Origin of the sequence: Paenibacillus agilis (assembly GCF_007786455.1) — a bacterium.
Taxonomy (GTDB): Bacteria; Bacillota; Bacilli; order Paenibacillales; family Paenibacillaceae; genus Paenibacillus_B; species Paenibacillus_B agilis.
Genome location: NZ_VNJK01000001.1, coordinates 2,814,673 through 2,872,343, shown reverse-complemented (window position 1 = coordinate 2,872,343; position 57,671 = coordinate 2,814,673). Strand labels below are relative to the sequence as shown.

Here is a 57,671-nt window from a genome sequence, read left to right as displayed (position 1 = left end):
GTGGTGCATGCTTGCCAAGGGAGATATAGATGGAATTGTACTGTACAATTCTGAAGGTGATGACTTGTATTCAGGTATATTGATGGTTAAGGAAGCAGGAGGTATTGTAATAGATTTCGAAGGAAATCCGTTTAGAGGGATGAATGAAGAGCCATATCTAATAGCATGTCATCCTGATCACAAACAAGAATTACTGAAAATTGTAAGGGAAGGTTTGAAATAATTCGAAGAAGATACCTACATCTTTATAACATCCTGTTCACGCTATGTGCCATACGATTCTTGGTCTGCAAAGGCATTTTGAAGAAGTAGAATCAGCAGAAAACCCTACACTAGTTAAGTCCATCGGACCCGGCACATATGCGTCTTAAGCCAGTGAGGGTTCGTGAATACAAGAACGTTATAGGAAATCAGCATACGGGTAGTTTAGTACAATAATAACAAAATCGAAGTGGTCGTAGCCGGGTCGGATTTCCGCATCGATTCACAGAAAGAAATTGACTAATTTGTCTCCGACTTTCGGAAAAATTCCGTTACGAACTCCATGAATGTTTTAGCTGCTTCAGATAAATATCTTGATTCAAGCCAAATGAACTTATAGTTACGTTTCGTACTGTGATCGTGAATCTTTAATAAGGAGAGTGGAGAGTCAGCGCTTCGTCCGCACTCACCAACAAGGGCGACACCAACCCCGGCCCGAACAAGACTCGCAATAGCAGAAGGTTCATTTACCCTGCATATATATTTAGGATGAAATCCAGCTTCTTCAAAAAAGATATCGTTCAGTGGTTGATAAAATTGCCCCTCATTGTAACCAATGAAAGCTTCAGCTGCAGCTTCTGCCAAAGAGATGCTCTGTCGGTCTGAGAATCGATGGTTAGGAGGGACAGTAAGGTATATTTGTTCCTCCAAGACATGGGAGGAACACACTCCTGCATGTTGTGTAGGTAACGCTGTAAGACATATATCCACATCTCCACTCAGCAGCAGAGGCTCCAGTTCCATCATAGAAACTTGGGTTATACGAAAATCGGTTTTCGGGTATTGGGATAGAAAGTCGGCAAGTGGACTAGACAGGTGCTCGACGCTCGTGACCGCTAGGTGAATACTGCCTGAATACAACCCTGAAAGCTCTTCAATTTCTTTCCTGCCATCTTCCAATGCGTCTAGTGCAATTTCTACCTTTCGAAGAAACGCTTTCCCAAAGTTGTTTAATCTTATATTTCTCCCCTGTCGGTCAAAGAGAGGGATGCCCAGATCCTCCTCTAGTCGAGCTATTATTTTGCTTAATGCAGGTTGAGTCATTTGCAGTTCTTCGGCTGCTTTGGTCATATGTTGAATTCTAGCTATTGTACGAAAATAGTACAAATGCAAAGTATCCATGATTCCCTCCATTTATATACGAATTAGCATGATACTCATGAAAATTATGCATTAGATATCCTTGATCATATGTTATAGTATCAGATTTAACAATGAATAAAGCAATATAGGGAGGGATTTCTGTGGTACATGAAGAAGAGGGATCATTGAAGCAAGATCGTGAGCTTATCATACATGTAGTTAATGAAATGGAGGCGGCGTTTAATCGGCACGATGCAGATGCGTTAGACAGCCATTTCACACAAAATGCCACATGGGTGAATGTAATCGGTGAAAAGCTGTCAGGTTGGAATGAAATAAATAAAGTGCACAAAATCATCTTGACAGGCCCTTTAAGTAATTCATATAGCAAATATACTGTTGACAACATTTCGTTCATTAATTCCAATGTAGCTGTTGTTCATGTCCATCAATATTCAACAACTTCCGATGGTAAACGAATCGATGGAGGGCAAGAAAGCATTGCTATCTATGTAATGGTTAAGGAAACGGAAGTTTGGAAGCTAGCAGCAGGACAAAACACCCTTCTAAAATCCGTCTAACTAGATTCACGGTAGGAGCTCAGACAACACCCGACCCAGCCTAAGATAGAGCTATCTTAGGCTGGGTCTCGTCGTGAACACGGAAACGTTATACGCAATATCTGGATCTTGTTTTGAAAGCAGTACATAGGAGTGGGATGAGATTTGAAGAAAAGTCTGGATTAATAGAGAACGCATTCAATGCAGACGAAGAGATTAAGTATTACCCATATTAATATGCCCAGATGATGCGATCTATCATGTTCTATAAGAACGCTATCAGAAAGCAGTGAGAAAGGGAATAAAGTAGAACATGAACAAGAAATATGAAATTAAGTTGCCAAAACTAGTGTATGTCCAAGTGATGATTTCTATTTTAATTATCTCTCCATTATTACTAGCACTTCGAAAAGATGATTTGTTTTCTGTTATTTTTTCCACTTTATTATTGTTAAGTATCTTAGTACAAGTAGTAATACTTATGAGGAGGATTTTAAGAAAAAATAATAAGCTAGAAATAAAAGAAAATACAATTAAGATTAATCAAAGAGAAATACCAATACAAAAAATCGAAAAGATAATAATAGAAGGTTATTTTGTACAGAGTATCGGTATCAAGCTATATGGAAGTAAATTAGTTTCGATAGATTTACATTTCAGATTTAAGAATAACGAAGAGATTCATATAGAAGAATTAAAACAATGGGCAAAAATGAACAGGTTAAAAGTAACTAGTGGGAAAATATTTAGATGGATATAAGGAGTAATCTTATATGATACTTGAAGTAGCTGTGCTACATATTAAGCCTGAATTGATTAATAGTTTTGAACCAGCTTTCCTTAGAGCTTCACAAATAATTTCAAAAATGAAAGGCTATATAAACCATGAATTGCAGAAATGTATGGAAGAAGATAATAAATATATTTTATTAGTAAGATGGGAAACTCTCGAAGACCATAGAAAGGGTTTTAGAGAATCCGAGGAATATAACGAATGGAAAGAGATACTACACCACTTTTATGAACCATTTCCGATCGTAGAGCATTATACGAATATTCAGTTAGATGTGGATTAATTTTGTAAAGATAAGCCTGGTTGCCCCAGCGCTTTGCAGCTTAAGCGTCGTGGGTACGTAGATACAAGCACGTTAGATTAAACTAATCTTAAAGATTGTATATCTAAGATAAATTTTCCAACTCTTGAAACTGAAAGACTTATACTTCGAGAATTACGATCTGAGGATGCAGTCGATGTATTTCATTATTTTTCAAAAGATGAAGTGACACAGTTTTATGATTTGGAAAGCTTCACAGAAGTAAAACAAGCTGAAAATCTAATTTCAAATTGGAATAATAGGTATAATAATCAACAAGGTATTCGATGGGGAATAGAACTGAAAACGGAGAAGCGAGTTATAGGAACTTGTGGTTATCATAACTGATCTAACATTCATTATAGAGCGGAGCTTGGATATGAGTTGTCACCTGAGTATTGGCGCCAAGGAATCATGAGCGAAGCTTTAAGCAAAGTTATAAGTTATGGTTTCGAAGAGCTTGAATTAAATCGAATTGGAGCGCTAGTATATCCACATAACATTGGTTCAAGAAATCTCTTGATAAGTTCAGGCTTTAGTGAAGAAGGAATACTTAAAGACTATTATATAAAAAAAGATCGGTTTATTGATGCTGTGATTTTTTCAATTATAAACAAGAACAAAAGACAATGAATTTTAGAAGAGTCCCATTCAGTGTAGATCACGCTTTGGGTTATTCGGGTCTCGGTCACCTGAAGGATTTTGCGGAAGTGAGCTCAGGAGATGCATCTGAAAGACATAAAATAAAGACTTCTTAGGAGAGTTACTATGATATATCTTTTCATATCGTTAGTTTTAACTTTTTCGTACAAGCTCGTAGAAGTGGCTATTGGACTGACTCCTTACAGGAGTATTAGTAAATACACAATATTACTATGGGCTCTAATAATTGGATTGCTCATCCCTCTATTTAATAATAACTATATTTATAATATGCCGCTTCATTATGAAAATGCGATATCGATTTTTAGTCTACTGATTGTCATTAATGTGATCGCAGCACGATTTTCTGGCTATAACCCAATTGGGAAGTACAACATTATTAATTTTGCTATAACATATCCGGTGGTAGAAGAGATAATCTTTAGAGGGTTGATATTACCGAACATTGAACCTCTCTTTGGTAGTAATACATTATTGGAAGTATTGTATATGCCAGTAACGATTCCCGTAATCATTACTGCTATACTTTTCGCGATCTGTCATTTACAGTACTACAAGTTATCAGCACAAAGTATGCGATTCATGATATTAGCATTTTTAGGTGGGATACTGTTGGGAGCTATAACAGTGATGACAAAATCAATTTTGTTATCGCTAATATTACATATTGTATTTAATTCATTTTCAATTCTCTTTTCAAAGAAAATAATAAAGATTTAGAATGCGGAAGTTCAGTTAACGAACAATACTTAAAGCAGAGGAGGTTAGCAGGTTGAATAAGCAAAGTGTTTATAAAACAAACACTTTTCATTGGGATGCAGGGGCTATCTCCTCTCGGCTGTTGAGATGTATAATCATGTACTAGTGTCTGACAACAAACGCCCCAGCCTATGATAAGCGCTATCTAAGGCTGAGGCGTTTCGTGAATAAATAACGATAACTGATATATATATGATGAAAAGGGAGTGGTTTAATGAAAAAAATAATCGTTGTTATTATCAGTGCCCTGTTATTTTTAAGCGGAATAATATCAATTACAGGCAACAAAGCATATGCATGCAGTTGTGCCGGTGGAAGTACAAAAGAAAGACTAGAACGATCTTCAGTCGTTTTTGAAGGTGAAGTAATAAAAAAGGGCGGCACAAAGCAATCGCAATTCCATGGACTAAGAGAGTATACATTTAAAGTAAATACAGTATGGAAAGGTAATCAATCCAATAAAGTAACGATTTACGCTTTTGATGGCAACGAAGCTTCTTGTGGAATAGGGTTTAAAAAAGGTGAATCGTATCTCGTTTTTTCATATCATGACGAAGAATTATTACAAACGAATTACTGTAGTGGAAACCTACCTATTTCCGAAGCTGAAAACATAATAAAAGAATTAGGTTCTGGAACGACAATAATCCATTCTGATCTGGAATCAAGCTCAAAAGATTGGATGATTTATTTTCCAGTAGTCATTGCTGCAGTAATAATTATTTCCGTAACGATAATACGATTTTGGAAATATAAGAAGAAAAAATTCTTGTAAGCCAGTCAAGACGGAGTGAATAACTATTAACGGCATATTTACGCTTTGGGGCCTTCATACCTGTGGCAAATGCAATTGTTAACTATGCTACGAAGTAATTCAACTTCGACATTATTTAAAACAATACTTGTTTATTTTGATTTACCAATGGATTTAGTGAAAGGAAAACTAATGGAAAACGTTTACTCAAGATTGTTTCAGTTAGAGAATTACCTAGACGAAGAAACAGTAGATGTATTTATGGTCAAAGACGGAAAAACACTTTATGATCGTCCTTGTAGCATACCTATATCAGTAGCTACAAGAATGATATGTATTGGACAAGGATATGGACTTAAGTACTCTTCATTAATTGATGTGTATGGAGACTTAAAATTAAACTTCCAACAACTAGATGGATTTAAAGAGGAACTAATGTTCATTCTGGAATTAGTAAATGATGAAGTATTAAAACATTACATAAGTTCCTTGATTGAACTGATTATAGTTTGTCTATATGATCCTAATAAACAAACAGGCATAGAGGTTCTAGGGGCTTAGTCCAAGTAGAACGAACATCAATAACTAGCATGCTGCCCGCTCTAATGGTAACTAAATCTACGGATAAGAATTTGAAGGTACTTACAGGAGGGTAGTACAATATGGAAAGAAGGATGAGGAAATGGTTTTTTCATTTAGTGTGCTTGTCGTTCAATTGTTTTGGCTGGCTATTATGGGGGTTTCCATTTATTTTTTGATATTACTTATTAGGCTTGCTCGAAGAGGAATCGTAGCACTAGATATTTATATAAGAAACAACAAGTAATATTGTCGAGACCTTAGATAGTGAGAGTCATGATCAACGAAGATTTTAAGTGAAATCAGTCAACGATTTTATCAAATTAACTCTATTACAGAGGTGATAAAGTGATCATTATGATTAATGGAGCTTTTGGTTCTGGAAAGACTTCGGCAGCAAATATGCTCCAGCCATTGATAGAAAACAGTATGATATACGATCCTGAAGAAATAGGATATATGCTTCGCAACCTCATTCCGGAAGATGTTAGGAAAGAGGATGAACGAACGGATGATTTTCAAGATATCGAACTATGGAGAATACTAACGGTAAAGACCGCTAAAGAAGTAAAGCAGAAGTACAATAAACACTTAATCGTACCTATGACCATCTATAAGGAACAATATTTTGAGTACATTTACAACGGATAATCTTGAAACTAGTGAAATAATAGATATAATATTGAAAAAAATAAACAAGGACACTATGCGAGAAGGTTTTAGAAGTTAAGCTGTAATAGACAATTTACTTGGGTATAAGAACACTTCGTCATCATACGTCGATTAGACGTTACGAACTAAAGGTTGTTTACAATAGGGTTATACAGGGAGGAAATCATGAATAAAAAGATAATGGTAGTTCTAATGTGCCTCTCTACAATTATTTTATTAACATCATGCTCGAATGATTTTAATAATGTGCCTAAAGATAAAGTTACGATTAGTAATGAAAAACAAGACATTAAAAACAATACGTACTTTGGAAGCTGGAAGATCAGTAAAGTAGCAGGATATTCGCCGATTTATGTTGATACAGATGAGAGCGCTAATATTGGTAAAAAAGCATCCTATTCAGCACAATTAGCGCGATTGGATGACACTGAAATAAAGAATCCAATATATACAGAAAAGAAATATTCAAAATCGAAGTTCTTTGAAGAGTATAGAACTCATTTGAGCGATATAGGTATTGATGATGAGGAGATACGGATAATTGAAATAGAAGACTGGTCAGGTCCAGGCGGCGGATTAATTATAAAAAATGAGCAAGCTTTGATATTATTATGGAATGGAATATATTACGAGCTAAATAAGGAGTGATGTTAGAATACTCAAGATAAGTAGGTGAATACGGATGAAAAATCAACAATCAGTAATTCTTGTAGATTACAATGAAGAATGGCCAAAAGCATTCGGTATAATAGAATCTATTTTATCAAAGAAACTTAATGATCTAGCTTTACGAATTGAGCACGTTGGAAGTACATCGGTGCGAGGGCTTGCAGCCAAGCCAATCATTGATGTAGATGTAGTAATTGAATCTATGGAATATTTGCCAAAGGTCATCAAGAAGCTAGAAGAACTGGGATATGTTCACGAAGGTGATCTAGGGATAAAGAACAGAGAAGCATTTGCAAGAAAGGACAGTTGTGTGCCTTACAGTAATGAAGGCATGGTGAAGCATGCACATCATCTATATGTATGTAATAGAGAAAGTGAAGAACTAAAAAGACATATCATGTTTCGAGACATACTAAGAAAATATCCTTTAGTGGTAGCTGAGTATACAAATTTGAAGCTCCAACTGTCCAATACATTCAGAAACAACCGTCAAGCTTATACGGAAGGAAAGACCGAATTTATTACGCGGACCATGAATGAGTACAAAGATAAATAGAGCCAGTGCGCATTACACACCTAATCTTCTCCAATTGATAGATACAACATGTTTAGGAAAGGACGCATTGAATGATTTTTAATAATCCAATAGGCGAATTTGATTTTGTTCTTCACTCAAAAGATAGAAAATCAAAAATCATATTTACTTTCGTAGAGCTCGAAGTGGAGCATTTGCCTTCAATTAATTATATCGTGAACATAGTGGATCATAGATTCTCTGGCGAGGTGGATGTTTGGATAGAGAAAGAAATACTGAATGATTTCGTTGAAGCTCTTACAGAAGCCAATAATAAGCGAACAACGAAATTAAACTTAAGATCAATGTCTCCAGAGGAGATGGATATCAATTTTATTAGTCAAAGAAATGGCCATTATGAGATTGCTTATTCAATCAAGAGAGCTGGATATTCGGATAATACATTTGTCGAAACGCTATTAAAGGGAGCCTTCGAAATGGATACTGAGTTCTTAAATCTGATAGAAGAGAAACTGAAAGAAATAAACAAAATGTTAAGATAATACTCCGTGGGGTGAGCAGTTCAAAAGTCCCTCTGTATAACAACATACTCATAAAAGGTGTGATAACCATCTCTTTAAGTGACGATGAATTCATGCAAATCCAAGCCATAACTTTATATTTACTTGATGGCAATAAAATTGTAGGAATTAATGAACCTGGGCAGCAAGCAGACGTGCCACTAGTCTTTTTCGGTAGAACTAGAAGCTCAATCTTCACATACCTTAGAACTGACTTACCTCAATCTCTAAAAGATGAAATTGATCAGCGGAACCGAACTGATTTTAATATAATAGCACTCTGTAATATATTGCGTACATATAAGCAGCTTAAGCGTATTTGGATGGGACCTGCATATATGATTCCTAAGCTGCCATCTTTTATAAACAAGGATATTTGTATTATCACGGAATCAAATCGACACTATTTAAACAGATATTTCAATGACGTTAATAAGCAATATGAACATAAAAGTCCAATCATTGCATTCATCGATAATGGACATGCAGTGTCGGTTTGTTGCAGTGCCCGAAAATCCAACCAAGCGATAGAAGCCAGTTTATTTACAGTTGAGCATCATAGGGGAAAAGGCATTGCACCTAATTTGGTAGCAATATGGAGTATGCAAGTAAGAAATCTTGGTTACATACCACTTTACAGTACTTCATGGGATAATCTACATTCACAAAGAGTTGCTCAAAAACTAGGCTTAATTCAATACGGAATAGATGTGAATATAACTGCTGAATAAGAAATTAGCTTCAATTCGTTAATTTCCAATAAATCATTTTATCCGTAGAACTCGTTCGTTGCATTCCTAATTTCTTAAGAACTTTAATGGATGGATGATTGTCTACAGCACATTCAGCTACCACATGGCTAACTTTATTAGTTAAAAATGCCCAATTTACTAAGGCTTTAACGCTCTCCGTTGCATAGCCTTTATTTCGTGCTCCCGGCATGAAGCCATAACCTACTTCTACAGTCTCTTTAACGGGTTTTCCTTTAAACCCAATATCACCAATTACTTCATTGGAATCTTTACTTATAGCTAACCATACACCCCAACCTAACAAATCAGGATCAATTATTAATTGTTCCATGTATAATTGAATATGCTTTTTATTATTCATATATTGTGCGAAGGTAGGAGCATGACGATTGACTACATCAATGGGGACTAATTCAAGTCGATCTGTATGCATTTTCAATGAAATCACTCCAGTTTAGGTTTGATGAATAAATAATAACAGTTATAGAGAGATGGTACTCTACGATGGCAATCTGTATCAAGTTCAAATTACTTGAAGTGATCGATAACAAAGCAATCTATGTATATGGAGATTGTTCAGAGAATTTTGAAGGCATATTTGAGCTAGAGCTAGAAAAATTAATAACGGGTGAGATTCCTAGTGATACATGTATGACGCAAGTAGTGAAAGTCATTAAACCATGCCTAAGTGATGGGCAGTATCAGCATAAAGCTAATAGGGCCTTTAGTAAGATCTATAAACACTATAAGGAGACAAGAACGTATTTACTAGAAGGCGGCTACTACTCGTAGATCTAATCAATAAAGGAGTATTAAATGAATTCAAATGAGCTTAAAGAATGGGCTAACAATAATGACATTAAGAAGCAAGTTGTTGATTGTTTCTGGAAGTGTCTCGAAAACTATATGAACGAAGATCCAAGTGAATTTGAGGAATATTTTAAAGAGTACAACTCGGAATTAATTGAATTAGTATATTATAAACTTTCAATGAGTATTAGAAATTGGGATACATTTGAAACGGATTATAATGAAAATTGTGAGTTTATTGAGGTGATAATAAAGATTCAATATAACAATAAATATATCGGATACTATAAACTTCTATACAACTTTGGTGGGGAAATTTTTGATGATTATTTAGTTTGGGAATGATCGAATGATTGTATTTTAATTTTAAAAAAAGAGGCTTGCATTATGAATACGAATGAATTACTTGAATGGTCAAAGACTCATCAGGTCGTGGAGAGAACAAAAGAAGGCTTTACCGTGTATTTAGAAAATTGGTTCAAAGGAAATAGGAGAGATTATTTAAATACCTTTAAAGAGAAATCAAATCTAAAAGTAATACGAACAAAGCTTGATTCAATTCAACTGACTCATATAAATGGATATGCAGATTTTGTATACTGTAATTTGGATATATTATATTTGGGAGAGAGTATTGGAACTTATAGGTGCGTCTTCGCGCTCGATGGTACAGATGCAGACGATACGATACATTTTGATAGATTCACAGAAACTACAATAAGAGAAGGAACAGTAAAAGTTGAAATAGTAAAAAAAGCACTACAACAAGGATACTCAATAGAGGAAATTGCAAAGCTTGTAGAACTCGATGTTGAATGGATCAGACCATTATTTGAATGTTAAAACTATGAGATCGATAACTTTAGATAGTGTTGTATTCATGCATCGGGAAATTGAAAATACAAAAGAGAGACGGAGAAATTGCTAGTGCCATGAAAGATCAGATGAAGCAATGGATAATGAAATAAGTAGATAAATAAGGAGAAAACAATGAAACCAATAAGAAATTCAGCCAAAGCAATAATTATAGAAGAGAACCGGTTGCTTCTAACCAAGAACAGTGATGAGCAGGGCTGCTTTTATTTATTCCCCGGTGGTGGTCAAGAAAAAGGGGAAGAGCTTAAAGCTGCGGTAGTCAGAGAATGTTTAGAAGAAATAGGCTGTCAAGTAGAAGTAGGAGATATTGTTTACATAAGAGAGTACATAGGTAACAATCATGAGTTCGCAGAATGGGACTATGACGTTCATCAGGTTGAGTTTTATTTTGAATGTAGATTAGCGGGAGCGCAGACTCCCAATAACGGAATTAATCCTGATGACAATCAAGTAGGAGTAGAATGGATTGAGATTGACAGACTACATGAAAAAAGAATTTATCCAAGGCAACTTGTAGAGCAGCTTGTAAATAAACAATCTAAACCTTGTTATCTTGGAGATTCTAATTAGAGAAAGTGTGAGAAAATGTAACTAGTAGAATTCTTTTCGTGAGGTGTATTTTATGAGGAGAAGGTTATTATTCTACGGATTAAGTATTATTTTTATTATACTGATATCGATATTCATAACAGAACAATTAAAAATTCTAAATTATAAAAATACTGATTTGAATGTTAGTGTGTCATCTGGGAGTGATTTTTTATCTAAGGCGTATTTCGAAGAATTAGAAGCTCTATACAAACAAATTAAAATGAAAAATGATAGATGGTATGTTTTTGATGGTTCTAGTCAAATTGCAGCGACTGCAGTAATTACTAGAATGATTAGTGACTTAGAAAACGATCCAGATGCATTAATAAATCATGAAAGTTTCAATCAATACTTTATTGTATTTGATAAAAATATTAGAAAGCTAGATTCAATTACTGAGCAATTTCATTATTTTAGGAATGTATTAAATTCTTACGGTGGTGCACCTAAAAAACTAGATGAAATGATTGCTCTAGCTGCTGAAGGTAAGTGGAAGCTATTTAGTTCAAAATACCATATGTATAACTATAAAGGGATGGACGGAGCATTAAATGTTAAGTTCATTTCAAAAGATGGAAGATTCGAAGCTGTTTATAATACAGGAACCGGAACTTTAGTAAGCGATCCAGTTAATATGGGGACTTATAACTATGCCCCAGGTTCGATTAATCCAATTAAATATCTCATGCACAATAGATATGATAAAATTCCGTGGAAAAAGTGGGGGAATACAAAAGAAGTATCGTATCAGGACATTAATACTTTCCAATCAGGGCATGGATCTCTCAGAGCTAAAAGTAATTTTAAAAAGGTTGAAGAGGAAATACAATTAAAAAAGGATACAGAATTGTGATCTTATTGGATTGATGAATGGTATTCAAATTTGCCAGAAGAATCAACTTCCGCCACGAGAATGGGGTGTTTTAGCTCAATTCGAACAAGGGACAGTATACGCCGTATTATACTTCGGACACTAGGAAGAATTTCACAGCATTTATAATCTAAGATTACCATAATGATGAGTGGAGGAACATTCATGATAGAACTTAAAGAAATTAATCGAAGTAATTTTTTTGATGTCATAAAGTTAAGTGTAGCTGAGGAACAAAAAGAGTTTGTAGCGACAAATTTGTTTTCACTTGCTCAGGCTAAAGCATTTCCAGAGTGTGTTTGCTTGGCTATATATAATGACGATGTTTTAGTTGGTTTTACGATGTATTGTATTGATGAAGAAGACCATGAATATTGGATCTATCGGTTAATGATAGATACGAAGCATCAGTCCAAAGGATATGGAAAGGCAGCAATGGAGAAGGTCATTAAAAAGATTAAAGAAGATACACAACATCGAGTCATATACATAAGCTTTGAACCGGAGAATGATTGGGCCAAACAATTATATGAAAAATTAGGATTCGTAGAAGACGGCCGAGTTATAGAGGGGGAAGTCGTTTATAAACTGGAGTATGAATAGCTGAAACATTAATACAAGAAAGCCACTCAATTAAAACTAAAATTTATAATACTTGTATACGTGTTCTTAATGGTTTTTTGGTATTTCTATTTCAGCTTCAATGAAGAACATGCTCAATTTTTAATAAATGTAGCCATTGTACATCTTGGGCTAATTTCTCTTATTTTTATTCTGAGTATTTTAGGGTCTTGGTAGTTACTTTCTATTGTTGCTGCATGCTTGGCTTTCTTCTTTTCTGATCAGTATCATCTAACAATAGGTTCTATGCCGTTCAAATTTGACACAGCATGATTTTAAAAAGGTAGAGGACAAGGATGCTGGAGGTCTTAGCGCTATCCTATGAAGGTAAGGTGGTCTTGCATAATTAGTGGGTTCATCAAAGTAACAGAGCCAAAGGAGATTATCTCTTATGAAACTATCATCTGAGGAGCTATATTTGCCCCATGATATAAGACTTTCCCGCTATGATGCCGTAACTTCCTCTTTAACACTGCTTAGTGATGAACAGCTTAGAAATCGAGTGGAAGAAGCTGCGATTCTAAATACCGGAATTGGTGGTACAACGGCTTTATTGCAAATCAATGAAATTCCTGTTTTTGTGAAAAAGGTGCGGCTCACGGAGTTAGAAAGAAGCGCTGAAAATGTTATGTCTACTAGAAACATGTTTGATCTTCCTCCATATTGCCACTATGGTATAGGCTCACCAGGTAGTGGAGCGTGGCGTGAGGTCGCCGCCCATACGATGGCTACGAACTGGGTTCTGGAAAGACAGTGTGAGAACTTTCCCTTACTGTATCACTGGCGGGTGTTAAAAAGTCCAGAATGGCGCGAACCAATCTCTGATGAACTGAGCGATGTTCCCCAACTGGTTGAGTTTTGGGGTTCTACAAAAATAGGGGAGCGAATTGAGTCACTTAAAGAAGCTGAATACGATGTGGTACTGTTCTGTGAGTACATTCCTTACAATCTCCATAACTGGCTTAACGAACAGTTCGCTATTGGTGAACGTGCAGCTTCTACAGCGTTGGCATTGGTGGATTCAGAATTGAGGTCGGCTGTCTCCTTTATGAATAAGAACGGATTATTACATTTTGACGCTCACTTTAAAAATATTTTAACCGATGGACACCGCCTTTATATTTCAGACTTTGGTCTTGCTACTTCTTCCCACTTTGAACTAACAGTTGCCGAATTAACGTTTATTGAATTAAACAAGAATCATGATGGATATTATGTGGTGACATGGTTAGTGAACTGGCTTGCAGCAGCACTGGCAGGGAAGTTTGATCGTGCTGAACGAATCGAATTCATACGTCGCTGTGCTGAGGGTAAAGAAGCTCTTGAATTGATGGATTCAGCAGCAGAAATTATTTTGCGGTACGCTCCAATAGCTGTCTTGATCAATGATTTCTACACAAATCTTATGTCGAATAATAGAAATGCCACGTTTCCATTGGAGAAGATTGAACAGGTCTGTATGGAAGCTGGGCTGCAGGGAGTACTGGGAGAAAGATGAACAACAAGGGGGCATCTAAGATATGAGTTCTCAATTAGAGGAGAAATCATTAACTAACGCAGGTAAATATAATATTTTTTCATTGTTGTGTATATTCATTGTAGGTTTAAACTGGTTTATGAACGTAGGATTGTTTCGAGCATTTTATTTAGTACCGATGCTCATCCATGCCATTCTTTTTTATTTTTCAAATCGTTCATTTCATAGAATGGAATATCAAAAGTCAAAGACAATGAAACTGGTTAACTACTCTGTCTATATATCTTTTTTGCTGTCTCATATTTTATTGCCTGATACTGGGGGGACTGCTGGCTCAGAGAGAGTTTTTTTCGGTCTGCTAACAGATGAAGGATTAATAGGTACAGCTTCCGTGGCTGCACTATTATTATTGTGGGTCAGTTTTGTTTCGTTACTTATACAAATTATTTACAACTGGAGAGTCGGGCGAAAGCTAAGGAAAGAAATGTTTAAAAAAGCGGGCCTTTTATAAACTATATGGTACTCATGAAATTAATATTTTTAAATCCTGAGGAGGTTTATACTATGCCAAACATTGAACATCTTCAAATTGTGAATGTGACCCCAGCAAAACTTTATGAAGTACTAACAACAGCTGAAGGCTTATCAGAAGTATGGACGAATGAACTAATTGTTCAAGACCAGATCGGATTTATAAATGAGTTTCATTTTGGCAGTAATGACGTAACAAAGATGCAAGTCGTGGAACTGGAAAAGGATCGTAAAATTGTTTGGAAATGTGTGGATTCTGATCCGGAGTGGGTTGATACATTTATTTCATTTGAAATTGAAGAAAAAAATAACAAGTCGCATATTACGTTGAAGCACTCGGATTGGAGAGAATTAACAGTGTTTTATCGTTTTTGCAATTATAACTGGGGGATGTTTCTTTATAGTTTGAAGTCCTATTGTGAAGATGGGATTGGGTTGCCCTACCAGAAGCGTAAGTTCTAATTGATGATGGAAAAAACGTATAGGCTTTAACTGCACGCGAAAAACGCAGTGTGGAATGGTAAACGAAATGAATGTGGAGAGAGGAAGGGAGGTGATCACTTTGAGCGACTCCAATATTCAACTTCGATGGGCAACGGCTGCTGATGCGCAGCATATTGTTAAGCTGAATGATCTTTTGCCAAGAGACAAACATGATTTTGAAAGAGTTAATCATTTGAAACATGCTGAAAGAAAAGAGCTAATAGAGCTGTTACCAGAATTGCTAACATGGCTTCAAGATATGAATTGGCCTATTTCCATTGAAATATCAGAAATACTTGTAAAAATAGTACCCCGAGAAACGATTCCTTTAGTTAAAAATATACTCAAGAGCGACGATGATCTTTGGAAATTGTATTGTTTGAGATATTTTGTCATGAAACTACCTTCAGAACTACTAGCAATAGACAATCTCAAAGAGGAACTTAACAGAATTGCGACTAAGCCAACTAAGAGCGAAAAGTTAGAAGAAGTACATCTAACTGCACAAGAAATCATCAATCTTCGTCGTATTCTTTAGCGAAATTGTAAACGTTGAGAGGGTTGCATCATGTATATTCCTAAACATTTTTTGGTTGAAGATCGCACTTCACTATTTGAATTTATCGAGAATAATAGCTTTGGAATTGTTTTTTCTACCCATGATAACGTCCCAGTGGCTTCCCATTTGCCGTTTTTGTTAGATTGGGAGAATGATTGTCTAATAAGCCATTTTGCACGACCGAACGAACAATGGAAAGAAATCGAGGGCCAAGAGGTACTTGCTGTTTTTCCTGGACCACATACTTACATTTCTTCCTCATGGTATGAGACAAATATGTCCGTTCCAACCTGGAACTATGTAGCTGTGCATGTTTACGGCAGTGTTGCAATTATCGAGGATCATACCGAAGTCTTGCAATCACTTAAAAAATTAATTTCGAAGTATGAGACAGTTGATAGCCCGTATGAGATCAATGAAACGAATAATGAGTTAGTTGAAGGTTTAACACGTGGAATAGTCCCTTTCAGATTGAAAATCAATCGAATGGAAGGGAAATGGAAGTTGAGCCAAAATCACTCTGAAGATCGGCAAAAAAGAGTGATTGAACAGCTCGAACAATCTGAGAGTGAAGATGATCGAAAAATTGCTGAGTTAATGAGAACCAATTTAGGAAAGTAAATAATCCAATAGTAAAAAGGGATATATGATAAATAGAAAAAGTACAAGACATACGCTAAATAAGATACTCTGCATAAATTTTATAGCGATTTGTTCATTGCTAACAAGCACTTGGTTTTTTGTCCTCAAACAGAAACGCTTCACACTGCGATTATTTGCTCTCCACTCCTAATTGCAAGTACAGCGTTCTTTATAAATGTATTTTACTTTTTATTCTTTTATTGTCTCGTGATAAAAAAGTCATGAACCAGTAAAAGATGTCGTGAATCAAAATGCAAGATGAATGATTAAACCTGAAAAATACAGGGCACCCCACCTGAATGTCGACACGCGTCGAATTCCTCGATTGATGGCAACCCATTCCCAGCGTTTCTTCTTCATTCGCTCTTTTTAGGCAAAATATTAACACCTTATGTTGGACAGACCACAATCAACTAAAGTTTTACTATACATTCTTCGAACTTTTGATATAATTCTACCCAAGTAACATTTCCAATTATGATATAAAATAGGATTTATGGTTCTTTATGCCTATATAAGCTGTGCGCGCGAGACCAGTCCACTGGCTACCCAGCAAGCCGGCATGCAGGGACCGACAAGTGTGGAAAATGACAGCCGAGAATATGTTGCTCCATGACGTCAGAAGGTTCAGAAAGAATGAAGCCAACCTTATCCCAATTCCGATGGAGGATGAAGCGCATGAGCATTTTTGAAAAGCTGGAGTCCAACGTAAGATCTTACTGCAGAAGCTTTCCGGTGGTATTCGACCGGGCCAAGGGAGACCTGTTATATTCTGAGGACGGAAGAGCGTATATTGATTTTTTTGCAGGTGCCGGAGCACTGAATTACGGTCATAACAACGATTATATCAAGGACAGGGTTCTCGATTACTTGACCTCCGACCGGATTATGCACGGTCTGGATATGTATACAATGGCCAAGCGCGAATTCATCCAGAGCTTCTCGGAGCGGATCCTGGAACCGAAGAAGCTGAATTACAAGCTTCAATTCTGCGGTCCGACGGGGACGAACGCGGTGGAAGCGGCTTTGAAGCTCGCACGCAAGGCGAAGAAGAGAACCGGGATATTCGCATTCATGGGCGGCTTCCACGGCATGTCGCTCGGCAGCCTGTCGGCGACAAGCTCCAAGTCCATGAGGGAAGGGGCGGGGCTTCCTCTGAACGGAGTTACGTTCATGCCCCACCCGAGCGGGGCTTTCGCAGAAATGGATACGCTCAGCTATATGGAGAATATCCTGACTGATTCGCATTCCGGAATCGACAAGCCGGCCGCCATCCTGCTTGAAACGGTACAAGCCGAAGGCGGAATTCACGTCGTCGACGCGCAGTGGCTGCGCGGGCTGCAGCAGCTTTGCCGCAGGCACGATATCCTGCTCATTACCGACGAGATTCAAGTCGGCTGCGGCCGGACAGGCGAATTCTTCTCCTTCGAACGTGCGGGGATCGAGCCGGATCTCATTACCCTGTCGAAGTCGATCAGCGGGTACGGCTTGCCAATGTCCCTCCTGCTGCTGAAGCCCGAACTGGATATCTGGACGCCGGGCGAGCATAACGGCACCTTCCGCGGCAACCAGCTCGCTTTTGTGGCCGCCAAGGCTGCTCTTGAGTTCCGGGACAGAGCCTCCCTGGAAGCCCAGGTGAAAGAGAAGGAAGAGTTTGTGCGCTCGTTCCTAGACAAAGAAATCAAGCCTCTGCATCCGTCCATCGCCATCCGCGGACTCGGCCTGATCTGGGGCATTGACGTCTCGGGCTTCACGGATGAAGCTGGGGCGAAGCGGATGACAGAGATCAGCTTCGAGAACGGGCTCATCATTGAAAGAGCCGGCAGAGGAGACCTCGTGCTGAAGATCATGCCTCCGCTGACCGTCTCTATGGAGCATCTAGCCGCCGGCTGCGACATTATCAGGTCCAGTATGCAGCAGGTGCTCTCTCAGGAGAACCAGGATTTGCTGGTAACGACCTAAGCTGGGCCAAGCCCGTGGCCGCCCCGGCAATAGGCAAGGAAGTGCCGTGCGGCCCTGATGTTAAGATAACGATTTCACCCCACTTGGAAGATTATCTCCCCATGCTGCCTGCGGTACCGTCAGGTAGCATAGAATTCACCACCACTCCAAGGGCTGTCCCGTTCACAACATACGGAGCATTCTTTGAGCCTCATACAGCACCATCGTCACATCTAATCTTCAGGAAAAGCTCACTACCCCGCAGCTGGGTCTTCACTTATCCACAACAGGGCTGCGGGGGAATACACAAATCGTACATAGAGTGTATCAATACCCCTTACACATGGCTTCGACAAAGGCAGCTCCGGTGCCGAATCCGGAGGTACGGCCGATTTCCTGCTGGCCGACCGGAACCCTACAGCAAGCCTTGCATCGATGGGCGAAACACCCCTTGTCCACCCTCAAATCCAATTCCAAACCCAATGTTAAACCAAAGCCCGTCTTCGGGCGGCTCGTTCGCAGCAAGCATATTGAAGCCGGAAGCAGCCGCATCTCTTGTGTAGAACGATGCTCTTTGTTGTCTTTTCACGCATGGGAGCCGAGCGGGACAACTGCTAGGCAGATAATTGCGGCATGAGATCAACCGAGCAAGCGAAGCGGTGACCTGGCGAAAGCCATTGAAAATTTTGTCACATGTTTGAAAAGGTGGGGAGCGAGGCTGAAGCGTTGCTACGGCATATGCTCCGCCGGATTGCTTTTACCGATGAAGAGAGGGGAACGATCCAAATGGCTTTTGAAAAAGAAACGTTGTTTTGGAGCGAAAAATTCGGTAGCGATGATTATACCTTGACGCGGCTGCCTTACAGCAAAGCTCCAAGCTCCCTAGCGCCCATTGTAACAACCGTCGGCGGTTCGCTTTCGGAGGAAGCGACGCAGCGCGTATTTCAAATGAGCAAGGGCGCTCCACTAGCTGCTTTTATGATTCTGCTCGCCGGTGTTCAGTCGCTCTTGCATAAATATACAGGCGCTTCTGACATTCTGGTCGGCATGCCGGTTGTACGGAAACCGACGGAGACGCGCCGATCCGTTAATCATACGGTCATTTTGAAAAACTCGCTTTCGGCGGGTGCCACTTTTAAAACGCTTCTGAGCGAGCTGAGGACTTCCTTGCCGGAAGCGATTCAGCATCAACATATTCCGTTCTTGAAAATGACGGAGAAGCTGGACCTGCAATATGCAGACGGAATACCCGTCATCCATACGCTAGTATCCCTTAAGGAGCTGCATCTGGACGAAATCGGGCAGAACGTGGTCACGGATTGTTCCTTTGCATTCAGCATAACCGGCGGGACGATACAGCTAGCGCTATCATATAACGAGCATTTATATGACTCTGAGTTCATGACTCGGGTCGTCGGTCATTTGAATCGCCTGCTGGTCGTGGGGCTTCATGAGTTGGAGCTGGACATCGTGCGGGCGGACATGCTGTCTGAGGACGAGAAATTTCAATTGCTGCAAAGCTTTAACGATACCGAGAAGGACTTTCCCCGTGATCAGACGATTCATCAGCTCGTGGAGGAGCAGGCGAAGCGAGTGCCCGAAGCGACGGCAGTTGTCTTTGAGGGGCGGCGGCTTTCGTACGCGGAGCTGAACGAACAGGCTAATCGGTTGGCGCGGACGCTGCGATCGGTCGGCGTGTTGCCCAATCAACTGGTAGGTCTGATGGCCAGGAGATCGCTGGAGACGGTCGTTGGCATTCTAGCGGTTCTGAAAGCTGGCGGTGCCTACGTACCGATCGACCCGGAATACCCGGAAGAACGCATCCGCTACATTCTGGAGAACTCGAACGCGCAGCTACTGCTCACTCAAAGGGAGTTGCTGCAGCAGGTGCCGTTCGAAGGGACCGTGGTGGCGCTGGATGACGAGCAGGCCTACAGCGACGATGGCTCGAACCTGGAACCGGCCAGCGGTCCGAATGATCTGGCTTATGTCATCTATACGTCAGGTACGACGGGCAACCCCAAAGGGGTCATGCTGGAGCATCGCGGTTTGGTCAGCTTAAAGCTGATGTTCGCAGACAGGCTGGGCATCACGGAGCATGACCGGATTGTTCAATTCGCCAGTCTATCGTTCGACGCATCCTGCTGGGAAGTGTTCAAAGCGCTCTATTTTGGCGCGTCTCTGTACATCCCGACGGCCGAGACGATTCTCGACAACCGCCTGTTTGAGAGTTATATGGACGAACATGCGATTACGGCAGCAATTTTGCCTCCGACTTACAGCGCTTATTTAGACCCGGACCGCCTTCCCAGCTTAACGAAGCTCGTAACGGGAGGCTCGGCGGTATCGGCTGAGTTTGTGCAGCAGTGGAAACACAAGGTCCGCTATTTTAATGCTTACGGCCCTACCGAAGCTTCGATTGTTACGGCGCTTTGGGATGCGGATGAGGAGCAGCCGGAGCGCAGAGTCATTCCGATCGGGCGTCCGCTGGCCAATCACCGGATTTTTATTTTGGATGCCCACCTGCAGCTTGTGCCTCCAGGAGTGGACGGCGAGCTGTGCGTGTCAGGCGTGGGGCTTGCGAGAGGTTACCTGAACCAGCCGGAGCTGACAGCAGAGAAGTTCGTGGAACATCCGTTTGCGCAGGGAGAACGTCTTTACAGGACGGGAGATCTGGCCCGCTGGCTGCCGGACGGAAATATTGAGTACTTGGGACGGATCGACCATCAGGTGAAAATCCGTGGATTCCGGATCGAGATCGGCGAGATTGAAGAGCAGCTTCTGAAGATCGACTCCATGCAGGAGACGATCGTAATTGCGCAGGAAGGCAAAAGCGGGCAAGAACTGTGTGCTTACCTGGTCGCGGGCCATCCGCTTACACTCGGCGAGCTGAGAAGCGCGCTGGCGCAAAAATTGCCGAATTACATGATTCCGGCGCATTTTGTTCAGCTTCCGCGGATGCCGCTCACCCCGAACGATAAAATCGACCGCAAGGCTTTGCCGGCCCCGGAAGGAAACGCGCTGACTGGTGGCGCGTACGTAGCTCCCCGCAATGAAGCCGAGCAGACGCTTGCCGATGTATGGCAGGCGGTATTGAACGCCGATCGTGTTGGGGTAACGGATCATTTCTTCGAGCTGGGCGGAGACTCGATTAAGTCCATTCAAGTATCTTCGCGGCTTCATCAAGCCGGGTACAAGCTGGAAATACGGGATTTGTTCAAATATCCTACTATCTCACAGCTCAGCCTGCATGTGAAACCGATCGGACGTATCATCGATCAACGCGAAATAACGGGTGTAACGGCGCTGACGCCAATTCAGCATTGGTTTTTCGAGAGCTCCTTTGCGGACCCACATCATTTCAACCAGTCGGTGATGCTGTACCGGAAGGGACACTTCGACGAAGAGACGGTGCGTCAGGTGCTGCAAAAGCTGGTCGAGCATCATGATGCCTTGCGGATGGTGTTCCGCAAGACGGAACAAGGGTTTAGTGCGCGGACCCGCGCGATTCAGGAAGGCGGGCTGTTCACGCTGGACGTGTTCGACTTCAAGGATGCGGAGAATACCGCGCAGGCTGTGGAAGCGAAGGCAACGGACATTCAAGCGGGCATCGATCTGGAGAACGGGCCCCTCGTGAAGGCGGGACTGTTCCGGTGCGCAGACGGCGATCATTTGCTGCTCGCGGTTCATCATGCCGTAGTGGACGGCGTGTCTTGGCGCATTTTGATGGAGGATTTCGCTTTGGGTTACGAGCAGGCCGGCAAAAGCGAGGAAATTCGTTTCCCGGCGAAAACAGATGCGTACTGCACTTGGTCCGAGCAACTGGTCGCTTACGTGCAAAGCCCGGAGATGGAGAAGGAACGGGCCTATTGGCAGGCCGTGGAACAAATTGCGGTTCCGGCCATACCGAAGGATCTGGAGGTGGACGTTACGACGCAGCAGGACAGTGAATCGCTGTTCGTCCGTTTGACTCCCGAAGAAACGGAACTGCTGCTGAAGCGGGTTCACCGGGCCTACCACACCGAAATGAACGATATTTTGGTAACAGCGCTCGGCATAGCCGTTCGCAAGTGGACGGAACACGAAAGAGTGCGGATCAATCTCGAAGGACATGGACGCGAATCGATTGGAACGGATATCGACATCACGCGTACAGTCGGCTGGTTTACAACCAAGTTTCCTGTCGTCCTGGAGCCGGAAACCGATCGGGACTTGGCCTATCAGATTAAACAGGTCAAGGAAAGCTTGCGCCGCATTCCGAACAAAGGGCTTGGGTACGGCGTATGCCGCTATCTCTCCAAATCGGAGGATGGCTTTGTTTGGGGCGCAGAGCCGGAGATTAATTTTAACTACCTCGGCCAGTTCGACGATGATGTCAATCAGGACGAGATCGGCATATCTTCTTATTCCATCGGCAGCCCGGCCAGCGACCGGCAGGCCCGCAGCTTTGTGCTGGATATCAACGGTATGGTGCTGGACGGTGCTTTATCGCTCGATCTTAGCTACAGCCGGAAGCAGTATCGCAAGGAAACGATGGAAGCCTTCGCTCAGCGGCTTGAGCAAAGTCTCCGAGAGCTTATTATCCACTGCGCAGGCAAAGAAAACACCGAATTGACGCCGAGCGACGTGCAATTTAAAGGCTTGACCATCGCGGAATTGGAGCAAATCGCCCAGCGCTCGGGCCATCTTGGGGAAATAGAAAACATTTACTCACTTACGCCGATGCAGAAGGGCATGTGGTTCCACAACGCGCTTGACCGGCAAACGGCCGCTTACTTCGAGCAGACGCGGTTTACGATACGGGGAGCGCTCGACGTGCAGCTTTTCGAGAGGAGCTGGCTGGAGCTTGCGAAACGTCATCTGGTGCTGCGGGCGAATTTTGTGAAAGGACCGGCTGGCGAGCCACTGCAAATCATATATCGCGACAAGCCGGTCGGCTTTGAATATGAAGAGCTGCTTCATTTGCAGGTGGACGAGAAACAAGCGTATTTGGATAAAAAGGCCGAGGATGACAAGCTTCGTGGCTTCGACCTAGAACATGACGCGCTCGTTCGGGTTACGATCCTGCGCACCGAAGAGCAAAGCTATCATGTGCTGTGGAGTTTCCAGCATATTTTGATGGACGGCTGGTGCCTACCGCAGTTGACGCAAGAGCTGTTTGAGACGTATTCGGCCTTGGCATTCGGCAAGCAGCCAGTGGGAGATAAAGGATCGGATTATGGCGCCTATATCGAATGGCTAGAGAAACAGGACGATGAGGCGGCATCCGGCTATTGGACGACATTCCTGGCAGGTTATGAAGGGCAAACCGTACTCCCTGGGCAAAAGGAACCGGCGCCGAACGGCAGCTTTACGGCTGATCACGTCATCGCCGAGCTGGGCAAGGACTTGAGCGAGCGGATGGACCGGGTGGCGAAACAACGTCTGGTTACGGTCAATACGCTGCTGCAAGCTGCTTGGGGCGTGATGCTGCAAAAATATAACGGAACAAACGATGCCGTATTCGGCAGCGTCGTGGCCGGAAGACCGGCGGAAATCCCGGGCATCGAGTCCATGATCGGGCTATTCATTAATACGGTGCCTGTCCGCGTCACGAGTGAAGCGGACACCTTGTTCGCCGACCTGATGGTGAAGCTCCAAGAGCGGGCGTTGGAGTCCGGGCGTTATGATTACTATCCGCTGTATGAAATTCAAGCCCGCAGCGTACAAAAGCAGAACCTGATCAACCATATCATCGCTTTCGAGAACTATCCGGTGGACGAGCAGATGGAGCAGGCGGGCGACCAGCAGCACGGCGACCTGACGATCGCTGACGTTCAGATGGAGGAGCAGACGAACTATAACTTCAACGTGACCGTGGTGCCGGGAGCCGAGATCGAAATTCGGTTCGACTTTAACGTCGAAATGTTCGATAAAGACAGCATCGAGCGGCTCAAGGGGCATCTCGTCCATCTGCTGGAGCAGGTGACGGATAACCCGGAAATTGCCGTGGGCGAGTTGGAACTTGTGACGGAGGCGGAAAAGGCCGACCTTCTCGGACGTTTTAACGACACCACTACTGAATTTCCGCGTGGGAAGACGCTCATTCAATTGTTCGAAGAGCAGGTAGAGCGCATCCCGGATGCATCCGCTATCTCCTTAAATGAGCACGAGCTGACCTACCGCGAGCTGAACGAACGTGTCAACCGCCTTGCCCGTACTTTGCGTAGCCACGGGATATCCAAAGGTCGTCTAGTCGCCATTTTGGCCGAGCGTTCCATTGAAATGGTGGTGGGCATGCTCGCGGCACACAAAGCCGGATCGGCTTACGTACCGATTGACCCGGAATATCCCGAGGAGCGTATCCGTTTCTTAATAGAGGATTCGGGAGCACAGGTCATGCTGACGCAAAGCCGCTTGCGCGAGCGCCTGGCGGGTTTGGACTCGGTGATTTTATTGGACGACGAGTCCTTCTATCACGAGGACGGCACAAATCTAAATCCGGGCATCGAAGCGACAGATCTAGCCTGCGTCATCTATACGTCAGGCACGACGGGCAAGCCGAAAGGCAACCTTGTTTCGCACCGCAACATCGTGCGGGTCGTGCGAAATACGAATTATATCGACATCACCGAGCGGGATCATGTGCTCCAGCTTTCGAGCTATTCATTCGACGGAGCGACTTTCGATATTTTCGGCGCTTTGACCAACGGGGCGCGGCTAGTGCTGGTTCCCTACGAGACTTTGCTGGAAATCGGCCGTCTGGCGGATCTCATCCAGCGCGAGCGCATCTCGGTCATGTTTATTACGACGGCTTTCTTCAACATCCTTGTAGATGTGAACGTCGACTGCCTGCGGGATGTTCGGGCGATTTTGTTCGGAGGAGAGCGCGTGTCGGTCGGCCATGTGCGTAAAGCGCTCGCCCATACCGGACCGGGCAGGCTCAACCATGTGTACGGCCCGACGGAAAGCACGGTTTATACCACGTACCTTCCGGTCGACTTCGTCGATGAGTCGGCGGTTACCGTACCTATCGGACGGCCGATCAGCAATACGACGGTGTATATCGTCGACAGCCGGAACAAGCTTCTGCCGATCGGCGTAACTGGGGAGCTTTGCGTCGGTGGAGAAGGCTTGGTACGGGGCTACAATAACCGGCCGGAGCTGACAGCGGAGAAATTTGTGGACAATCCATTTGTGCCGGGAGAGCGTATGTACCGGACGGGGGATTTGACGAAATGGCTGCCGGACGGCACGATCGAATACGTGGGACGGACGGACGACCAAGTGAAAATCCGCGGCTTCCGCATTGAGCTGGGCGAGATCGAAGCGCAGCTTCAGAAAGTGGAGGGGATTCGGAAAACGACGGTATTCGCGAGGGAAAACACCTCCGGTGAGAAGCAGCTTTGCGCCTATTATGAAGCGGACTCCGATCTTCCGGCGGCCGAGATTAAGAGCGTGCTTTCCCAGGAACTTCCGGCTTATATGATCCCGGCGTACCTGATTCAGTTGGAGCGTCTCCCGCTGACGACGAACGGTAAGGTTGACCGCCGATCTCTCCCGGCGCCGGAAGAGAGCTTGCAGCTGGGCGAAGGACGTATTCCACCTCGGACTCCGCTGGAAGCCAGCTTGGCCGGAATTTGGGAAAGCGTGCTCGGACTGGTACACATCGGCGTTCATGACAACTTCTTCGACCTGGGCGGTCATTCCCTGCGGGCGACGACACTGGTGAGCAAGGTGCATCAGGAGCTGAACGTCGAGCTGCCTCTGCGCGACGTATTCCGCTATTCGACGATTGAAGAGATGGCTCTCGCTATATCCCGGATTGGAGAGCAGTCGTTCGCGTCGATTCCATTGGCAGACGCAAGAGCATATTATCCGCTATCTTCAGCTCAGAAGCGGCTGTTTATCCTGAATCAGCTGGAAGGGGCCGATCAGAGCTACAACATGCCGGGTGTGCTGCTGCTGGAAGGATCGATTGACCGGAGTCTGCTGGAGAAGGCTTTCCGCGGACTGATCGCACGGCACGAAACGCTGCGAACCGGCTTTGAGATCGTACAAGGCGAAGCTGTACAGCGCATTTACGACAGCGTCGACTTCGCCGTCGGGTACCGTCATGCGAGCGAGGAAGAAGCACCTGAAGTCGTACAGGCCTTCATCCGGCCTTTCGACTTGGCGAAGCCTCCGCTGCTGCGGGCGGAGCTCGTAGAGCTGGCAGCCGAACGTTATTTGCTGATGTTCGACATGCATCATATTGTCTCTGACGGGGTTTCGATGAACGTGATGATCGAGGAACTCGTTCGTCAGTACGGAGGTAAGTCATTAGAGCCTTTACGCATTCAATATAAGGACTATGCAGTATGGCAGCAGTCGGACGAGCAAAAAGTGCAGTTGAAACGCGAAGAAGCTTACTGGCTGGACCGTTACCGGGGCGAGCTTCCTGTTTTGGAAATGCCGACGGACTATCCGCGTCCTGCCGTGCAGAGCTTTGAGGGACAAACGCTGACGTCCTTTGTGGACGAGGCAACGAACGAGGGCTTGAAGCAGCTGGCCGCTCAAAGAGGAACGACGCTGTATATGGTGCTGCTTGCGGCATATAGCGTGCTTTTGCATAAGTACACAGGTCAGGACGATTTGATCGTCGGAACGTCGATTGCGGGCAGAACGCACGGAGACACGCAGCCTTTGATCGGAATGTTTGTCAATACGCTAGCGCTCCGCAATTATCCGACTTCGGAGAAGACCTTCCTATCGTATCTGGAAGAAGTGAAAGAAACGACCTTAGGCGCTTATGAGCATCAGAATTATCCGTTCGAAGAGCTCGTTGATAGAGTGCAGGTCAGCCGGGATTTGAGCCGCAACCCGCTGTTTGACACGATGTTCTCCCTGCAAAACTTGGAGGATACATCGTTAGAGCTGGAAGGGCTGAAATTGTCCCCGTACCCTAGCGAATACGGCATGGCCAAGTTCGACCTGAGTGTGGATGTTACGGAAGAAAACGGCGGCCTGGAATGCAGCTTTGAATTCGCAACGGCTCTTTATAAAGAAAGCACGATCCGGCGGCTGTCGACTCATTTCGGACATTTGCTTGCGGCGATCGTAAGCCGTCCGGATGCGATGATTGCCGAGCTGAACTTGTTAACGGCAGAAGAAAAAGAGCAAATTGTTGGCGCGTTCAACCCGGCGCAGCTGGAAGTGGCCCCTGCGGCTGCGTTCCACCGGCTGTTCGAGGAACAGGCGGAGCGCACGCCGGAAGCGGAGGCCGTCGTGTACGAGAACGACCGGCTGACGTATGCGGAGCTGAACGAGCGGGCGAACCGCGTAGGGGCTACGCTGCGCGCAAGCGGCATCGGCCGGGAGACGATCGTCGGCATTCTCGCCGAGCGTTCGGTGGACTTGCTGGTGGCTGTGCTGGCCGTCTGGAAAGCGGGCGGGGCGTATGTGCCGCTTGACCCGGATTATCCGGCGGACCGCGTGCGGTTCATGCTAGAAGACAGCGGAGCGAAGGTACTGCTGACGCAGACGGCGCTGCGAGAGCGTGCCGAAGCTTGGCTCGGCGAAGAGGAGATGGCGCTGGCGGTGGTGCTGTATCTGGACGACGAAGCGTCGTACAGCGAGGAGCGGGCGAATGCACCGATGGGCTCTGGTATGGGCTCCGACATAGTTTCCTGTAAGCTGAGTGATGCTGTGGATACCGGCGAGGAAAGCCATCCGAAGGTTGGTACGGATAGCTTCCATGAAGCCATTTCAGAGGATCTGGCGTACGTGATCTACACGTCGGGAACGACAGGCAAGCCGAAGGGCGTGATGATCGAGCATCGCAGCCTGGTGAACACGGCGGCAGGCTATCGGCGAGAATACCAGTTGGATCAGTTCCCGGTGCGGCTGCTGCAGCTTGCAAGCTTCTCGTTTGACGTGTTCGTAGGAGATATCGCGCGGACGCTCTATAACGGAGGCACGATGGTGATTGTGCCGAAGGACGACCGAATTGATCCGTCTCGTCTGCACTACTGGATGGAGCGGGAGCGAATCACCATCTTCGAATCGACGCCGGCGCTGATCATGCCGTTCATGGAGTACGTGCACGAGCAGGGACTGGATATGAGCGGGATGGAGCTGCTAATCACGAGCTCGGACAGCTGCAGCGTGGCGGATTACCGGGCCTTGCAGGAACGCTTCGGCTCGTTGTTCCGGATCATCAACGCATACGGCGTGACGGAAGCGGCGATCGACTCCAGCTTTTACGACGAGGAGTCGGCGAAGCTGCCGCAGACAGGCCATGTGCCGATCGGCAAAGCGTGGCTGAATGCAAAATTCTACATCGTGGACGCGCATCTGAACCCGGTGCCAATCGGAGTACTGGGCGAGCTGGTCATCGGCGGAGTCGGAGTAGCGCGTGGGTACTTGAACCGCCCGGAGCTGACGGAAGAGAAGTTCGTAGACAGCCCGTTCGCCGCGGGCGAGCGGCTGTACCGCACGGGAGACTTGGCGCGGTGGATGGAAGACGGCAATGTCGACTTCATCGGACGGATCGACAACCAGGCGAAAATCCGGGGGTACCGGATCGAGATGGGCGAGATCGAGTCGCAGTTACTGCGGGTGGAAGGCGTGCGCGAAGCGGTGGTACTGGTTAGAAGTGACGCGAACGGGCAGAAGGCGCTATGCGCGTATTACACGCCGGATACGGGAGCGGAGCTGGCGGTGAACGATTTGCGCAGCGCACTGGCGCAGGAACTGCCGGGCTACATGATCCCGTCGTACTTCGTGGAGCTGGAGCGTCTGCCTCTGACGCCGAACGGGAAAATCGACCGGAAGGCGCTGCCAGCGCCGGAAGGGGAGGCGGGAAGCGGAACAGAGTACGTCGCACCGCGCAATGAGTTGGAAACGAAGCTGGCGGCGATTTGGCAGGAGGTGCTGGGGCTTGCGAAGGAGATTGGCGTTCACGACAACTTCTTCGACATCGGCGGCCACTCCCTGCGGGCAACGACACTGGTCAGCAAGATTCATAAAGAGTTGAACGTGGATCTGCCACTGCGCGACGTGTTCCGCCATTCCACCATCGAGAGCATGGCGGCTGCCATTTCCCGGCTAGATGAGCATATATTTGTTTCCATTCCGGTGGCGGATGACAGAGAGGTGTACCCGCAATCTTTTGCTCAAAAACGTCTCTTTATCCTGAATCAACTGGAAGGCGCGGAGCTTAGCTACAACATGCCGGAAGCGATGCTGCTGGAGGGTACTTTGGACCGGGCAAGGTTTGAAGAATCGTTCCGTAAGCTTGTGGCGCGGCATGAAATGTTGCGCACCGGGTTCGAAATGGTGGATGGCGTAGCATCGCAGCGGATTTACCAGGACATAAATTTTGCCGTGGAGTTCTATCGAGCGGATGAGCAAGAGGCCGAAGAGACGGTTCGCCGTTTCGTCCGTCCGTTTGACTTGGCGAAGCCTCCGCTGCTGAGGGTAGGCCTTGTTGAGCTGGCTCCTGAACGCCATATTCTAATGTACGACATGCATCATATTATTTCTGACGGCGTCTCGATGGAAATCTTTGTTGAAGAATTCGTCCGCTTGTACGGCGACGAGCAATTGGAGCCTCTGCGCATTCAGTACAAAGACTACACCGTTTGGCAGTATTCGCAGGAGCAGAAGGAACGGCTTCAGCTTCAGGAGGCGTACTGGCTGGACATGTTCCAAGGTGAGCTTCCGGTGCTGGAAATGCCGACGGACTATCCGCGTCCGGCCGTACAGAGCTACGAAGGCCAAACGCTGGAGTTTTTCTTGGACGCTTCGAAAACCGACGGCCTGAAGCAGCTCGCTTCGGAAACGGGCACAACACTGTTTATGGTGCTGCTTGCGGCGTATAACGTCCTTCTGCACAAATATTCAGGCCAGGAAGACGTGATCGTCGGTACGCCGATTGCCGGAAGGAATCATGGAGATGTGCAGCCGTTGATTGGGATTTTCTTAAACACGCTGGCTATCCGCAGTTATCCGGCTTCGGAGAAGACATTCCTGTCATACCTGAACGAAGTCAAAGAAACGACCCTTCACGCCTTCGAGCATCAAAACTATCCGTTCGAAGAATTAGTGGAAAAGGTGCAAGTCACCCGTGATTTAAGCCGCAATCCGCTCTTCGACACGCTGTTTACGATGCAGAATACGGAGAACGAGGAGTTTGAGTTGGAAGGGCTTCGCCTGATTCCTTATCCGAGCGCACTGGATACCGCGAAGTTTGATATCAGCTTAGATGTGGGCGAGGAGAACGGCGGCTTGGATTACAGCTTCGAATATGCGACGGCTCTCTACAAAAGGGAGACGATCGAACGGTTGGCGAAGCATTATGAGCAGCTGCTCGTAACGATCGTAAGCCGTCCGGATGCGAAGATCGCCGAGTTAAACTTGCTGACCGCTGAGGAAAAAGAACAAATTCTCGGAGTATTTAACACGGCGCAGCGGGAAGCGGCTCCTGCGATCGCGTTCCACCGGCTGTACGAGGAACAGGTGGAGCTCACGCCGGAAGAGGCGGCCGTCGTGTACGAGAACGATCGGCTGACGTATGCGGAGCTGAACGAGCGGGCGAACCGCTTGGCGGGCACGCTGCGCACAAGCGGAATCGGCCGGGAAACGATCGTCGGCATTCTCGCCGATCGCTCGGTAGACTTGCTGGTGGCCGTGCTGGCCGTCTGGAAAGCGGGCGGGGCGTATGTGCCGCTCGACCCGGATTATCCGGCAGATCGCTTGCGGTTCATGCTGGAAGACAGCGGAGCGAAGGTGCTGCTGACGCAAACGCCGTTGCGAGAGCGTGCCGAAGCTTGGCTCGGCGAAGAGGAGATGGCGCTGGCGGAGGTGTTGTACCTGGACGACGAAGCGTCGTACAGCGAGGAACGGGCGAATGCGCCGATTGTCTCCGGCAAGGTCTCTGGCATGGTCTCCGGCAAGCTGACCAATGCTGTGGATGCCAGCGATGAGAGCCATCAGCATGTCGACACCGACAGCTTCCATGAAGCCCGTCCGGATGACCTTGCTTACGTGATCTACACGTCGGGAACGACGGGCAAGCCGAAGGGCGTGATGATCGAGCACTGCAGCCTGGTGAACACGGCGGCGGGCTACCGGCGGGAATACCAGTTGGATCAGTTCCCGGTACGGCTGCTGCAGCTTGCAAGCTTCTCGTTTGATGTGTTCGTGGGAGATATCGCGCGGACGCTGTATAACGGAGGCACGATGGTGATTGTGCCGAAGGACGACCGGATCGATCCGTCTCGTCTGCACCACTGGATGGAGCGGGAGCGAATTACCATCTTCGAATCGACACCGGCGCTGATCGTGCCGTTCCTGGAGTATGTGCACGAGCAGAGACTGGATATGAGCGGGATGGAGCTGCTAATCACGAGCTCGGACAGCTGCAGCGTGGCAGATTACCGGACCTTGCAGGAACGCTTCGGCTCGTTGTTCCGAATCATCAACGCATACGGGGTGACAGAAGCTGCAATCGACTCCAGCTTCTACGACGAGGAGCTAGCGAAGCTGCCACAGACAGGCAATGTACCGATCGGAAAAGCGTGGCTGAATGCGAAATTTTACATCGTGGATGCGCATCTGAACCCGGTGCCGGTCGGGGTGCTGGGCGAGCTGGTTATCGGCGGAGTCGGCGTGGCGCGCGGGTATTTGAACCGTCCGGAGCTGACGGAAGAGAAGTTCGTAGACAGCCCGTTCTCTGCGGGCGAGCGGCTGTACCGCACGGGAGACTTGGCGCGGTGGATGGAAGACGGGAACGTGGACTTCATCGGCCGGATCGACAATCAGGCGAAAATTCGGGGGTACCGGATCGAGATGGGCGAGATCGAGTCGCAGCTACTGAGGGTGGAAGGCGTGCGCGAAGCGGTGGTGCTGGTTCGCAGTGACACGAACGGGCAGAAGGCGCTATGCGCGTATTACACGCCGGATACCGGAGCGGAGCTGGCGGTGAACGATGTGCGCAGCGCGCTGGCGCAGGAGCTGCCGGGCTACATGATCCCGTCGTACTTCGTGGAGCTGGAGCGCCTGCCTCTGACGCCGAACGGAAAGATTGACCGGAAGGCGCTGCCAGCGCCGGAAGGGGAAGCTGGAAGCGGAGTGGAGTACGTCACACCGCGCAATGAGCTGGAAACGAAGCTGGCGGTGATTTGGCAGGAGGTGCTGGGGCTTGCGAAGGAGATTGGCGTTCACGACAACTTCTTCGACATCGGCGGCCACTCTCTTCGAGCGACGACGCTGGCGGGCAAGGTATTTAAGGAATTAAACGTCAACCTGCCGCTGCGCGACGTATTCCGTCACTCGACGATTGCGGCGATGGCCGAGGCGATCGCCCAGATGGAACGGCGGGAGCATGAGGCCATTCCTCAAGCGGAGGAGAGAGAGTACTATCCTCTGTCCTCCGCGCAGAAACGGCTGTTCATTCAGCACACGCTGGATGGAGCGGATCAGCTTTACAACATGCCGGAGCTGGTGCAGGTGGAAGGCGAGTTTGATTTAGACCGGTTGGGAGCCGCCTTGCGGAAATTGATAACACGGCATGAATCGCTGCGCACCGGTTTTGAAATGGTGAAGGGCGAAGCCGTCCAGCGGATTTACCCGCAGGTCGATTTTGCTATCGAGCATCATCAAGCGGATAAAGAGGATGCGGCTCAAATCGAGCAGATCGTCCGCAGCTTCGTTCGTCCGTTTGATCTCGGCAAGCCGCCGCTGCTGCGCGCGGGGATCATCGAGTTGGAGCCGAACCTGCATATTCTCCTTTTCGACATGCACCATATCGTGTCCGACGGCGTATCGATGGCGATTGTGATCGATGAGTTCTCAAGTTTCTACGCCGGGGAAGAATTGCCGCCACTGCGTATTCAATACAAGGATTATGCTGTTTGGCAGCAGTCGAAGGCCCACCAAGAGCGGATCGGGCGGCAGGAAGCGTACTGGCTGCAAACCTTCGAAGGCGAGCTGCCGACAGCGGACTTGCCGCTGGACTACGAACGGTCTAGGGTTCGCAACTACGAAGGCGCGCATCTGGAGTTCGACGTCGAATCTTCTCTCTTTGCGCGGCTGCGCGAATTGGCGGCCGAGCGTGAAAGCACGCTGTTCATGGTGCTGCTTGCGGCTTATACCGTGCTGCTGTCCAAGTACAGCGGGCAGGAGGACTTGGTCGTGGGCACTCCGGTGGCGGGAAGAACGAACGCTGATTTGGAACCGGTCATCGGAATGTTTGTCAATACGCTGGCGATCCGCAATCGTCCGTCGGGCGACAAAACGTTCTTGTCCTATCTGGAAGAAGTGAAGGAAACGGCTTTGAGTGCTTTCGAGAATCAGGATTATCCATTCGAGGAGCTCGTGGAGCGTTTGAATGTGAAGCGGGAGCCGGGCCGCTTCCCGCTGTTCGATGCCGTTTTCGACTTGCAAAATATCGAAGAACGAGACGCCGAGCTGGAAGGGGTCAGCCTGAAGAATTACGAGCTTGATAATTTGGAAGAAGCGAAGTTCGACCTGACGCTGTTTATGTATGAGAACAACGGGGCGCTGAGCGGGGGCTTCTTCTACGCCACCAAGCTGTTCAAAGAAGCGATGATCCGCACCTTGACCGAGGATTACCTGCGGGTACTGTCTCAAATTGCAGAAAATCCACAACTGGAGCTAAGCCGGATTGAATGCCATAAACCGGCGGCAGGCGCAAAGAGTGCCGTCGATTTGATCGAATTCGCGTTCTAATTCTACAAGCGCGCCTCCGCCGTCAAGCGAAAGCGGCGCGCATCCTAAGGAAGACGGCGAACAACATCCAAGCCCTTATACGCGCAGGACGAAAGCAACTTTTTTCGGACCTGCGCCAGGGCATGCGGTCACTTCATTTTTAGGGGAGATACGAATGAAATCTTTGTTTGAAAAGGAAGAACGATACTGGAGCAGCAAGTTTGACGCCGATAACAGCCTGAGCTTCCTTCCCTACAGTCAATCCTCCAATTTATCCGCCGACAGGGAAGCTGCGGCCGAGCCGGGCTTGCTTCACCGTACTCTGCCGAGCGAACTCGCGGAGAGAATCATTTGCCTCGCCAACGGTTCGGATATGGCTTTGTACATGATTGTTTTGGCAGGAGTAAAAAGCCTACTGTTCAAATATACCGGGCAGGACCAAGTGCTGGTCGGCATGCCTTCTTATAGCGCTGACCCCGACGGGACTCCGTCGCCGCATGACATCTTGGTGCTCAAGACGTCCGTAAACCGCCAGACTACGCTGAAAACGCTGCTCGGGGGCATCAAAGCCTCCGTCGGCGAGGCGCTGGAGCATCAGCACCTGCCTTTTCGGAAAATGGTGGAGTCGCTCCGTCTGGACTATACGGGTGGCGGCCTCCCGGTCGTCAACACCGTCGCATCCTTCGCCCCGATTCATCCGGGACCGCTGGGTAATCGGGTGGCGGCCGATACGGTTTTTCGCTTCGACCGCCAAAACCACTCCATCGAGCTGGAAATCAGCTTTGACGGGCAGCGGTACGAGCAGGCATTCGTGGAACAGGCGGCCAACCATCTTGTTCGGCTGCTGTCCGTGCTTTTATTTCAGCCGGATCTGGAGCTCGGACAAGCCGATGTGCTGTCCCTAGACGAGAGGGAGACGCTGCTGAAGCGATTTAATGACACCGAAACCGGGTTTGAGCGGGGGAAAACGATTCACGGCTTGTTTGAAGAGCAGGCGGAGCTTTACCCAGACAACGTGGCCGCCGTCATGAATGAGCGGCAGCTGACCTACCGCGAGCTCAACGAGCGATCCAACCGCCTTGCGCGGAAGCTGCGGGAGAAGGGAGTAGAAGCGGACCAACTGATAACGATTCTGGCCGAACGCTCGCTCGATATGGTCGTTGGCATTCTGGCGATTCTTAAAGCGGGCGGAGCATACGTGCCTGTCGATCCCGACTATCCGGAGGAGCGCATCCGCTTCATGATCGAAGATTCGGGCGCGCCGTTGTTGCTGATTCAAAAGCATCTGCACGAGAAGACCGACTTCGCAGGAACGCGCCTCGAATTGGACGATTTCGTTTGGGGCGACAGAGGGGCGGAATCCGCCGAAGCGCTGGACGCTTCGAACCTGGAACCGATTTCAGGGCCGGGCAACCTGGCCTATGTCATCTACACGTCGGGAACGACTGGTAGACCGAAAGGAACGCTGATCGAGCATAAGAACGTCGTGCGCCTCCTGTTCAATGACAAGAACCTGTTCGACTTCGGGCCGTTCGACACGTGGACGCTGTTCCACTCGTTCTGCTTCGATTTCTCCGTCTGGGAAATGTACGGAGCACTGCTGAACGGAGGCAAGCTGGTCATCGTACCGCCACTCACGGCGAAAAATCCGGCCGATTTCCTGACGTTGCTGGGTCGCGAACAGGTCACGATTTTGAACCAGACGCCAACGTACTTCTACCAGCTGCTGCGTAAGGTCTTGGCGGATCATCCGTACGATCTGCGGATTCGCAACGTCATCTTTGGGGGCGAAGCGCTCAGTCCGCTGCTGCTCAAGGGCTTCAAGACGAAGTACCCGGAGGCGAAGCTGATCAATATGTACGGTATTACCGAGACGACGGTTCACGTGACGTATAAGGAAATTACGTGGGTCGAAATGGAGGCGGCGAAGAGTAATATCGGCAAGCCGATCCCGACGTTGAGCGTGTACGTCCTGGATGAAAACCGCCGCCCTGTACCGATAGGCGTAGCGGGCGAAATGTATGTCGCCGGGGAAGGTCTTGCGAGAGGCTACCTGAACCGCCCGGATCTGACGGCGGAGAAGTTCGTCGATTCCCCGTTTGCGGAGGGGGAGAAACTGTACCGCTCCGGGGACTTGGCGGCTTGGCTGCCGGACGGCAACATCGAATACCTGGGCCGGATCGACCATCAGGTCAAAATCCGTGGGTACCGGATCGAGCTGGACGAAATCGAGACGCAGCTTCTAAAGATCACCGCCGTGCAAGAAGCCAAGGTGCTCGACCGCGACGACGCGAACGGCCAAAAGCAGCTTGTCGCTTACTACGTCGCGGAAACGAGGCTGGCTGCGCATGAACTCAAGGAGGAGCTCTCCAAGCAGCTCCCTGGGTACATGATTCCTTCGCACCTCGTGCAGCTTTCGCGGATGCCGTTGACTCCGAATGGGAAAATCGACCGCAAAGCGCTGCCCGCGCCGGAGGAAGCCGCGGCTGGAGGAACCGAATATGTCGCGCCGAGAACGCTGCTCGAAATGAAGATCGCCCGCGTCTGGCAGGATACGCTTGGCGTTCCACAGGTCGGCGTAAAGGATAACTTTTTTGAGTTGGGTGGCAATTCGTTAAGTCTGATGAGGCTCGTTCAAGCCGTTTACGATGAAACGGGCATTGAGATACCGCTGAACCGTCAATTCCATCATGTAACAGTTGAAGCCATGGCATTGGGAGAGGGGGATCAGGGCTTGGATAAAGGGGGAGACTCCTTCATTAAGCTGAATAAAGCAGGAGATTTGAACGTGTTCTGCTTCCCTCCGGGCAGCGGCTTCGGCATCGGTTATCGAGAGCTCGCAAGCAGGCTCGACAGCCGGTTCGTGCTCTACGGCATTGATTTTATCGACGATGCCGCCGATTACGAGGCCATGCTGAACCATTATGTGGACGAGATCGTCCGCATCCAGCCGGAAGGACCTTACGTGCTGCTCGGCTACTGCTTCGGAGGCAACGTGACGTTCGAGGTAGCCAAAATGATGGAGAAAAGAGGCTGTTCCGTAACGGACGTGCTCATGGTGGATTCGTGGATTAAGGACACGCTGACGCCTTCCGAAACGTCGGAGAAAGAGCTTGAAGAAACGCTTGCCGATTTCGACGAAGAAGAGAAGGAATTAATGAGCAACCCACTCGTGCGGGGGTGGGTTCATCGGAAGGTCAAAGCAACCTTGGCGTACGAAGCGCAGCTTATTAATTCCGGCACGATCACTGCCCGAATTTACGAACTGATTGCGAAGGACAGCGAAGCGTTCCGCCTGGAGCACCAATTGCCGTCCTGGCGGAGGGCAACGACACAAGCTTATGCCGATTATCGGCTGGAGGGCGCGCATGAGGAATTGTTGGAACTCGCGCGTGTGGATGAAACGGCCGTTGTCATCCGGGACATCTTAGAGCAAGTCAAGAAGCAGATCGAAGCGGAAACCGGGGTGCTGCATGGAAGCTGACCGACAGCCATCTGTTCAAGAACAAGGCACAGCGGCGCCTTCCAAGCGCCAAGCCGCTTACGCCACTTGGAAAGCGTTCCGCTGGCTGATGTCCTATGTAAGCCATCACAAAGGCTGGATGATCGTCGGTACCTTGTCCGCAATTGCCGCCGCCGTTATCGAGATATGGACGGGAAGTTTGATCGAGCAGTTGACCACCCAGGCCGAGAAGGGGGCGGGGCCAATCGTTCTGCAAATCGTGTACATGGTCTTTGTGGTCATCTTGATCGGCGTACCAGCGAAGTTTTTCATGAGCTTCGGCGTGGAGCGAAGCAGCGCCTCTGCGGTGCAGGATATCCGCAACCATGTCATGAGTCATATCGGCAAACTCCCGGTCTCCTATTTGGAAAAGCAGCACTCCGGCGACGTATTGTCGCGGATCAACAACGACCTGCAGCTCATCCAGCACTTTATGATTCGGGACCTCGCCCAGTGGTTTTATCATCCGCTATTGTTCATCGGCTGTTTCGCTTATTTGATCTACCTCCAATGGGAGCTAATGCTGTACAGCCTGCTGTTATTTCCCGTAGCGCTACTGGTTTCTCAATGGATCGGCAAGCAGTTGGAGCGGTTGACGGAGGAAGCCCAGGCGAACATGGGACGAATGAACATCAACCTCCAGGATACGCTTGGGGGTATGCCTATTGTAAAAAGCTACTTGCTATCCGGCATGTTATCTCGCTCCTACCAAGCATTGCTGCAATTGACGGCTCAAAAAAAGCTGGCCGTGAAAAAACGGGAAGCCTGGGTCAACCCGCTACTATCCACGCTGATGATCAGCCCGATTATTTTCGCCGTCAGTTTCGGAAGCTATTTGATCTACAAAGGGCAGCTAGGCGCGGGAGAGCTGATCGCCTTCCTGTACTTGCTGAATCTATGTCTGGAGCCGCTGGAGCACATTCCCGAGCTCATCACGCGGACGTTCGAAATGACCGGTGCTCTGAGAAGGGTCTCCGAGATCGTCGAGCAGCCGACCGAAACGGAAAATGGTCGTTCGCTTTCGAAAGCGAGCGCCGCCCCCATCGAATTTCGGAACGTAACCTTCGGGTATGAGGAGAGCTCCCCGATCCTGCGAAATGTTAGCTTCTCGGTGCCGGAAGGGAAGACGATCGCGCTTGTCGGAGCGAGCGGCGGAGGGAAGAGCACGGTGTTTAAGCTTGTATGCGGCTTTTATCCGCTTCTGGAGGACCAGGGTGAAATCCGGGTGTTCGGTAGCCTGATCGACGGCGCCGATCCGGAGCAGCTTCGGTCACATTTTTCCGTGGTAACCCAAGATTCATATTTGTTTAGCGGCACGATCGCCGAAAATATCGGTTACGGGCGGGAAGTAGCGTCGATGGACGAGATAATCGAAGCCGCCAAATTCGCTCAGGCGCATTCCTTCATTATGCAGCTTCCCGACGGCTACCAGACGTATGTCGGAGAGCGCGGAGGCTTTTTGTCCGGCGGGCAGCGCCAGCGCATTGCAATGGCACGGGCTTTTCTGAAGGATGCTCCTGTTCTGCTGCTGGACGAGCCAACGTCGGCTCTTGATCCCGAGTCGGAAAGCGCGGTACAGGAAGCACTCAACGTATTGATGAAGCAGAGAACGACGATGGTTATTGCCCACAGGCTTTCTACCGTACAAAACGCCGACGAAATTTGGGTCATGGAACAAGGAACTATTGTGGAAAAGGGCACTCATAAACAATTGCTGGATATGAAGGGACTGTACGCCCAGTCGTACTACCAGGAATTTACCGATTCTGCCAAACGCAGGGAGGTGGCGTACACATGAAAAAGAGCGGATGGCTCTCGCAAGTGAAAGAACTCGGCTACTTGCTGACGTTTATGAACCGCAAGCGCAAAACCCAGTACGCCATTGGCCTTGCCGTGACGGCGCTCACCCAGACATTGTTCCTCGTCGCCTTCAGTTTGGTCGTACATAACTTGGTTAATTTCGCCGTGTCCCGAGATACGTCCCTGATGGTGGAAGCCTTTATTATTTTGGGCGCGGCCCTGTTCCTGGAAAATATGATTTCTCCCTGGTTCATTTACTTATACCAGCGCAGTGTCGAGCTGACTGTGCTGAATATCCGTGAACGTCTTTATGACAAGCTGTGCCGGGTGCGGCCGAGATTCCTGGAGCAGACGCACCATGGGGACTTGCTGTCGCGGGTGAACAACGACGTAACGACCGTTGAGTTTACATTGTCGCAGGTTTACTTCGTTTTGCTGCTTCAAGTTGTCTTTTGCATCGGCTCTATTGTCTCCATGGTGTTGATCGATTGGCGGTTTGCTGGTGTATCCTTCGTCATTCTGCTGCTGTCCTCCGTGGTCAGCCTGAAATTTGCGCGAGATATTCGCGCCTTGTCCGAACAAGGCTTGCAAACGCTCGGTAAAATGACCGAAAAATTCAAAGATTTTATGGGCGGCATTCAAATTGTGAAGCTGTTCCGCATCCGTACGATTTACGGCCAGTACGAGGCGTTGAACGAACAAATGACGCAGACGCTTCGGCAAACCGCGCAGAAGAACGGCATGCAGGCTGCGGTGAACCATTTTATCAGCTACGTCACGTTCTGCGGCATCATCGTTATCGGCAGTCTGCTTTATGCCTACGGACTGATGGGAATGGGAAGCGTCGCCGCCCTGGCGGTTCTGCAAGTGAATCTGACGCACGCCTTGTTGAACTTGGGGATGGTTCTTTCGATGACCCAAAATTCACTCGCGGGCGCTCACCGGGTTCAAGAGGTACTAAGAGAGGAAGAGGAACCGGAGCGTCTGGGATCTCCTAACAGCGAGATCGTGTCGGAGGCTGCGGTGGAGTTTCGCGATGTGGAATTTTCCTATCAGGCGGATAAAAAGGTGCTTGTCGACATGTCCATGCAGGTGTTTCCCGGCCAGGTTGCCGCTATCGTGGGGGCCAGCGGCAGCGGAAAAAGTACGCTGATCAAGCTGCTGCTTGGCTTTTATCCTGTGGACAGCGGGGAAATCCTGATTCAAGGCAAACCGTTCGGCCATTACACGCTGGAAGAAATCCGTAGGCAGATTGCATACGTACCGCAGGAGCCGTTCTTGTTTACCGGCACGCTTGAGGAAAACATCCGCTACGGCAACCCAGATGCAACGGATGAAGAAGTGATCGAGGCGGCCAAAGCGGCGTACGCTCACCATTTCATTCAGGAACTTCCTGAACAGTATAAAACGCCTGTGGGAGAGAGAGGAGCGTCTTTGTCCGGCGGACAAAGGCAGCGAATTGCGATCGCCCGGGCGATTCTCAAAAACGCCCCGATTTTGCTGCTGGACGAAGCGACTTCTGCGCTGGATAACGAATCCCAGCATTGGGTACAGCAGGCCCTGAACGTATTAATGAAGGGGCGCACCACCATTCTGATCGCCCACCGTCTCAGCACCGTGGAACATGCGGATTTGATTACCGTTATGAACGAAGGGACGGTCGTCGAGCGGGGCCGTCATCAGGACCTGCTGGCGCTCAGGGGTTATTACGCCCGGCTGTACGGCTAGACCCGCTTTATGGCGGGCGGCTTCCTGTTTGCGAAATGCGACTGAGTCTTTTTGCAATCTAAGGTATTACTTTATAAGCGGTACTTACCAGAAAAGTTAGACACGAAAAAGGGGAAGAGTCCGCAGGAGTCGTTCTGGGAATGGCCTGCCCGGTTCTTCTTAAAAGTGACTAAGTGACATCTAGGTACAAAGCCTATCTATAAAGAATCTCTAAAACGGGAGTGTGTCGATGTGAGAGAGAATGCCAGCGAGCAATATGGATTAACGCAAGCCCAGCGCCGAATATGGTTCATGGAAATTATGAATCCGGGAACGTCCATCACGATGCTTTCCGCGACCTACCAAATTACGGGCGAGATCGACACACAGCTTCTGGAGCAAGCGGCGGAAGAGATTGTCAAAACCTATGACGCTTTCCGAATCCGTATTAGCGGGGATTTGCAAAATCCAACGCAGTGGTTCGAAGAGCCGGAGAATATCCAAGCTAGGATAAGCCTTCTCGAAATAGGTACAACCGAACAGTTCTATGCTTGGGTGAAAGAAGTAAGCGAAAAACCGGCCAGCGTGTTTGACGAACACCTCTATCAATTTACGATTATCCATTTTGCGAACGGCCAAGTATGGCTCAATTTGACGGTAAATCATATTATCGCCGACGGCTTGTCCGTCAATGCTTTGCTGCATGCAGTGATGGAAAAATACCTGGAACTACGCAAAGGCATCTCCAGCAGTTATCAGGCTCCTTCCTATCTAGATTATATTTCCTCAGAACGTGAATATGAGCAATCACAGCGTTATCAAAAAGGCAAGGAATACTGGCTGACGAAGTACAGCACTTTGCCTGAAACGACCGGCATTAAATCGTATCCGCCATTCTTGATCGGCAGCGAATCCAATAAACTGGCCATCACTTTGGACGGTTCCCGGTATGAACGCATTCTAGCCTTCAGCGAACAATATCAGGTCAGCTTATATACGTTATTTCTGTCCGCCATGTCCGCCTTATTGTACAAGCTGACCGACAGCACCGATGTTCCGGTCGGCACGGTTTTCGCCAATCGCACCAGCAAGAAGGAAAAAGAAACGATCGGTATGTTCGTCAGCACCGTGGCTACGCGGGTTCGTCTGAATCCAGAAGGGAACGTGCTTTCCTTGATCCAAGCGGTTTCCAAGGAAAATACCGCGGATTTGCGTTATCAGAAATACCCTTATAACCAATTAATCAAGGATTTACGTGAACAACACGGCCGCAACGATCTTTCGGGGCTGTTCCGCACGTCTTTGGAATATCTGCCTTTGAAAATCGTGGAGTACGAAGAAATCAAGATACGCCTGGAGGCTCATTTCGCTAGGCACGAGATGGACGATTTGCTGCTGCGCTTTGATCATATGCTGAATGAAGGCCATATCATTCTCCATGCTTCCTATCGTACCGGCCTGTTCGAGACGGCTGAAATTGATCGGATTATGGAACAGTATGTAACCGTTCTCGACCAGTTTCTTCAAACTCCCGAACTGCCAGTACGCGAGATTTCTCTGCTGAGCGATGAGGAAAGACACCGCATACTCAACGTTTTTAATCCGCCGGTGGCAGGGATGAGCGAGGGAGAAGCGTTTCATCGGTATTTTGAAAGATTTGCCCGGGAAATTTCGGAGCATCCGGCTGTCGTTTACATGGACAAACAGCTGACCTACGGCGAATTGAACGAACGCGCCGATCGGCTGGCTTCTCTTCTTCGCGAACAAGGCGTGGGAAGGGAGACGATTACGGGGATCTGGGCGGAGCGTTCGATGGAACTGCTGGTCGGGGTGCTCGCCGTTTGGAAAGCCGGCGGAGCTTATGTACCGCTGGACCCCGATTATCCGGCGGAGCGGATTGAGTACATGCTTAGCGATAGCGATGCATCGGTGCTGCTTACGCAGCGTCATCTGCTGGAGCGGGCCGGAGGTTGGTTAGCCGATGACCGGCTGAAGCTCCAAGCTGTCTATGCCATGGACGATGAACAGATTTATAACGAAGATGCCTTAACCGTGGAATTTGAATCTGCCGGCAGCGCCCCGCAAGACTTGGCTTATGTGATTTACACCTCGGGTACGACGGGACGCCCGAAAGGGGTCATGATCGAGCATGGTAGTCTCGTGAATACGGCGGATGCGTACCGTCGCGAGTACCGGTTGGATCAGTTCCCGGTGCGGCTGCTGCAGCTGGCCAGCTTCTCGTTTGACGTGTTCGTCGGAGACATCGCGCGGACGCTGTATAACGGAGGCACGCTGGTGATTGTGCCTAAGGATGACCGAATTGATCCGAACCGCTTATACGGCTGGATACGGGACCAAAACATTACGGTATTCGAATCGACGCCTGCGCTCATCCTGCCGTTCATGCAGCATATTTATGAAGAAGGGCTAGACGTTAGCTCCATGCAGTTGCTGATTACTAGCTCGGATGCTTGCAGTGTGACCGATTACCGATTGCTGCAGGAAAGATTCGGCGGACAATTCCGCATCATCAACAGCTATGGCGTTACCGAAGCGGCCATTGACAGCAGCTTTTACGATGAGCCGCTGGACAAGCTGCCGCCTTCGGGTCATGTGCCGATCGGCAAAGCTTGGCTCAACGCCCGGTTTTACATTGTCGATGCCGCGTTAAAGCCGGTTCCAGTAGGGGTTCCAGGCGAGCTTGTCATAGGCGGCGCTGGGGTGGCGCGCGGGTACTGGAACCGTCCGGACTTAACCACTGAGAAGTTTGCGGACAGCCCGTTTGTGCCGGGCGAACGTCTGTACCGGACAGGCGATTTGGCCCGCTGGCTGGAAGATGGCAACGTCGACTTCATCGGACGGATCGACTATCAGGTGAAAATTCGCGGGTTCCGGATCGAACTCGGTGAAATTGAAACGGCCCTGCTGCGTTTCCCAAGCGTCAAGCAGGCTGTGGTGACAGACCGTACGGATGAGCAGGGGCAAAAGTATTTGTGCGGCTATGTGGCGGCGGATGCTTCCTTGCAGCTGAGCGATCTGCTGTCCCAATTGAAGCAAGAGCTGCCGGCCCATATGGTCCCGGCACGGCTGGTGTCTCTTGATAAGCTTCCACTCACGCCGAACGGAAAAATTGACCGTAAAGCGCTGCCTGAACCGACCGGAGGGGTAGAAGCAGGCCGTGAGTATGTGGCTCCTCGCACAACACTGGAAACAAGAATAGCTTTTATTTGGCAGCAGGTGCTGGGTATTTCGCGAGTTGGGGTCCAAGACGATTTCTTTGACTTGGGTGGTCATTCCTTGCGGGCCTCTTCGCTTGTTTCTAAGATTCGGAAAGAGCTGCAAGTCGAGGTTGCGCTGCGGGACGTTTTCCGCTACACCACGATCGAACAGCTCGCCCAAAGAATCGGCGGTTTAAAGCAGCAGGAGACGTATGAGATTACAAAGGCGGCTGAGGCCGAGTACTATCCGGTTTCATCCGAGCAAAAGCGTCTGTACGTCCTGCGTCAGCTTGATGGGGCCGAGCGCAGCTACAATATGTCGGCGGCGCTTCTTCTCGAAGGCAAGCTGGACCGCATGCGCACCGAGTACGCGTTCCGCGCGCTGATTCAGCGTCATGAGACGTTGCGTACTGGAATCGAGCAGGTTCAAGGCGAGCTTGTACAGCGCATCTATGACGAGGTGGAGTTTGCTGTGGATTATTTCCAGGCGAGTGAGCGGGAAGTAGACCAAGTGGTCGAAGCTTACTATCGCTCGTTTGATCTGACCAAGCCGCCACTTCTTCGCATCGGCCATATCGAAGTTGCCGAGAATCGCCACATTTTGCTGTTCGATATGCACCATATCGTCTCGGACGGCATTTCGACAGCGCTGCTCTTTGACCAGTTCAGCCGCCTGTATCGGGGCGAGGAGCTATCCCCGCTGTGCATTCAATACAAAGATTATGCCGTTTGGCAGCATTCCGAAGCCTACGGGCAGATGCTTCAGCCGCAGAAGGAGTACTGGCTGGAACAGCTGTCTGGTGAGCTGCCTGTATTGGAGCTGCCGACGGACTTCCCGCGGCCTGCGGTGCAAAGCTTTGACGGCCGGACCGTGAAGTTTTATATCGGGAAAGAGCGGACGGAGAAGCTGCAAGAGCTGGCAGCACGGACGGGGACGACCCTGTACATGGTGCTGCTGTCGGCTTACTCCATCCTTATGCATAAATATTCGGGTCAAGAAGATCTGATCGTGGGAACACCGATTGCCGGAAGAACGCAGGAAGAAGTGCAGCCGATCGTGGGGATGTTTATCAACACGCTGGCCATTCGCAGCCGTCCGGAGCGTTCCAAGCCGTACCTTTCGTATCTGGAAGAAATCAAGGAGATCACGCTCGGGGCTTTTGAAAACCAAAATTATTTATTCGAAGACTTGGTGGAAAGTCTTCACATTCCGCGCGCAACCGGCCGAAATCCGCTCTTTGATACATTCTTCTCCCTGCAAAATACGGAGAATGAGCAAATTGTCATCGAGGAGCTGGAGCAATCGTTTTATCCACTGGAAAACCGAACATCCAAGTTTGAGCTGCTCCTGGATATTTCAGAGCTGAATGGTCAACTCGAATGCCGGTTGGAGTACGCTACGGCATTGTATAAACAGGAGACCGCGGAGCGGTTCGCCAGACATTATGACAAACTGCTCGAAACTATCGCAGCAGCGCCAGACGGGGATATTGCCTCGCTGGAAATGCTCACGGAGGAGGAAATCGGCGAGCTGGTGCGCGGTTTCAACGATACGGAGGCGGACTACCCGCGGCAGCTGACGATTCACGGCTTGTTCGAAGAACAGGCGGAGCTTTACCCGGACAACGTGGCCACCGTCATGAATGAGCGGCAGCTAACCTACCGCGAGCTGAACGAGCGATCTAACCGCCTTGCGCGGAAGCTGCGGGAGACGGGAGTAGAAGCGGACCAGCTGGTAGCGATTCTAGCCGAACGCTCGCTCGATATGGTCGTCGGCATTCTGGCGATTCTTAAAGCGGGCGGAGCCTACGTGCCTGTCGATCCCGACTACCCGGAGGAGCGGATCCGCTTCATGATCGAGGATTCGGGCGCGCCGTTATTGCTGATTCAAAAGCATCTGCACGAGAGGATCGACTTCGCAGGAACGCGCCTCGAATTGGACGATTTCGTTTGGGGCGACAGAGGGGCGGAATCCGCCGAAGCGCTGGACGCTTCGAACCTGGAGCCGATTTCAGGGCCGGGCAACCTGGCCTATGTCATCTACACGTCGGGAACGACTGGTAGACCGAAAGGAACGCTGATCGAGCATAAGAACGTCGTGCGCCTCCTATTCAACGACAAGAATCTGTTCGATTTCGGGCCGTCTGACACGTGGACACTGTTCCACTCGTTCTGCTTCGATTTCTCCGTCTGGGAAATGTACGGAGCACTGCTGTATGGAGGCAAGCTGGTCATCGTACCGCCGCTCACGGCGAAAAGTCCGGCCGATTTCCTAGCGTTGCTGGGCCGCGAACAGGTCACGATTTTGAACCAGACACCAACCTACTTCTATCAGCTGCTGCGTGAAGTCTTGGCGGATCATCCATACGATCTGCAGATTCGCAACGTCATCTTCGGGGGCGAAGCGCTCAGTCCGCTGCTGCTCAAGGGCTTCAAGACGAAGTACCCGGAGACGAAGCTGATCAATATGTACGGCATTACCGAGACTACGGTTCACGTGACGTATAAGGAAATCACGTGGGTCGAAATGGAGGCGGCGAAGAGTAATATCGGCAAGCCGATCCCGACTCTGAGTGTGTATGTATTGGATGAAAAGCGCCGCCCTGTGCCGATCGGCGTAGCGGGCGAAATGTTCGTGGCCGGAGAAGGCCTTGCAAGAGGATACCTGAACCGCCCGGATCTGACGGCGGAGAAGTTCGTCGATTCCCCGTTTGCGGAGGGGGAGAAACTGTACCGCTCCGGGGACTTGGCGGCTTGGCTGCCGGATGGCAACATCGAATACCTAGGCCGGATCGACCACCAGGTGAAAATCCGCGGGTACCGGATCGAGCTGGACGAAATCGAGACGCAGCTTCTGAACGTCGAGGGCGTGGAAGAAGCGGTGGTGCTTGCCCGTCAGGACCGCGGGGGCGAGAAGGTGCTTGTCGCCTACTTCGTGGCGGACCGGATGCTGACAGTCAGCGAAATGAGAACCTCGCTGGCTCAGGGAATGCCGGGGTACATGATCCCGTCGTACTTCGTGCAGCTGGAGCGCATGCCGCTGACGTCCAACGGCAAAGTGGACCGCAAAGCGCTGCCGGAGCCGCAAGGCGGCTTGCAAACGGGCGTCGAATACGTAGCGCCGCGTAACCGGACGGAGTCCCAGCTTGTGAAGATCTGGGAGAATGTGCTGGGCTACTCCGGCATTGGAGTCCTGGACAATTTCTTCGAGCTCGGCGGCCACTCCTTGCGGGCGACGAACCTTGTCAGCAAAATTCGGAAGGAAATGAACGTCGAACTTCCGCTGCGCGATGTGTTCCGCTATATGACGGTACAGTCGATGGCCGGGGCTATTGCCAGCTTGGAAGAAATGCAGCACAGCTCGATTCCGAAAGCGGAAGAAAAAGCGTACTATCCGGTTTCCTCCGCGCAAAAAAGACTGTACGTCCTGCACCAGTTGGATGGCTCGGAGCTGAATTACAACCTCCCAAGCGCCTTGCAATTGGAAGGGGCTTTGAACGAGGCCAAAGTGGAAAACGCGCTGACTACTTTGGTGGCCCGGCACGATATGCTGCGCACCGGTTTTGAAATCGTGAATGGGGAGCCGGTTCAGCGTATTCATCCGCACGTAGCTTTCAAGGTCGAGAAGCTTCAAGCAAGTGAAGATCAGGCTGCGGCCATTCTTGAAGGCTTCATTCAGCCTTTTGACTTGATCCAGCCGCCTTTGCTGCGTGCCCTGCTGATCGAACTGGAGAAAGAGAAATTCTTGCTCGCGCTGGATATTCATCATATTGGTTCCGACGGCCTTTCGATGGACGTGCTAATGCGCGAATTCGTGCGGCTTTACAATGGGGAAGAATTGCCGGAACTGCGGATTCAATACAAGGATTACGCTGTTTGGCAGCAATCCGAGGAGCAGCGCCAGCGCATCAAACGGCAGGAGGAATACTGGCGCGGGGTATTCAGCTCCGAACTTCCGGTTCTTGAGCTGCCTCTTGACTTCTCCCGCCCAGCCGTCCAGCAGTTTGACGGTCAAACGCTCACGTTTATTCTGGATGCAGAGAAAAGCGAAGCTCTCAAACGGCTTGCCGGCGATTCGGGGGCGACGCTGTACATGCTTCTGCTGGCTGCGTACTCCGTATTGCTTCATAAATACGCGGGACAGGAAGATATCGTGGTCGGCACTCCGATTGCCGCCCGTTCTCACGCTGACCTGCAGCCGATTATCGGCATGTTCGTCAATACGCTGGCCCTTCGCTTGGGTCCGGCGGCGGAGTGGAAGTTCGTGGATTACTTGCAGGAAGTGAAGGAAACGACGCTTGGAGCGTACGAGCACCAGGACTATCCGTTCGAGGAGCTGGTGGAAGCTCTTCAGGTGAGCCGGGTTTTAAGCCGGAATCCTCTGTTTGACACCATGTTTTCTTTGCAAAAGCACGAAAGCTTGGATTTAACCCTGGAAGGATTGCAATGGTCGCTGTTCGACATCGAGGAAAAGACGGCAAAGTTTGATCTTAGCTTAGATATCGTGGAAGCCGATAACGAGTTGGTTTGCAAGCTCGAGTACGCTACCTCGCTGTTTAAAGAGGAAACGATGGTACGGCTGGCGGGTCATTACGAGCAGCTTTTGGCGTCGATCCTGGCTCAGCCGGGTGCGCGGATTGAGGATTTGGATATATTGACGGACAGTGAAAAGCATGATTTGCTGGTCAAATTTGACGTGTCGTCTTCGGCTCTTGCGAAGCAACTTGCTGCAGAGGGTACAGGTGTGGAAGCGGATGAGTCGTGGAGAGAGAGCACGTTCCACGAGTTGTTTGAGGAGCAGGTAGAGCGCACTCCGGGAGCACTGGCGGTTGTCTACGAAGACAGCAAACTGACGTATGCGGAGTTGAATGCGAAAGCGAATCATCTGGCGTATACGCTGCGGGCCCGCGGGGTGAAGCCGGAGCAGGTGGTCGGCATTATGGCCGACCGTTCGGTGGAGCTGTTGATCGGGGTGCTCGCCGTATGGAAAGCCGGCGGCGCTTATGTGCCGCTCGACCCGGAATATCCGGCGGAGCGGATCGAGTATATGCTCGCAGACAGCGGGGCGTCGGTGCTGCTCACGCAGACCCGTCTGCTGGAGCAGGTGGAAGCTTGGTGCAGAGACGGGTCTCTAGTGCTGCAAACGGTGCTTGCGCTTGACGACTTCGCGACGTACAGCCTCGGAGCGGGGGAAGCGGCTGTAGGCGTACAAGCTGTGGGCGAAGCAGGTGCAGAGGTGGAGGCTTTGGCGCAAGCGGAAATGGCTACTGCCGAAACTTCCGCCACGGCAGAAGCCGAGAAGAACGTACTAGCGGCGGATCTCGCATCGAATCCGGCGAATGTGAACAAGCCGAACGATCTGGCTTACCTCATCTACACCTCCGGTACGACAGGCCGACCGAAGGGCGTGGCGGTGGAACACCGCAGCCTAGTTAACACGGCGGCGGGCTACCGGCGGGACTACCGCTTGGATCAGTTCCCGATCCGGCTGCTGCAGCTCGCTAGCTTCTCGTTCGACGTGTTCGTCGGCGACATTGCGCGGACGTTGTACAACGGTGGCACCATGGTCATCGTGCCGAAGGACGACCGGATTGATCCAACCCGCCTCTACGGCTGGATTCGCGACTACGCCGTGACGGTGTTCGAATCGACGCCGGCGCTGATCGTGCCGTTTATGGAGCATGTGCATGCTGAGGGTTTAGACCTCAGCTCGATGCAACTGCTGATCGCAAGCTCGGATGCGTGCAGCGTAGCGGATTACCGCACCTTGCAGGAGCGCTTCGGCTCGCAGTTCCGTATTATTAACAGTTACGGCGTAACGGAAGCGGCGATTGACTCCAGCTTCTATGACGAGCCGCTGGAGAAGCTGCCGAAGACGGGCAGCGTGCCGATCGGGAAAGCGTGGCTGAACGCTAAGTTCTACATCGTGGATACGAATCTGAAGCCGGTGCCGATCGGGGTGTTGGGTGAGCTGGTTATCGGCGGAGCGGGTGTGGCCCGCGGTTACTTGAACCGCCCGGATTTGACGGCGGAGAAATTCGTAGACAGCCCATTCGCCGCTGGTGAGCGGTTGTACCGGACCGGGGACCTGGCGCGTTGGATGCCGGACGGCAACGTGGACTTCATCGGCCGGATCGACAACCAGGTGAAAATTCGTGGCTATCGGATCGAGCTTGGTGAAATTGAAGCGGCCATGAACAATGTTGTCGGCGTGCGTCAAGCCCTTGTCATCGACCGGACGGACGAGCGGGGGCAGAAATATTTGTGCGGGTATGTCGTAGCGGATTCCAGCTTCGATCTGGAAGGGCTTGTGGCCCATCTGGACGCCGCGCTGCCTTCCCATATGGTGCCTTCGCGCATCATGCGCCTGGATCAAATGCCGCTTACGCCGAACGGGAAGATTGACCGTAAAGCGCTGCCTGTGCCGGAAGGAAGCATTCGTGCCGAGGCTGCATACACGGCCCCTCGTACACCTGCCGAGCAAGCACTTGCGTCGGTCTGGCAGTCGGTGCTGGGCGTGGAGCAGGTCGGCACGATGGACAATTTCTTTGCGCTCGGCGGCGATTCGATCAAGGCTTTGCAGGTATCGTCCCGACTTTTGCAAACGGGGTACAAGCTGGTCATGAAAGATTTGTTCCATTACCCGACGATTTCCGCCCTTAGTTTGCAGTTGCAAACGGCGGAGAGAACGGCAAGCCAGGCCGAAGTGACGGGGGAGGTCATCTTGACCCCGATTCAGCGCTGGTTCTTTGAACAAAATCCAGCCGACGTGCATCACAGCAACCAGGCGTTCATGCAGTTCTCCAAGCAAGGCTTTGATGAAGAAGCTTTACGCCAAGCGGTGCGCCAGCTTGTCGTGCATCACGATGCTCTCCGTTCGGTTTACCGTCAAACCGAGAACAGCTATACCGTCTGGAACCGCGGCGCCGGGGAGAACGAAGCGCTGTTCGATCTGGAAGTTGTCGATTTCAAGGGAGCCCGCGACATGAAAGAAGCGGTAGAGGCTAAGGCGAATGACATTCAAGCGAGCATCGAGCTGGAAAACGGTCCGCTGGTGAAGCTCGGCTTATTCCGCTGCGACGACGGCGACCACCTGCTCATCGCGATCCATCACTTGGTCGTAGACGGCGTATCCTGGCGGATTCTGCTTGAGGATTTTGCTGCCGGCTATGAGCAGGCGCTGCAAGGGCAGCCGATCCGACTGCCGCTCAAAACGGATTCATTCCAAACGTGGGCGAAACAGCTCGCTGATTATGCGAACGGTCCGGCGATGGAAAGAGAGAGAGAGTATTGGCAGCATATCGAGCAATTGGCCTATGAGCTGCTTCCGAAAGATTTTGACCAAGGTAAATCCAAGCTTAAGGACAGCGGACTCGTGACCGTTCGCTGGACGGCGGAGGAAACCGAACAGCTGCTGAAGCAGGCACACCGTGCTTACCATACTGAAATGAACGATTTGCTGCTTGCCGCGCTTGGCCTCGCGGTACAAGCTTGGAGCGGCCGGGAACGCGTGTTGGTGAATCTCGAAGGCCACGGCCGGGAAGATATTTTGCCGGATGTGGACATTACGCGCACGGTAGGCTGGTTTACAAGCCAATTCCCTGTCGTTCTGGAGCCGGGTCACACCCAGGCGCTCGGTCATCAGGTGAAACAGGTTAAAGAAAGCTTGCGCCGCATTCCGAACAAAGGAATCGGTTACGGCATCCTGCGTTATTTGTCGGCGCCGCGTGACGGCGAGCGCTTCGCTTTGGAGCCGGAGATCAGCTTTAACTATTTGGGTCAGTTTGACCAGGATTACGAAAGCAGCGGCTCGCAGCTGTCTCCGTTCAGCCCGGGCTCCGATTCAAGCCCGAATGCAGGGATGGATTTTGTCCTCGACATCAACGGTATGGTGTCGGAAGGAGTGCTGGCACTCACTATCCGTTATGGGGAAACTCAGTATAAACGGGAAACGATAGAGTGCCTGGGTACCCTGCTTCATTCGAGCTTGCGTGAAGTTATCAGCCATTGCGTATCGAAAGAGCGTCCGGAGCTTACGCCTAGCGACGTATTGCTTCAAGATATGACGGTGGAGGAGCTAGAACGGCTGGCCGAACATACGGCCGCACTCGGAGAACTGGAGAATGTATACACCCTGACTCCGCTGCAAAAAGGGATGTTGTTCCACAGCCTGCTGGATGCCGATTCGGAAGCTTACTTCGAACAGGTGACCTTCGATCTGTACGGAAGTCTGAATGTCGAAGCCTTTACCCAAGGATTGGATACGCTGGTGCAGCGGAATGAGGCGCTGCGGACCAACTTTATTACCGGCTGGAGAGACGAGCCGATTCAAGTGGTATTCCGCGAGCGGAAGTGTGAAGTGTACTTCGAAGATATTCGCTCGGTAAGCGATGAAGACCTGGAGAAGACGATAGCCGATTTCGTCAGCAGGGATAAAGCGAACAAGTTCGATTTGGCCCGAGGCTCTCTTATGCGCGTGACCGTTTTGCGCACGGGCGACGAGTCTTACCAAGTGATCTGGAGTCACCATCACATTTTGATGGATGGCTGGTGCATGTCCTTCATGATCAAGGAAGTGTTCGACACTTACTTCGCGTTCCAGGAGAAGCGGACGCCGGAGCTTCCTCCGGTTACCTCGTACTCTCGGTATATCGAATGGCTGGAAGCTCAAGATGCCGAGAAAGCTTCGCGTTACTGGTCCGATTATTTGGCGGGTTACGATCAGCAGACAAAGCTGCCCCAGGAGAAAACGCAGCTGAAGCAGGGCGCTTTTGAAGCGGCTGAAATCGATGTGGAACTCAGCAAGGAACTGACCGGGCAAATCGAGCGGGTGGCGCGCCAGCAACAGGTGACGCTTAATACGTTCATGCAGACCGTTTGGGGACTGGTCCTGCAGGTATACAACAACAGCGAGGATGTCGTATTCGGATCCGTCGTATCCGGGCGTCCGGCGGAAATTCCGGGCATTGAAAGCATGATCGGCCTGTTTATTAATACGATCCCGGTCCGTATTCAAGGCAAAGCCGAGGAGACGGTAGCCGATATTTTGAGAAAAACTCAGGATCAGGCGCTGGCATCGGGAGCTTACGAAACGTTCCCGCTGTTCGAAATTCAGTCGCTGAGTGAGCAAAAGCGTGACTTGATCAACCATATCATGGTCTTTGAAAATTATCCGATGGAAGAACAGATTGAGCAGGTCGTCGGCGGAGACAAAGAAGCGCTGAAGATCGCTAATATCCAGTCGCCGGAGCAAACGAACTATGACCTGGACATTACCGTCATTCCAGAAGAGCATATTTTGCTGCGGTTTACGTACAATGCGCTGACGTTCAAAGAGGAAGACATCAGGCGGATCCACGGTCATTTTGCCCAGGCACTGGAGAAGGTTGCGGCTAACCCGAACATCCGTGTGAATCAGTTGGAGCTTTTGACGGCGGCGGAAAAAGAACAAATTCTCGGATCGTTCAACCCGGCGCAACCGGAAGCGGCTCCTGCAGCCGCGTTCCACCGGCTGTTCGAGGAACAGGTGGAGCGCACGCCGGATGCGGCGGCCGTCGTGTACGAGAATGATCGGCTGACGTATGCGGAGCTGAACGAGCGGGCGAACCGCGTAGGGGCTACGCTGCGCGCAAGCGGCATCGGCCGGGAAACGATCGTCGGCATTCTCGCCGAGCGTTCGGTCGACTTGCTGGTGGCCGTGCTGGCCGTCTGGAAAGCGGGCGGGGCGTATGTGCCGCTTGACCCGGATTATCCGGCAGACCGCGTGCGCTTCATGCTCGAAGACAGCGGAGCCAAGGTGCTGCTGACGCAAACGCCGCTGCGAGATCGTGCTGAAGCCTGGCTCGGCGAAGAGGAGCTGGCGCTAACGACGGTGTTGTACCTCGACGACGAAGCGTCGTACAGCGAGGAGCGGGCGAATGCGCCGATTGGCGCCAGTATGGTTTCCGGCATAATCTCCGGCAAGCTGATGGGTGCTGTGAACGACGGTGATGAGAGCTATTCGAATGTTGTGGGTATGGATAGCTTCCATGAAGCCCGTCCCGAGGATTTGGCCTATGTGATCTATACGTCGGGAACGACGGGCAAGCCGAAGGGCGTGATGATTGAGCACCGCAGCCTGGTGAACACGGCGGCGGGCTACCGGCGGGAATACCGGTTGGATCAGTTCTCGGTGCGGCTGCTGCAGCTCGCAAGCTTCTCGTTCGACGTGTTCGTGGGAGATATCGCGCGGACGCTGTACAACGGAGGCACGATGGTGATTGTGCCGAAGGACGACCGGATCGATCCGTCTCGTCTGCACCACTGGATGGAGCGGGAGCGGGTCACCATCTTCGAATCGACGCCGGCGCTGATCGTGCCGTTCCTGGAGTACGTGCACGAGCAGCAACTGGATATGAGCTGGATGGAGCTGTTGATCACGAGCTCGGACAGCTGCAGCGTGGCGGATTACCGGACCTTGCAGGAACGCTTCGGCTCGTTGTTCCGGATCATCAACGCATACGGCGTGACGGAAGCGGCGATCGACTCCAGCTTCTACGACGAGCCGCTGACGAAGCTGCCGCAGACAGGCCATGTGCCGATTGGCAAAGCATGGCTGAATGCGAACTTCTACATTGTGGATGCGCATCTGAATCTGGTGCCGGTCGGGGTGCTGGGTGAACTGGTTATCGGCGGAGTCGGGGTAGCGCGCGGGTACTTGAACCGTCCGGAGCTGACGGAAGAGAAGTTTGTAGACAGTCCGTTCGCCGCGGGCGAGCGGCTGTACCGCACGGGAGACTTCGCGCGGTGGATGGAAGACGGGAACGTGGACTTCATCGGCCGGATCGACAACCAGGCGAAAATCCGGGGGTACCGGATCGAGACGGGCGAAGTCGAAGCGAGGCTGCTGAGTGTAGGTGGCGTGAAGGAAGCGGTCGTCGTCGTCAGGGAAGATCAAGAAGGTCAGAAAGCTTTGTGCGCTTATTATACTGCGGAAGAAGGCTTGACGACGGCAGACCTGAAGCGGTCGATTGCCAGCGAGCTGCCAGGGTACATGATCCCGTCGTACTTCGTGGAGCTGGAGCGCCTGCCTTTGACGCCGAACGGAAAGATCGACCGGAAGGCGCTGCCGGCACCGGAAGGAGGAGCAGGCGGAGGCCGCGAATACGTGGCGCCTCGCACCGAACTTGAAGCGAAGCTGGCCGTCATTTGGCAGGATGTGCTTGTTCAGGAGAAAGAGGTAGGCGTAACAGACAACTTCTTCGACCTCGGCGGACACTCCCTGCGGGCGACGACGCTTGTCAGTAAAATGCATAAGGAGCTAGGCGTTGAATTCCCGCTTCGCGACGTATTCCGCTACTCGACGGTTGAGGAAATGGCCGGGGCTATGGAGCGGCTGGAGATCGGCTCGTTCACGGCTATTCCGACTGCGGAACCTAGCGAGTATTATCCGCTCTCTTCCGCTCAGAAACGTCTCTATATCTTGAACCAGCTGGAAGGAGCCGAGTTGAGCTACAACATACCGGGAGCTATGCTGCTCGAAGGGGAGCTCGACCGGCAGCGGTTTGAAGAAGCGTTCCGCGAGCTCGTAGCTCGTCATGAAGCGCTGCGTACCGGCTTTGAGATGGTAAAAGGCGAAGCGATTCAGCGGATTTACGAAGAAGCTGCCTTCCAGGTGGAATATGTGCAGATCAGCGGGGAGCAGGCGGAAGAAACGGTGCGCCAATTCGTTCGTCCATTTAATCTAGCGAAGCCGCCACTTCTGCAGGTAGGTCTTGCCGAACTGGCGCCGGAACGGCACATTCTGATGTTCGATACGCATCATATCGTATCTGACGGTGTTTCGATTGACGTACTGATCCAAGAATTCGTCCGCTTGTACAGCGGGGAGCAGTTGGAGCCGCTCCGCATTCAGTACAAAGATTATGCGGTATGGCAGCAATCGGACGAGCAGAAAGCTCAACTTGCCAAACAGGAAGCCTACTGGCTCGACATGTTCCGCGGAGAGCTGCCGGTTTTGGAATTGCCGACGGACTATCCGCGCCCGGCTATGCAGAGCTACGAGGGCCGCACACTGCAATTGTTTATGGATGGCGAGAAAAGCGAGGGTCTGAAACGGCTTGCAGCCGAGAACGGCGCAACGCTTTACATGGTTCTGCTTGCTGGTTATACAGTATTGTTGCATAAATATACAGGGCAAGAAGACGTGGTGGTCGGTACGCCGATTGCGGGAAGAAATCACAGCGATGTTCAGCCGCTGATCGGGATGTTCGTCAATACCCTGGCCATCCGCAGTTATCCGGCTGCCGATAAGACGTTCCTTGACTACTTGAAGGAAATCAAGGAGACGACGCTGGGTGCTTTTGAACATCAGAATTATCCGTTTGAGGAACTGGTGGATAAGGTGAACGTGGCTCGCGATTTAAGCCGCAATCCGCTGTTCGATACGATGTTTGCATTGCAGAATACAGAGAATTTGGAAATCCAGCTACCTGGACTCCATTTGTCGACGTATGCCAGCGAAGAAATTGTTTCTAAATTCGATCTCAGCTTGGACGTCACGGAGATCGAGGAAGGCTTGGAATATCTGTTTGAATACGGCACTGCTCTTTATAAAACCGAAACGGTGGAGAAATTGGCCGCTCACTACTTGGAACTGCTTGAATCCATTCTCGGCAACCCATCGGCGACTATTGCCGAGCTGGGCATTTTGACACCAGCGGAAAAAGAGCAAATTCTCGGCGCGTTTAACCCGGCGCAGCCGGAAGCGGCTCCTGCTGCGGCGTTCCATCGACTGTTCGAGGAACAGGCGGAACACACGCCGGAAGCGGCGGCCGTCGTGTACGAGAACGACCGGCTGACGTATGTGGAGTTGAACGAGCGGGCGAACCGCTTGGCGGGCACGCTGCGCACAAGCGGAATCGGCCGGGAAACGATCGTCGGCATTCTCGCCGAGCGCTCGGTAGACTTGCTGGTGGCCGTGCTAGCCGTCTGGAAATCGGGCGGAGCGTATGTGTCGCTTGACCCAGATTACCCGGCGGACCGCGTGCGGTTCATGCTGGAAGACAGCGGAGCGAAGGTACTGCTGACGCAAACGCCGCTGCGAGAGCGTGCCGAAGCCTGGCTCGGCGAAGAGGAACTACCGCTTGAAGTGGTGCTGTACCTGGACGACGAAGCGTCGTACAGCGAGGAGCGGGCGAATGCGCCGATTGGCTCCGGCAAGCTGACGGATGCTGTGAACGACGGTGATGAGAGCCATTCGAATGTCGTGGGTATGGATAGCTTCCATGAAGCCCGTCCCGAGGATTTGGCCTATGTGATCTATACGTCGGGAACGACGGGCAAGCCGAAGGGCGTGATGATTGAGCACCGCAGCCTGGTGAACACGGCGGCGGGCTACCGGCGGGAATACCGGTTGGATCAGTTCCCG

At 49.9% G+C, this 57,671-nt stretch carries 32 protein-coding genes and 1 pseudogene (1 of these 33 running past the window's edge); 30 read left to right on the top strand and 3 right to left on the bottom strand.

Features of this window, described 5'->3' with window-relative positions:
* Positions 1 to 223: the end of an inositol monophosphatase family protein gene (locus FPZ44_RS12565; RefSeq protein WP_144990659.1), read on the top strand. 578 nt of this gene lie to the left of the window's left edge; only the last 223 of its 801 coding nucleotides appear in the window; its start codon lies off the left edge, out of view; its stop codon occupies positions 221 to 223.
* 278 nt (positions 224 to 501) lie between these two features.
* Here the strand turns inward: FPZ44_RS12565 and FPZ44_RS12560 are convergent, their stop codons facing one another.
* Entirely contained in the window at positions 502 to 1,383 is an 882-nt protein-coding gene (locus tag FPZ44_RS12560; RefSeq protein WP_144990657.1) for a LysR family transcriptional regulator, read from the bottom strand.
* A 122-nt stretch (positions 1,384 to 1,505) separates the two neighbouring features.
* Here FPZ44_RS12560 and FPZ44_RS12555 point away from each other — a divergent pair, with 122 nt between their 5' ends.
* The 12 genes and pseudogenes from FPZ44_RS12555 (at position 1,506) to FPZ44_RS12500 (ending at position 8,920) form a co-directional block, all read left to right on the top strand.
* Entirely contained in the window at positions 1,506 to 1,925 is a 420-nt protein-coding gene (locus FPZ44_RS12555) for an SgcJ/EcaC family oxidoreductase (RefSeq protein ID WP_261378306.1), read from the top strand.
* Positions 1,926 to 2,217: 292 nt separating this feature from the next.
* A complete protein-coding gene (locus FPZ44_RS12550; RefSeq protein WP_144990655.1) occupies positions 2,218 to 2,664 on the top strand; it encodes a hypothetical protein in 447 nt (148 codons plus the stop codon).
* A gap of 13 nt (positions 2,665 to 2,677) precedes the next feature.
* A complete protein-coding gene (locus FPZ44_RS12545) occupies positions 2,678 to 2,980 on the top strand; it encodes an antibiotic biosynthesis monooxygenase family protein (RefSeq protein ID WP_144990653.1) in 303 nt (100 codons plus the stop codon).
* Positions 2,981 to 3,079: 99 nt separating this feature from the next.
* A pseudogene (locus FPZ44_RS12540) lies at positions 3,080 to 3,631 on the top strand (GNAT family N-acetyltransferase).
* Positions 3,632 to 3,766: 135 nt separating this feature from the next.
* Complete coding sequence (locus tag FPZ44_RS12535; protein WP_144990651.1) at positions 3,767 to 4,381, top strand: CPBP family intramembrane glutamic endopeptidase; 615 nt, start codon at positions 3,767 to 3,769, stop codon at positions 4,379 to 4,381.
* Positions 4,382 to 4,634: 253 nt separating this feature from the next.
* Positions 4,635 to 5,195, top strand: coding sequence for a hypothetical protein (locus tag FPZ44_RS12530; protein ID WP_144990649.1), 561 nt, complete (start codon positions 4,635 to 4,637; stop codon positions 5,193 to 5,195).
* A 171-nt stretch (positions 5,196 to 5,366) separates the two neighbouring features.
* Positions 5,367 to 5,735, top strand: coding sequence for a hypothetical protein (locus FPZ44_RS12525; protein WP_144990647.1), 369 nt, complete (start codon positions 5,367 to 5,369; stop codon positions 5,733 to 5,735).
* 366 nt (positions 5,736 to 6,101) lie between these two features.
* Positions 6,102 to 6,404 carry a hypothetical protein gene (locus tag FPZ44_RS12520; protein ID WP_186786035.1) on the top strand — a complete coding sequence of 101 codons (303 nt, stop codon included), beginning with the start codon at positions 6,102 to 6,104 and terminating at the stop codon, positions 6,402 to 6,404.
* 186 nt (positions 6,405 to 6,590) lie between these two features.
* The gene (locus tag FPZ44_RS12515; protein ID WP_144990645.1) at positions 6,591 to 7,073 is read left to right on the top strand and encodes a hypothetical protein; all 483 of its coding nucleotides are present in this window, start codon (positions 6,591 to 6,593) and stop codon (positions 7,071 to 7,073) included.
* Positions 7,074 to 7,107: 34 nt separating this feature from the next.
* Entirely contained in the window at positions 7,108 to 7,650 is a 543-nt protein-coding gene (locus tag FPZ44_RS12510; RefSeq protein WP_144990643.1) for a GrpB family protein, read from the top strand.
* Positions 7,651 to 7,721: 71 nt separating this feature from the next.
* A complete protein-coding gene (locus tag FPZ44_RS12505) occupies positions 7,722 to 8,171 on the top strand; it encodes a hypothetical protein (protein ID WP_144990641.1) in 450 nt (149 codons plus the stop codon).
* Positions 8,172 to 8,263: 92 nt separating this feature from the next.
* A complete protein-coding gene (locus FPZ44_RS12500; RefSeq protein ID WP_144990639.1) occupies positions 8,264 to 8,920 on the top strand; it encodes a GNAT family N-acetyltransferase in 657 nt (218 codons plus the stop codon).
* Positions 8,921 to 8,930: 10 nt separating this feature from the next.
* Here the strand turns inward: FPZ44_RS12500 and FPZ44_RS12495 are convergent, their stop codons facing one another.
* Complete coding sequence (locus FPZ44_RS12495) at positions 8,931 to 9,374, bottom strand: GNAT family N-acetyltransferase (protein ID WP_144991822.1); 444 nt, start codon at positions 9,372 to 9,374, stop codon at positions 8,931 to 8,933.
* Positions 9,375 to 9,445: 71 nt separating this feature from the next.
* Between FPZ44_RS12495 and FPZ44_RS12490 the strand changes: the two genes are divergently transcribed.
* The 12 genes from FPZ44_RS12490 (at position 9,446) to ectB (ending at position 18,364) form a co-directional block, all read left to right on the top strand.
* Positions 9,446 to 9,733, top strand: a complete 288-nt coding sequence (locus FPZ44_RS12490; protein WP_144990637.1) for a hypothetical protein — start codon at positions 9,446 to 9,448, stop codon at positions 9,731 to 9,733.
* A gap of 24 nt (positions 9,734 to 9,757) precedes the next feature.
* Positions 9,758 to 10,096, top strand: coding sequence for a hypothetical protein (locus FPZ44_RS12485; RefSeq protein ID WP_144990635.1), 339 nt, complete (start codon positions 9,758 to 9,760; stop codon positions 10,094 to 10,096).
* A 42-nt stretch (positions 10,097 to 10,138) separates the two neighbouring features.
* A complete protein-coding gene (locus tag FPZ44_RS12480; protein ID WP_144990633.1) occupies positions 10,139 to 10,594 on the top strand; it encodes a hypothetical protein in 456 nt (151 codons plus the stop codon).
* A gap of 147 nt (positions 10,595 to 10,741) precedes the next feature.
* Positions 10,742 to 11,197 (top strand): NUDIX domain-containing protein, encoded by a 456-nt coding sequence (locus FPZ44_RS12475; RefSeq protein ID WP_144990631.1) that lies wholly within the window; start codon positions 10,742 to 10,744, stop codon positions 11,195 to 11,197.
* Between the two features lie 52 nt (positions 11,198 to 11,249).
* On the top strand, positions 11,250 to 12,071 hold the full coding sequence (locus FPZ44_RS12470; RefSeq protein WP_261378305.1) for a hypothetical protein: 822 nt from the start codon (positions 11,250 to 11,252) through the stop codon (positions 12,069 to 12,071).
* 183 nt (positions 12,072 to 12,254) lie between these two features.
* Positions 12,255 to 12,692 (top strand): GNAT family N-acetyltransferase, encoded by a 438-nt coding sequence (locus tag FPZ44_RS12465; protein WP_144990629.1) that lies wholly within the window; start codon positions 12,255 to 12,257, stop codon positions 12,690 to 12,692.
* 409 nt (positions 12,693 to 13,101) lie between these two features.
* Positions 13,102 to 14,208: a protein kinase family protein gene (locus FPZ44_RS12460; RefSeq protein ID WP_144990627.1), complete on the top strand. Its 1,107-nt coding sequence runs from the start codon at positions 13,102 to 13,104 to the stop codon at positions 14,206 to 14,208.
* Positions 14,209 to 14,230: 22 nt separating this feature from the next.
* Positions 14,231 to 14,698, top strand: a complete 468-nt coding sequence (locus FPZ44_RS12455; protein WP_144990625.1) for a hypothetical protein — start codon at positions 14,231 to 14,233, stop codon at positions 14,696 to 14,698.
* Between the two features lie 53 nt (positions 14,699 to 14,751).
* Positions 14,752 to 15,180, top strand: a complete 429-nt coding sequence (locus FPZ44_RS12450) for an SRPBCC family protein (RefSeq protein ID WP_144990623.1) — start codon at positions 14,752 to 14,754, stop codon at positions 15,178 to 15,180.
* A gap of 100 nt (positions 15,181 to 15,280) precedes the next feature.
* Positions 15,281 to 15,739, top strand: a complete 459-nt coding sequence (locus FPZ44_RS12445; protein WP_261378304.1) for a DUF5071 domain-containing protein — start codon at positions 15,281 to 15,283, stop codon at positions 15,737 to 15,739.
* Between the two features lie 30 nt (positions 15,740 to 15,769).
* Positions 15,770 to 16,381: an FMN-binding negative transcriptional regulator gene (locus tag FPZ44_RS12440; RefSeq protein ID WP_144990619.1), complete on the top strand. Its 612-nt coding sequence runs from the start codon at positions 15,770 to 15,772 to the stop codon at positions 16,379 to 16,381.
* A 699-nt stretch (positions 16,382 to 17,080) separates the two neighbouring features.
* A complete protein-coding gene (gene ectB, locus FPZ44_RS12435; protein WP_144990617.1) occupies positions 17,081 to 18,364 on the top strand; it encodes a diaminobutyrate--2-oxoglutarate transaminase in 1,284 nt (427 codons plus the stop codon).
* Between the two features lie 394 nt (positions 18,365 to 18,758).
* Here ectB and FPZ44_RS26465 read toward each other — a convergent pair whose 3' ends face one another.
* The gene (locus tag FPZ44_RS26465) at positions 18,759 to 18,932 is read right to left on the bottom strand and encodes a hypothetical protein (RefSeq protein WP_186786034.1); all 174 of its coding nucleotides are present in this window, start codon (positions 18,930 to 18,932) and stop codon (positions 18,759 to 18,761) included.
* A gap of 104 nt (positions 18,933 to 19,036) precedes the next feature.
* Between FPZ44_RS26465 and FPZ44_RS27195 the strand changes: the two genes are divergently transcribed.
* The 5 genes from FPZ44_RS27195 to FPZ44_RS12410 form a co-directional block, all read left to right on the top strand.
* Positions 19,037 to 34,057: a non-ribosomal peptide synthetase gene (locus FPZ44_RS27195; protein ID WP_144990615.1), complete on the top strand. Its 15,021-nt coding sequence runs from the start codon at positions 19,037 to 19,039 to the stop codon at positions 34,055 to 34,057.
* Positions 34,058 to 34,211: 154 nt separating this feature from the next.
* Positions 34,212 to 37,520 carry a non-ribosomal peptide synthetase gene (locus FPZ44_RS12425; RefSeq protein ID WP_144990613.1) on the top strand — a complete coding sequence of 1,103 codons (3,309 nt, stop codon included), beginning with the start codon at positions 34,212 to 34,214 and terminating at the stop codon, positions 37,518 to 37,520.
* On the top strand, positions 37,510 to 39,336 hold the full coding sequence (locus FPZ44_RS12420; RefSeq protein ID WP_144990611.1) for an ABC transporter ATP-binding protein: 1,827 nt from the start codon (positions 37,510 to 37,512) through the stop codon (positions 39,334 to 39,336). Before FPZ44_RS12425 ends, FPZ44_RS12420 begins: the two co-directional genes overlap by 11 nt.
* Complete coding sequence (locus FPZ44_RS12415) at positions 39,333 to 41,066, top strand: ABC transporter ATP-binding protein (protein WP_144990609.1); 1,734 nt, start codon at positions 39,333 to 39,335, stop codon at positions 41,064 to 41,066. The genes FPZ44_RS12420 and FPZ44_RS12415 overlap by 4 nt, the downstream gene beginning before the upstream one ends.
* A gap of 231 nt (positions 41,067 to 41,297) precedes the next feature.
* On the top strand, positions 41,298 to 57,671 hold a 16,374-nt coding region (locus FPZ44_RS12410; RefSeq protein WP_144991819.1), incomplete at its 3' end, for a non-ribosomal peptide synthetase.

Excerpts from the sequence above, each read along its gene's own strand:
- FPZ44_RS12560 (WP_144990657.1), bottom strand. The coding sequence starts at position 1,383 with ATGGATACTTTGCATTTGTACTATTTTCGTACAATAGCTAGAATTCAA.
- FPZ44_RS12550 (WP_144990655.1), top strand. The coding sequence starts at position 2,218 with ATGAACAAGAAATATGAAATTAAGTTGCCAAAACTAGTGTATGTCCAA.
- FPZ44_RS12545 (WP_144990653.1), top strand. The coding sequence starts at position 2,678 with ATGATACTTGAAGTAGCTGTGCTACATATTAAGCCTGAATTGATTAAT.
- FPZ44_RS12535 (WP_144990651.1), top strand. The coding sequence starts at position 3,767 with ATGATATATCTTTTCATATCGTTAGTTTTAACTTTTTCGTACAAGCTC.
- FPZ44_RS12530 (WP_144990649.1), top strand. The coding sequence starts at position 4,635 with ATGAAAAAAATAATCGTTGTTATTATCAGTGCCCTGTTATTTTTAAGC.
- FPZ44_RS12525 (WP_144990647.1), top strand. The coding sequence starts at position 5,367 with ATGGAAAACGTTTACTCAAGATTGTTTCAGTTAGAGAATTACCTAGAC.
- FPZ44_RS12515 (WP_144990645.1), top strand. The coding sequence starts at position 6,591 with ATGAATAAAAAGATAATGGTAGTTCTAATGTGCCTCTCTACAATTATT.
- FPZ44_RS12510 (WP_144990643.1), top strand. The coding sequence starts at position 7,108 with ATGAAAAATCAACAATCAGTAATTCTTGTAGATTACAATGAAGAATGG.
- FPZ44_RS12505 (WP_144990641.1), top strand. The coding sequence starts at position 7,722 with ATGATTTTTAATAATCCAATAGGCGAATTTGATTTTGTTCTTCACTCA.
- FPZ44_RS12500 (WP_144990639.1), top strand. The coding sequence starts at position 8,264 with ATGCAAATCCAAGCCATAACTTTATATTTACTTGATGGCAATAAAATT.
- FPZ44_RS12495 (WP_144991822.1), bottom strand. The coding sequence starts at position 9,374 with ATGCATACAGATCGACTTGAATTAGTCCCCATTGATGTAGTCAATCGT.
- FPZ44_RS12490 (WP_144990637.1), top strand. The coding sequence starts at position 9,446 with ATGGCAATCTGTATCAAGTTCAAATTACTTGAAGTGATCGATAACAAA.
- FPZ44_RS12485 (WP_144990635.1), top strand. The coding sequence starts at position 9,758 with ATGAATTCAAATGAGCTTAAAGAATGGGCTAACAATAATGACATTAAG.
- FPZ44_RS12480 (WP_144990633.1), top strand. The coding sequence starts at position 10,139 with ATGAATACGAATGAATTACTTGAATGGTCAAAGACTCATCAGGTCGTG.
- FPZ44_RS12475 (WP_144990631.1), top strand. The coding sequence starts at position 10,742 with ATGAAACCAATAAGAAATTCAGCCAAAGCAATAATTATAGAAGAGAAC.
- FPZ44_RS12470 (WP_261378305.1), top strand. The coding sequence starts at position 11,250 with ATGAGGAGAAGGTTATTATTCTACGGATTAAGTATTATTTTTATTATA.
- FPZ44_RS12465 (WP_144990629.1), top strand. The coding sequence starts at position 12,255 with ATGATAGAACTTAAAGAAATTAATCGAAGTAATTTTTTTGATGTCATA.
- FPZ44_RS12460 (WP_144990627.1), top strand. The coding sequence starts at position 13,102 with ATGAAACTATCATCTGAGGAGCTATATTTGCCCCATGATATAAGACTT.
- FPZ44_RS12455 (WP_144990625.1), top strand. The coding sequence starts at position 14,231 with ATGAGTTCTCAATTAGAGGAGAAATCATTAACTAACGCAGGTAAATAT.
- FPZ44_RS12450 (WP_144990623.1), top strand. The coding sequence starts at position 14,752 with ATGCCAAACATTGAACATCTTCAAATTGTGAATGTGACCCCAGCAAAA.
- FPZ44_RS12440 (WP_144990619.1), top strand. The coding sequence starts at position 15,770 with ATGTATATTCCTAAACATTTTTTGGTTGAAGATCGCACTTCACTATTT.
- ectB (WP_144990617.1), top strand. The coding sequence starts at position 17,081 with ATGAGCATTTTTGAAAAGCTGGAGTCCAACGTAAGATCTTACTGCAGA.
- FPZ44_RS27195 (WP_144990615.1), top strand. The coding sequence starts at position 19,037 with ATGTTTGAAAAGGTGGGGAGCGAGGCTGAAGCGTTGCTACGGCATATG.
- FPZ44_RS12425 (WP_144990613.1), top strand. The coding sequence starts at position 34,212 with ATGAAATCTTTGTTTGAAAAGGAAGAACGATACTGGAGCAGCAAGTTT.
- FPZ44_RS12420 (WP_144990611.1), top strand. The coding sequence starts at position 37,510 with ATGGAAGCTGACCGACAGCCATCTGTTCAAGAACAAGGCACAGCGGCG.
- FPZ44_RS12415 (WP_144990609.1), top strand. The coding sequence starts at position 39,333 with ATGAAAAAGAGCGGATGGCTCTCGCAAGTGAAAGAACTCGGCTACTTG.